Source organism: Streptomyces lunalinharesii (genome assembly GCF_039532155.1).
GTDB classification, from domain to species: domain Bacteria; phylum Actinomycetota; class Actinomycetes; order Streptomycetales; family Streptomycetaceae; genus Streptomyces; species Streptomyces lunalinharesii.
On the sequence record NZ_BAAARK010000036.1, the window covers coordinates 1 to 57,280 of the forward strand.

General features: G+C 72.1%; 51 protein-coding genes, 2 pseudogenes and 1 CRISPR repeat array. Of the genes and pseudogenes, 38 read left to right on the forward strand and 15 right to left on the reverse strand.

The window, feature by feature from the left end:
* The 10 genes from ABD385_RS33680 to ABD385_RS33725 form a co-directional block, all read left to right on the forward strand.
* On the forward strand, nt 1–1,043 hold a 1,043-nt coding region (locus ABD385_RS33680; protein WP_344583118.1), incomplete at its 5' end, for an NAD(P)/FAD-dependent oxidoreductase.
* 180 nt (nt 1,044–1,223) lie between these two features.
* Nucleotides 1,224–2,159 carry a MurR/RpiR family transcriptional regulator gene (locus tag ABD385_RS33685; RefSeq protein WP_344583120.1) on the forward strand — a complete coding sequence of 312 codons (936 nt, stop codon included), beginning with the start codon at nt 1,224–1,226 and terminating at the stop codon, nt 2,157–2,159.
* A gap of 103 nt (nt 2,160–2,262) precedes the next feature.
* A complete protein-coding gene (locus ABD385_RS33690) occupies nt 2,263–3,741 on the forward strand; it encodes an APC family permease (RefSeq protein WP_344583122.1) in 1,479 nt (492 codons plus the stop codon).
* Nucleotides 3,738–5,045: a type I glutamate--ammonia ligase gene (locus ABD385_RS33695; RefSeq protein WP_344583124.1), complete on the forward strand. Its 1,308-nt coding sequence runs from the start codon at nt 3,738–3,740 to the stop codon at nt 5,043–5,045. The genes ABD385_RS33690 and ABD385_RS33695 overlap by 4 nt, the downstream gene beginning before the upstream one ends.
* Nucleotides 5,035–6,183, forward strand: a complete 1,149-nt coding sequence (locus ABD385_RS33700) for an amidohydrolase family protein (RefSeq protein ID WP_344583126.1) — start codon at nt 5,035–5,037, stop codon at nt 6,181–6,183. The genes ABD385_RS33695 and ABD385_RS33700 overlap by 11 nt, the downstream gene beginning before the upstream one ends.
* Nucleotides 6,180–7,340, forward strand: coding sequence for a M20 metallopeptidase family protein (locus ABD385_RS33705; RefSeq protein WP_344583128.1), 1,161 nt, complete (start codon nt 6,180–6,182; stop codon nt 7,338–7,340). The genes ABD385_RS33700 and ABD385_RS33705 overlap by 4 nt, the downstream gene beginning before the upstream one ends.
* 44 nt (nt 7,341–7,384) lie before the next feature.
* Entirely contained in the window at nt 7,385–8,632 is a 1,248-nt protein-coding gene (rocD, locus tag ABD385_RS33710; protein WP_344583130.1) for an ornithine--oxo-acid transaminase, read from the forward strand.
* A 137-nt stretch (nt 8,633–8,769) separates the two neighbouring features.
* The gene (locus ABD385_RS33715) at nt 8,770–9,441 is read left to right on the forward strand and encodes a TetR/AcrR family transcriptional regulator (protein WP_344583132.1); all 672 of its coding nucleotides are present in this window, start codon (nt 8,770–8,772) and stop codon (nt 9,439–9,441) included.
* Between the two features lie 253 nt (nt 9,442–9,694).
* Entirely contained in the window at nt 9,695–10,918 is a 1,224-nt protein-coding gene (locus ABD385_RS33720) for an epoxide hydrolase family protein (protein WP_344583134.1), read from the forward strand.
* On the forward strand, nt 10,915–12,318 hold the full coding sequence (locus tag ABD385_RS33725) for an NAD(P)-binding protein (protein WP_344583136.1): 1,404 nt from the start codon (nt 10,915–10,917) through the stop codon (nt 12,316–12,318). The genes ABD385_RS33720 and ABD385_RS33725 overlap by 4 nt, the downstream gene beginning before the upstream one ends.
* Nucleotides 12,319–12,634: 316 nt before the next feature.
* Here the strand turns inward: ABD385_RS33725 and ABD385_RS33730 are convergent.
* The 3 genes and pseudogenes from ABD385_RS33730 to ABD385_RS33740 all read right to left on the reverse strand — a co-directional run.
* Nucleotides 12,635–13,033, reverse strand: a pseudogene (locus ABD385_RS33730) (IS701 family transposase); the annotation flags it as partial.
* Between the two features lie 38 nt (nt 13,034–13,071).
* Nucleotides 13,072–13,812, reverse strand: a complete 741-nt coding sequence (pepE, locus tag ABD385_RS33735) for a dipeptidase PepE (protein ID WP_344583138.1) — start codon at nt 13,810–13,812, stop codon at nt 13,072–13,074.
* A gap of 49 nt (nt 13,813–13,861) precedes the next feature.
* Nucleotides 13,862–14,695 carry an IclR family transcriptional regulator gene (locus ABD385_RS33740; protein WP_344583140.1) on the reverse strand — a complete coding sequence of 278 codons (834 nt, stop codon included), beginning with the start codon at nt 14,693–14,695 and terminating at the stop codon, nt 13,862–13,864.
* A gap of 125 nt (nt 14,696–14,820) precedes the next feature.
* On the opposite strand from ABD385_RS33740, the gene ABD385_RS33745 reads away from it, so the two are divergent.
* The 3 genes from ABD385_RS33745 (at nt 14,821) to ABD385_RS33755 (ending at nt 18,531) form a co-directional block, all read left to right on the forward strand.
* Nucleotides 14,821–15,825, forward strand: coding sequence for a DUF1177 domain-containing protein (locus ABD385_RS33745; protein WP_344583141.1), 1,005 nt, complete (start codon nt 14,821–14,823; stop codon nt 15,823–15,825).
* A gap of 112 nt (nt 15,826–15,937) precedes the next feature.
* The gene (locus tag ABD385_RS33750; RefSeq protein WP_344583142.1) at nt 15,938–17,653 is read left to right on the forward strand and encodes an OPT/YSL family transporter; all 1,716 of its coding nucleotides are present in this window, start codon (nt 15,938–15,940) and stop codon (nt 17,651–17,653) included.
* A gap of 137 nt (nt 17,654–17,790) precedes the next feature.
* Nucleotides 17,791–18,531: an AroM family protein gene (locus ABD385_RS33755; protein ID WP_344583143.1), complete on the forward strand. Its 741-nt coding sequence runs from the start codon at nt 17,791–17,793 to the stop codon at nt 18,529–18,531.
* A gap of 43 nt (nt 18,532–18,574) precedes the next feature.
* Here the strand turns inward: ABD385_RS33755 and ABD385_RS33760 are convergent, their stop codons facing one another.
* Nucleotides 18,575–19,183 (reverse strand): DUF7691 family protein, encoded by a 609-nt coding sequence (locus ABD385_RS33760; protein ID WP_344583144.1) that lies wholly within the window; start codon nt 19,181–19,183, stop codon nt 18,575–18,577.
* Nucleotides 19,184–19,268: 85 nt separating this feature from the next.
* On the opposite strand from ABD385_RS33760, the gene ABD385_RS33765 reads away from it, so the two are divergent.
* On the forward strand, nt 19,269–19,865 hold the full coding sequence (locus tag ABD385_RS33765; RefSeq protein ID WP_344583145.1) for a hypothetical protein: 597 nt from the start codon (nt 19,269–19,271) through the stop codon (nt 19,863–19,865).
* 17 nt (nt 19,866–19,882) lie between these two features.
* On the opposite strand, the gene ABD385_RS33770 is transcribed toward ABD385_RS33765, so the two are convergent.
* Nucleotides 19,883–21,244, reverse strand: coding sequence for a cytochrome P450 (locus ABD385_RS33770; protein ID WP_344583146.1), 1,362 nt, complete (start codon nt 21,242–21,244; stop codon nt 19,883–19,885).
* A gap of 258 nt (nt 21,245–21,502) precedes the next feature.
* Here ABD385_RS33770 and ABD385_RS33775 point away from each other — a divergent pair, with 258 nt between their 5' ends.
* Complete coding sequence (locus ABD385_RS33775; RefSeq protein WP_344583147.1) at nt 21,503–22,192, forward strand: TetR/AcrR family transcriptional regulator C-terminal domain-containing protein; 690 nt, start codon at nt 21,503–21,505, stop codon at nt 22,190–22,192.
* 19 nt (nt 22,193–22,211) lie between these two features.
* On the opposite strand, the gene ABD385_RS33780 is transcribed toward ABD385_RS33775, so the two are convergent.
* Nucleotides 22,212–22,676, reverse strand: a complete 465-nt coding sequence (locus ABD385_RS33780; RefSeq protein ID WP_344583197.1) for a DUF6194 family protein — start codon at nt 22,674–22,676, stop codon at nt 22,212–22,214.
* A gap of 47 nt (nt 22,677–22,723) precedes the next feature.
* Here ABD385_RS33780 and ABD385_RS33785 point away from each other — a divergent pair, with 47 nt between their 5' ends.
* From ABD385_RS33785 to ABD385_RS33815, 7 genes are all read left to right on the forward strand, one after another.
* Entirely contained in the window at nt 22,724–23,473 is a 750-nt protein-coding gene (locus ABD385_RS33785; RefSeq protein ID WP_344583148.1) for a MerR family transcriptional regulator, read from the forward strand.
* 102 nt (nt 23,474–23,575) lie between these two features.
* Nucleotides 23,576–25,327 (forward strand): sensor histidine kinase, encoded by a 1,752-nt coding sequence (locus ABD385_RS33790; RefSeq protein ID WP_344583150.1) that lies wholly within the window; start codon nt 23,576–23,578, stop codon nt 25,325–25,327.
* Nucleotides 25,324–26,001, forward strand: coding sequence for a response regulator (locus tag ABD385_RS33795; protein ID WP_344583152.1), 678 nt, complete (start codon nt 25,324–25,326; stop codon nt 25,999–26,001). Before ABD385_RS33790 ends, ABD385_RS33795 begins: the two co-directional genes overlap by 4 nt.
* A gap of 287 nt (nt 26,002–26,288) precedes the next feature.
* Nucleotides 26,289–27,071, forward strand: coding sequence for an ABC transporter ATP-binding protein (locus tag ABD385_RS33800; protein ID WP_344583153.1), 783 nt, complete (start codon nt 26,289–26,291; stop codon nt 27,069–27,071).
* A 95-nt stretch (nt 27,072–27,166) separates the two neighbouring features.
* The gene (locus tag ABD385_RS33805; protein WP_344583154.1) at nt 27,167–29,728 is read left to right on the forward strand and encodes an ABC transporter permease; all 2,562 of its coding nucleotides are present in this window, start codon (nt 27,167–27,169) and stop codon (nt 29,726–29,728) included.
* An 80-nt stretch (nt 29,729–29,808) separates the two neighbouring features.
* Complete coding sequence (locus tag ABD385_RS33810) at nt 29,809–30,807, forward strand: TIGR01777 family oxidoreductase (RefSeq protein WP_344583156.1); 999 nt, start codon at nt 29,809–29,811, stop codon at nt 30,805–30,807.
* 119 nt (nt 30,808–30,926) lie between these two features.
* Nucleotides 30,927–31,400, forward strand: coding sequence for a carboxymuconolactone decarboxylase family protein (locus ABD385_RS33815; protein ID WP_344583157.1), 474 nt, complete (start codon nt 30,927–30,929; stop codon nt 31,398–31,400).
* Between the two features lie 82 nt (nt 31,401–31,482).
* Here the strand turns inward: ABD385_RS33815 and xdhC are convergent, their stop codons facing one another.
* From xdhC to ABD385_RS33830, 3 genes are read right to left on the reverse strand one after another with little or no spacing between them, the layout of a single operon-like run.
* Nucleotides 31,483–32,292, reverse strand: a complete 810-nt coding sequence (xdhC, locus tag ABD385_RS33820) for a xanthine dehydrogenase accessory protein XdhC (protein ID WP_344583198.1) — start codon at nt 32,290–32,292, stop codon at nt 31,483–31,485.
* Between the two features lies 1 nt (nt 32,293).
* Nucleotides 32,294–34,726 (reverse strand): xanthine dehydrogenase molybdopterin binding subunit, encoded by a 2,433-nt coding sequence (gene xdhB, locus ABD385_RS33825; RefSeq protein ID WP_344583158.1) that lies wholly within the window; start codon nt 34,724–34,726, stop codon nt 32,294–32,296.
* On the reverse strand, nt 34,723–36,228 hold the full coding sequence (locus tag ABD385_RS33830; protein ID WP_344583160.1) for a xanthine dehydrogenase small subunit: 1,506 nt from the start codon (nt 36,226–36,228) through the stop codon (nt 34,723–34,725). Before ABD385_RS33830 ends, xdhB begins: the two co-directional genes overlap by 4 nt.
* 587 nt (nt 36,229–36,815) lie before the next feature.
* Here ABD385_RS33830 and ABD385_RS33835 point away from each other — a divergent pair.
* Nucleotides 36,816–37,127 (forward strand): DNA glycosylase AlkZ-like family protein, encoded by a 312-nt coding sequence (locus ABD385_RS33835; RefSeq protein ID WP_344583161.1) that lies wholly within the window; start codon nt 36,816–36,818, stop codon nt 37,125–37,127.
* 99 nt (nt 37,128–37,226) lie between these two features.
* Here the strand turns inward: ABD385_RS33835 and ABD385_RS33840 are convergent, their stop codons facing one another.
* Entirely contained in the window at nt 37,227–38,675 is a 1,449-nt protein-coding gene (locus tag ABD385_RS33840) for an MFS transporter (protein ID WP_344583163.1), read from the reverse strand.
* A gap of 177 nt (nt 38,676–38,852) precedes the next feature.
* Between ABD385_RS33840 and ABD385_RS33845 the strand changes: the two genes are divergently transcribed.
* The 7 genes from ABD385_RS33845 (at nt 38,853) to ABD385_RS33875 (ending at nt 46,768) form a co-directional block, all read left to right on the forward strand.
* Nucleotides 38,853–39,704, forward strand: a complete 852-nt coding sequence (locus tag ABD385_RS33845) for a helix-turn-helix transcriptional regulator (protein ID WP_344583165.1) — start codon at nt 38,853–38,855, stop codon at nt 39,702–39,704.
* Between the two features lie 398 nt (nt 39,705–40,102).
* Nucleotides 40,103–40,870, forward strand: a complete 768-nt coding sequence (locus ABD385_RS33850; RefSeq protein WP_344583167.1) for a class I SAM-dependent methyltransferase — start codon at nt 40,103–40,105, stop codon at nt 40,868–40,870.
* 40 nt (nt 40,871–40,910) lie between these two features.
* On the forward strand, nt 40,911–41,855 hold the full coding sequence (locus tag ABD385_RS33855; protein WP_344583168.1) for an NAD(P)-dependent oxidoreductase: 945 nt from the start codon (nt 40,911–40,913) through the stop codon (nt 41,853–41,855).
* A gap of 142 nt (nt 41,856–41,997) precedes the next feature.
* Nucleotides 41,998–43,698: a GH3 auxin-responsive promoter family protein gene (locus ABD385_RS33860; RefSeq protein WP_344583170.1), complete on the forward strand. Its 1,701-nt coding sequence runs from the start codon at nt 41,998–42,000 to the stop codon at nt 43,696–43,698.
* A 62-nt stretch (nt 43,699–43,760) separates the two neighbouring features.
* Nucleotides 43,761–44,699: an alpha/beta hydrolase gene (locus ABD385_RS33865; protein WP_344583172.1), complete on the forward strand. Its 939-nt coding sequence runs from the start codon at nt 43,761–43,763 to the stop codon at nt 44,697–44,699.
* Nucleotides 44,696–45,865 carry an enolase C-terminal domain-like protein gene (locus ABD385_RS33870; protein ID WP_344583174.1) on the forward strand — a complete coding sequence of 390 codons (1,170 nt, stop codon included), beginning with the start codon at nt 44,696–44,698 and terminating at the stop codon, nt 45,863–45,865. The genes ABD385_RS33865 and ABD385_RS33870 overlap by 4 nt, the downstream gene beginning before the upstream one ends.
* A gap of 90 nt (nt 45,866–45,955) precedes the next feature.
* The gene (locus tag ABD385_RS33875; RefSeq protein WP_344583175.1) at nt 45,956–46,768 is read left to right on the forward strand and encodes a fumarylacetoacetate hydrolase family protein; all 813 of its coding nucleotides are present in this window, start codon (nt 45,956–45,958) and stop codon (nt 46,766–46,768) included.
* A 3-nt stretch (nt 46,769–46,771) separates the two neighbouring features.
* On the opposite strand, the gene ABD385_RS33880 is transcribed toward ABD385_RS33875, so the two are convergent.
* Nucleotides 46,772–47,173: an ACT domain-containing protein gene (locus tag ABD385_RS33880; protein ID WP_344583177.1), complete on the reverse strand. Its 402-nt coding sequence runs from the start codon at nt 47,171–47,173 to the stop codon at nt 46,772–46,774.
* 248 nt (nt 47,174–47,421) lie between these two features.
* On the reverse strand, nt 47,422–48,399 hold the full coding sequence (locus ABD385_RS33885; protein WP_344583179.1) for an esterase/lipase family protein: 978 nt from the start codon (nt 48,397–48,399) through the stop codon (nt 47,422–47,424).
* Nucleotides 48,400–49,491: 1,092 nt separating this feature from the next.
* Between ABD385_RS33885 and ABD385_RS33890 the strand changes: the two genes are divergently transcribed.
* Both ABD385_RS33890 and ABD385_RS33895 read left to right on the forward strand, forming a co-directional pair.
* On the forward strand, nt 49,492–49,932 hold the full coding sequence (locus ABD385_RS33890; protein ID WP_344583180.1) for a VOC family protein: 441 nt from the start codon (nt 49,492–49,494) through the stop codon (nt 49,930–49,932).
* A gap of 80 nt (nt 49,933–50,012) precedes the next feature.
* Nucleotides 50,013–50,390 (forward strand): nuclear transport factor 2 family protein, encoded by a 378-nt coding sequence (locus tag ABD385_RS33895; protein ID WP_344583182.1) that lies wholly within the window; start codon nt 50,013–50,015, stop codon nt 50,388–50,390.
* A 139-nt stretch (nt 50,391–50,529) separates the two neighbouring features.
* On the opposite strand, the pseudogene ABD385_RS33900 reads toward ABD385_RS33895, so the two are convergent.
* A pseudogene (locus ABD385_RS33900) lies at nt 50,530–50,679 on the reverse strand (IS630 family transposase); the annotation flags it as partial.
* A gap of 173 nt (nt 50,680–50,852) precedes the next feature.
* Between ABD385_RS33900 and ABD385_RS33905 the strand changes: the two are divergent.
* The 5 genes from ABD385_RS33905 to ABD385_RS33925 all read left to right on the forward strand — a co-directional run bounded on the left by ABD385_RS33905 (nt 50,853) and on the right by ABD385_RS33925 (nt 55,133).
* A complete protein-coding gene (locus ABD385_RS33905) occupies nt 50,853–51,287 on the forward strand; it encodes a VOC family protein (protein WP_344583184.1) in 435 nt (144 codons plus the stop codon).
* A 172-nt stretch (nt 51,288–51,459) separates the two neighbouring features.
* Complete coding sequence (locus ABD385_RS33910; protein WP_344583186.1) at nt 51,460–51,708, forward strand: hypothetical protein; 249 nt, start codon at nt 51,460–51,462, stop codon at nt 51,706–51,708.
* Between the two features lie 115 nt (nt 51,709–51,823).
* Nucleotides 51,824–52,639, forward strand: coding sequence for a PIG-L deacetylase family protein (locus tag ABD385_RS33915; RefSeq protein WP_344583187.1), 816 nt, complete (start codon nt 51,824–51,826; stop codon nt 52,637–52,639).
* A 457-nt stretch (nt 52,640–53,096) separates the two neighbouring features.
* Nucleotides 53,097–53,960, forward strand: a complete 864-nt coding sequence (locus tag ABD385_RS33920) for an isocitrate lyase/PEP mutase family protein (RefSeq protein WP_344583188.1) — start codon at nt 53,097–53,099, stop codon at nt 53,958–53,960.
* 114 nt (nt 53,961–54,074) lie between these two features.
* Nucleotides 54,075–55,133, forward strand: a complete 1,059-nt coding sequence (locus ABD385_RS33925) for a bile acid:sodium symporter family protein (RefSeq protein ID WP_344583189.1) — start codon at nt 54,075–54,077, stop codon at nt 55,131–55,133.
* Here the strand turns inward: ABD385_RS33925 and ABD385_RS33930 are convergent.
* Both ABD385_RS33930 and ABD385_RS41435 read right to left on the reverse strand, forming a co-directional pair.
* Complete coding sequence (locus ABD385_RS33930) at nt 55,119–55,862, reverse strand: SDR family NAD(P)-dependent oxidoreductase (protein ID WP_344583191.1); 744 nt, start codon at nt 55,860–55,862, stop codon at nt 55,119–55,121. The two genes, ABD385_RS33925 and ABD385_RS33930, sit on opposite strands and share 15 nt — an antisense overlap.
* A gap of 138 nt (nt 55,863–56,000) precedes the next feature.
* Nucleotides 56,001–56,192, reverse strand: a complete 192-nt coding sequence (locus tag ABD385_RS41435; protein ID WP_425585538.1) for a hypothetical protein — start codon at nt 56,190–56,192, stop codon at nt 56,001–56,003.
* A gap of 104 nt (nt 56,193–56,296) precedes the next feature.
* On the opposite strand from ABD385_RS41435, the gene ABD385_RS41440 reads away from it, so the two are divergent.
* The gene (locus tag ABD385_RS41440; protein WP_425585539.1) at nt 56,297–56,584 is read left to right on the forward strand and encodes a hypothetical protein; all 288 of its coding nucleotides are present in this window, start codon (nt 56,297–56,299) and stop codon (nt 56,582–56,584) included.
* A 51-nt stretch (nt 56,585–56,635) separates the two neighbouring features.
* A CRISPR array of direct repeats spans nt 56,636–57,276; the repeat unit is 29 nt; unit sequence GGGCTCATCCCCGCGGGCGCGGGGAGCGG.
* The last annotated feature ends 4 nt before the right edge of the window (nt 57,277–57,280 follow it).

Consider the following 57,280-nt stretch of genomic DNA (forward strand, 5'->3'; position numbering starts at 1 on the left):
CGCTGTCGAAGCACCTCCTGACCGGCGAACTGGAACCGCACAAGACCACCCTGCGGCAGGACCCCGACCTCCAACGGCTGCGGATGAACCTGAAACTGGGCTGCCGCGCAACCCACCTGGACCCGGCAGCCCGCACCGTCACACTGGCCGACGGGGACCGGCTGGACTACGACGGCCTGATCATCGCCACCGGACTGCGCCCCCGCCACCTGCCCTTCGGCCACGACCTGGCCGGCGTGCACGTGCTGCGCACCCTCGACGAAGCGCTGTCGCTGCGCGCACAGTTGCCGTCCGGTCCCCGCGTGGTCGTGATCGGCGCCGGATTCCTCGGCACCGAAATCGCCGCCACCACCCGCAGCCTCGGCCTGGACGTCACTCTCGTCGACGTCGAAACCACCCCGCTGGCCAGGCAACTCGGCACCCAAGTGGGCAGCCTGGTCGCCGAGTTGCACCACGAACACGGAGTCCACCTGCGCATGAGCCGCAGCGTCACCGGCCTGCTCGGCACGGCGGGCCGGGTCTGTGCGGTGGAACTCGACGACGGCACCTCGCTCCCCGCCGACCTGGTCGTGGTCGCCATCGGCTCGGTCCCGGCCGTCGACTGGCTGGCCGACTCCGGGCTCCCCCTGGGAGACGGGGTGCTCTGCGACAGCACCTGCCAGGTCGCACCCGGGATCTATGCGGCCGGCGACGTCGCCAACTGGCCACACCCCCTCACCGGCGCGCGGACCCGGCTGGAGCAGCGCCTCAACGCCACCCGACAAGCCATCACCGCCGCCCGAAACCTCCTCGCCGGGCCCACGGGAGCCACGCCGTACGCGCCGGTCCCGTTCGGGTGGACCGACCAGTTCAACACCAAGATCCAGTTCCACGGCTGGTGCCCCCCGGACGCACGCATCGAATACGTCGACGGTGACCCGCAGGCACGCAAGTTCGTCGCGCTCTACCACGCAGGAGGTCGGATCGTAGGCGCTCTCGGCTGGAACAGCCCACGCACCCTGCACACCTACCACGACCACATCACCGCACCCGTCACCGCCTGACCCAGCTCGCAGACCGCGCACCCCACGCACGCATCGGCAGCTCACACTCGCTCACGTATCCGGGCGACGGATCCCCGTCGCCCGGATCGGCGCTCCAGGCCCCCTCTCCCCTTTCGGTGACGGGATTTCCTGGCCGTGTGCAACGATCGTTGCACCACGCAGCGCGGAGAGGGGACGCCCATGGCTGGCCGGGCCGGAGATCACAGCGACCGGGCGAAGAACGACCCGGACCCGGAACAGACAGGTCGGGAGTCCGGGTTGGGAACCACCGTGGCCGAGCGGGTGCGGCGCGTCGAGGGGGGCCTGTCTCCTGCCGAGCGGAAGATCGCTCGGGCGCTGACGGCCAACTACCCCGCGGCCGGGCTGGAGTCCGCGTCCGGGCTCGCCTCCCAGGCCGGGGTCAGCGCGCCCACCGTGGTGCGGTTCGTCGCCCGGCTCGGGTTCGACGGCTACCGGCACTTCCAGCAGTCACTGCGTGAAGAGGTGCAGGCGCGTCATGCCTCGCCCTTGACCTTGGCTCCGGTGATCGGCAGGGATTCGCCCACCGCCGAACTGGTCGAGGCGGCGCAGCACGTGAGCGGTGCGACGCTGGACCAGACGTTCGCCGCGCTCCCGGAGCAGGAGTTCGATCAGGCGGTCGGCCTGATCTGTGACCCGGCCAAACGCATCGCATGCTTCGGTGGCCGGTACTCCCAGCTGCTTGCTGAGTACCTCGACCTGCACCTCCGGCTGCTACGGCCGGGCACCTTCGTGCACACCGCGGCCCCGGGGCGCGATGCGGGATTCCGTCTCGACCTGAGCCGACGGGACGTGTGTGTGGTCTTCGACTTCCGCCGCTATCAGGACGACACCGTGCAGCTCGCCCGGTATGCGCACGAACGCGGGGCCAAGGTCGTGCTGTTCACCGACCCGTGGCTCTCGCCCGTGGCCGAGTTCGCCAACGTGGTGCTCCCCGCGCGGGTGGAGGCGCCCAGCCCGTTCGACAGCATTGTCGCGCCCCTGGCGCTCGTGGAGACCCTGGTCGCCGCCGTGCATGCCCGTCTGGGCCCGGCGGCCGAGGAGCGGATGCGAGCCGCGGAGGAAGCGTGGGGCGGGGAGGCCGGCACACCTTCCTGAAAATTTCATTTCAACGCCGCTATTGACGCACTTCTTGTAACGAAGCTTTCATGAGGGTGTCTCGGGCCACAACCGTGCGGCCCCTTCTGCTCGGGAGTGCGTCGTGCCCGATCATCCTCAAACCTCACGCAAACTGCGGCTGTGGGAAGCGCTGGCCCTCTCCGTCGGCCTCATGGGCCCCACGCTCGCCATGGGTCTCAACGGGGCCGGTGTCGCGGCCACCGTGGGCAAGGCCGTACCGCTGGTCTTCCTGCTCGGCTTGCTCGGCGTCGGCCTCGTGGGCTACGGCTTCTGGCGGCTGACCCAGCACTTCCACCACGCCGGCTCCGTCTACGCCCTGGCCGGCGCAACCATCGGTCCCCGCGCGGGCTTCTTCGGCGGCTTCGCGCTGCTTGGCACCTATCTCGCCTTCCTCATGTGCACCCTGGCCGGGACCGGTGTCTTCGCCCATGCGTTTCTGCACGCCCTGGGCGTGACGTCCACCGGTCCGTGGGTGGCTGTCGCGGTCGTCGCCGCCCTGGGCGTCACCCTGCTCAACTCGCGTGACACCCGGCTCACCGCCCGCACCCTGCTGATCGCCGAAGGCATCGGCATAGGGGCCATGCTGGTCCTTGCCCTCGTCGTCATCGGGCGCACCGGCACCGGAACAGCGCCTCGCCACCAGTCCTTCGACTTGTCGGTCTTCGCCCCCGGCACTGCCAGCTACGGCGCGATCATGACCGCGACCGTCTTCGCCTTCCTGTCCTGGGCCGGCTTCGAGGCGTGCGCATCGCTGGGCGAGGAGACCGACGACCCCAAGCGCAACATCCCGCGAGCCCTGGCCGGCAGCGTGCTGCTCACCGGTGTCCTGTACGTCCTGATGACGTTCGTCCAAACCATCGGGTTCGGTACCGACGACAAGGGTGTGCGTGCGTTCGCCGGGGCGGAATCGGCTTTGGTGACGCTCTCCGGCAGTTACATCGGCACCTGGTTCTCACTTGTCGTCGCCTTCACCGCGGTCGCCTCCGCCTTCGCCGCCGCCCTGTCCTCGTCCGCCGCCGCTGCCCGCATGGTCTCCGCTCTCGCCCGCGACGGCTTCGGCCCGGCCGCGCTCGCCCGCACCGACCCTGCCACCGGCTCCCCCGTCAGGGCCCTGTGGCTGTGCGGGGCCGTGGCCGCCGCGCTCACGGCCGTCATGTACGGCCTGGGCACCACCGCCTTCGACACCTACTACTGGTACGCGACCATCGGTGTGCTGTGCGTCCTGGTGGTCTACGCCGTAGCCGGTGTCGGCGTGATCGTCTTCACCCTCTCCCGCCGTGGCAACATCCCCCGCCACGAACTGGTTATCCCGCTCGCCAGTCTCGGCTACCTCTGCTTCGTCTTCTACCGACAGTCCACCGGCCAGAGCGCGCCCTACAGCTACTTCCCCTGGATCGCCGCCGCCTGGTGCACCACCGGCCTGGCCGTCGTCCTGCTCGCCCCCGCTCTGGCCGCGCGCATCGGTGCCCGTCTCACCAGTGAACTGAACGGGGGGCAGGGCGACCGCCAGCAGCAGAGCCCCGAACCGCCCGCCGTCGACGCCTTGAAGGTGACCCCATGACTCCACGCACCGACGACTATGCCACCGTCTTCGTCGCCACCTGCGACCTGGCCGGCCAGGTACGGGGGCGGTCCGTGCCGCCCTCCGAACACGACTCGGTCCTGCGCAGCGGCACCGGCTGGGTTCCTGTGAACCTCGCGATCTCCTCTTTCGGGCCGATCGCTCCCGACAACGTCTTCGGGTCCCGCGGCGACCTGCGGCTGGTCCCCGACGCCGGCACCGCCATCGGCATCCCGGCCGACGACACCGCTGCGGGGATGCTGCTCTACCTTGCCGACCAGAGGCTGCCGAACGGGCAGCCCTGGGCCTGCTGCCCGCGCACCTTCCTGCGGGACGCCCTCTCCGAGCTGCGCGAACGCACCGGACTGGAGGTCGTCGCCGCCTTCGAACACGAGTTCGTGCTGGGCAACCTCCCCGAGAGCGCTCCGTTCTCCCTGCGGCGCTTCCGGGACGCCGAACCCTTCGGAACCGATCTGGTCAGGCTGCTGGAACACACCGGGCTCGAACCGGAGACATGGATTCCCGAGTACGGCGACGGCCAGTTCGAGGTCACCCTGCGCCCCGCCCCCGCCGCGGTCGCGGCCGACCGGGCCGTCCTCCTCAAGGAACTCGTCCGCGACCTGGCCCGCCGCCGTGGTCTGCCCGTCACCTTCGCCCCGCTTCTGGACACCGGCGGGGTGGGCAACGGCGTCCACCTCCACCTGAGTCTGCGCGACGCCGACGGACGCCCCGCACTCCACGACCCGCAGCGCCCCGGTCAGCTCTCCGCCCTCGGTGCCCGCTTCAGTGCCGGTGTCCTGGCCCATGCCCCGGCCCTCACCGCCCTGACCGCACCGAGCCCGGTGTCCTTCCTGCGCCTGACGCCGAACCGGTGGAGCGCGGGCGGGGCGTTCCTGGCCGAGCGCAACCGCGAGGCGCTGCTGCGCATCTGCCCCATCACCGAGCTCGGTGGCGCGGGCCCCGCCGCCCAGTTCAACCTCGAATACCGCGCCGCCGACGCCACGGCCAACCCTTGGCTCGCCCTGGCCGTCCTGGTCCGCGCCGGGCTGGCCGGCCTCACGGGGGACTACGACGAGCCCACCGTGTGGCCCGAGGACACCGACCAGTCCGTGCTCGCGCTGGCGCCGCCCCTGCCCACCACGCTCGACGAGGCCCTGGAAGCCCTGGAGAAGGACGACATCGTCCGGTCCTGGTTCGATCCACGGCTGCTCGCCACCCAGCTCTCGGTCAAGCGCTCCGAACTCGCTCAGCTCGACGGGCTGGACGACGCCGCACGCATTCGAAAGGTCCGAAGTGTCTACTGAACGACTCCTGGCGGAGATCGACCGGATCCCCCTGGTGGACCACCACGTCCATGGTGCCCTCCGCCACGACGCCGACCGCTCCGCCCTGGAGCAGCTGATCACCGAGTCCGACCGCCCCATCCCACCGTGGATGACCCAGTTCGACTCGCAGCTCGGCTTCGCCGTCCGCCGCTGGTGCGCCCCGGTCCTCGGCCTCGCACCGCACGCCGACCCCGAGACGTACCTGGCCCGGCGCACCGAACTCGGCACCGACGAGGTCAATCGCAGACTGCTCGGCGCCTCCGGCATCGGCCACTACCTGCTGGAGACCGGCTACAAGGGGGAGGACATCCTCGACCCCCAGGGCATGGCGGCCGCCTCCGGACGCCCTGTCGACGAGGTGGTGCGCCTGGAGGCCGTACTGGAGGACGTGGTGCGCGCCGGGGTCACCGCCGCCGAACTCCCCGACCGGTTCAGGGAAACCCTGGCCGCCCGCACGGCCACCGCGGTCGGCCTCAAGAGCATCGTCGCCTACCGCCACGGCTTCGACTTCGAGCCCGGCCGCCCCCGCGACCACGAGGTGACCGCCGCGGCCGGCGCCTGGCTCGCCGAGTGCGCCGCCACCGGCACCGTCCGCGTCAGCCATCCGGTGCTGCTGCGCTTCGCCCTGTGGTGCGGTGTCGACCGGGGTCTGCCGATCCAGCTGCACGCCGGCTACGGCGACCCGGACGTCGAACTCCACCGATGCGACCCGCTGTTGCTCACCCGGTTCATCAAGAACGTGGAAGCGTACGGCACCGACCTGCTGCTGTTGCACTGCTACCCCTTCCAGCGCAACGCGGGCTACCTCGCCCAGGTTTTCCCGCACGTCTACTTCGATGTCGGCCTCGGCATCAACTACACCGGCACGCGCTCCGACGCCGTCATCGCCGAATCACTGGAACTCGCCCCCTTCGCCAAGATCCTCTTCTCCTCCGACGCCTGGGGGCCGCCGGAACTGCACCATCTCGGCGCCCTGTTGTGGCGCCGCGGCATGGCCCGGACCCTCGGGGCATGGACCGACAGCGGCGAGTGGGACGTCGGTGAAGCCCTCAAAGTGGTGAGCATGATCGGCCACGACAACGCCCGCCGCGTCTACCGGCTGGAGGACCGGGCATGACCGTCCGCCACCTGACCGCGCTGGCCGCCGCGCTCGAAGAGGAGCTGCCGGCCGCTACCGCACTACGCCACCGCATCCACGCCCGTCCCTGCCTTTCGGGTGCCGAGTCCCCCACCCGCGATCTCGTGCTCGCCGCACTGCCCGCCGGCTCCACCACCAAGGTCGCCGACACCGGCGCCACCGTCCGGATCGGCGGACCGGGCCCCGCGGTCGCCGTCCGTGCCGAACTCGACGCCCTTGCGGTGGAGGAGAAGACCGGCGCGGCATGGACCTCCGAACACCCCGGCCTCATGCATGCCTGCGGCCACGACGTGCATCTGGCCGCGCTCACCGCCCTTGCCCGGGCCGTCGGCCGGATCGGCGGCCCGGCCCCGCTGCTGGCCGTACTTCAGCCGAGGGAGGAGAACTACCCCTCCGGTGCCCAGGACCTCGTCGAGGACGGCATCCTCGACCGGGAACAGTGCCGGGCGGTGATCGGGGCGCACGTGCAGCCGCTGCTGCCGACCGGCACCGTCGCCTGCACCCCCGGTGGCGTCAACGCCTCGGCCGACGAGTTCACGGTCACGGTGCACGGACGCAGTGGCCACGCCGCCTATCCGCACCTCACCCGCGACCCCGTCGTCGCCCTGGCCCATGTCGTCGTCGCCCTGCAGAGCCTGGTCAGCCGTGGCACTGACCCCATGTCCCATGTCGTACTCAGCGTCAGCACCCTCGCGGCCGGCACCGCCGCCAACGTCATACCCGGTACCGCAGAAGCCGGTGGCACACTGCGCGCGCTGGGCAGCGACGACCGCGAGATCCTGCACGCCCGGCTGGCCGAGGTGGCCGGACTGGTGGCGCAGGCCCACGGCTGCGCCGCGCGGGTGGACATCACCCGCGGCGAGCCCGTGCTCGACAACGACGCGGTGCTGACGGCCGCCACCAGGCCACTGCTCGGCTCGCTCGGCCTGAGCGTCGATGACGACCTGCGGTCCGCCGGCTCGGACGACTTCTCCTTCTTCTGCGCGCAACTGCCGTCGCTGATGCTGTTCGTGGGCACCCACGGCGGCACGGAACAGCTGCACTCACCCACGTTCCTGCCGCCCGACGAGCGGATCCGGGACGTCGCCCACGCCATGCTCGCCGGCTATCTGGCCGCTGCTGAACGGAACACCTGAACCACCCCGGCGCCCCGCGCCCTTCGCTTCCCAAGGACCGCACCATGACCACCACCGACACCCACGGCACGCCCCGCCCCGGCTCGGCGACCCAGCTCCATGTGTCCCTGGCCGAGACGGCCACCGCCCACAACTACCAGCCCTTGCCCGTGGTGCTGGCCTCAGGCCAGGGCTCCTGGGTCACCGACGTCGAGGGGCGTCGCTACCTGGACTGCCTGGCCGGATACTCGGCCCTCAACTTCGGCCACGGCCACCCCCGGCTGATCGCCGCGGCCCAGGCGCAGCTGGCGCGCCTCACCCTGACCAGCCGGGCGTTCCACAACGACCGCCTCGGTCCCTTCTGCCGAGACCTCGCCGAACTCGCCGGCATGGACCTCGTGCTGCCGATGAACACCGGCGCCGAGGCGGTCGAGACCGCGATCAAGGTTGCCCGCAAATGGGGTTGCGAGCGCAAGGGAGTCGCCCCGGACCGCGCCACCGTCATCGTCGCCGACGGCAACTTCCACGGGCGCACCACCACGATCGTCAGCTTCTCCACCGACCCTGTCGCCCGCGAGGGCTTCGGCCCCTTCACCCCCGGCTTCCGCAGCGTCCCCTACGGCGACAGCGCGGCGCTGGCGGCCGCGATCGACGAGAACACCGTGGCCGTGCTCCTCGAACCCATCCAGGGCGAAGCCGGCGTGCTCATCCCCCCGCCGGGCTACCTCCAGGCCGTGCGGGACATGTGCACCCACGAGAACGTGCTGTTCATCGCGGACGAGATCCAGTCCGGACTCGGCCGTACCGGCACCACCTTCGCCTGCGACGCCGAGGAAGTCACCCCCGACGTCTATGTCCTGGGCAAAGCGCTCGGCGGCGGCATCGTGCCGGTCTCCGCCGTGGTCTCCCGCCACGACGTGCTCGATGTCATCCGCCCCGGCAGCCACGGCTCCACCTTCGGCGGCAACCCGCTGGCCGCCGCCGTCGGCCATGCCGTGGTCAAGCTGCTGCGCGGCGGCGAGTACCAGGAACGCGCCGCCGAACTGGGCGAGCAGCTGCGCGGCCGGCTCGAAGAGCTCGTCGGGCGTGGCGCGGTCGCCGTCAGGTCCCGCGGCCTGTGGGCCGGTATCGACCTCGACCCCGCACTGATGACGGGACGCCACGCCTGTATGCGTCTCCTGGACCGCGGCGTGCTCGCCAAGGACACCCACGGCTCCACCATCCGGCTCGCCCCTCCGCTGGTCATCGAGCCCGACGAACTGGACTGGATGTGCGATGAGTTGAGTTCCGTCCTGGCCCGGTCCGGCGGCTGAGATCCGCCGTCACAGGGAGTCGGGGTCCGAGGGGCGTCCTCAAGCCGAGCACGATGAGTGAATCAATCCTGACGCATGACGAGCCCACACTAGCACTATCTGGAGTTGCCAACTCCAGATAGTGCTAGTGTGGGCTCATGGACGGAACGGATTCATCCGCGCCCCGTGGCGCACGGCGCCTGAGACGCGACGCCGAGGCCAACCGGCAGCGCACGCTCCGGGCCGCTCGGGAGGTGTTCGCCGAACGGGGACTGGGGGTGAACCTCGATGACATCGCTCGCCATGCCGGTGTCGGAGTGGCGACTTCCTACCGGCTGTTCGGCAACAAACAAGCCCTGATCAACGAGCTGTTCGAAGAGCGTGTCGATGCCTTGGTGGTGTTCGCCGAACAGGCTCTGACGCACGACGACCCGTGGGAGGGGTTCGTCAGCCTGCTGACCGTGACGTTGGAGCAGATGGCAGCCGATCGTGGGCTGCGGGAAGTGGTGTTCTCCGAGGTCGGGGGCCGCCCCCTGGTGGCGCAGGCGCGCCGCAAGTTCGTGCCCGCAGCCGACGCGGTCATGCGTCGCGCCCAGGACGCCGGCCTGCTGCGTGCGGACTTGGCGACGACCGACCTGCCCCTGATCTTCTACATGGTGAGCTGCGCGATTCAGCACGCCCAACCGGTCTCAAGCGCAGTGTGGAGGCGCTACCTGACGATCGTCCTGGACGGTCTGCGCGTCCGTCCTGGGCTGACGGACATGCCGGTGGGCGCCCTCACGGCCGCCGAGGAAGAGCAGGTTGCCGGCTTGAACCCCTCCCGTTCCTGAGCGTTCTCGTAAACCCCGGGGTGCTCCTCGCGGGTCCCGATGTCCCGCCCTTCGCTGAGGCCGGGATCTGCGCGTGGCCGTGACCGCACCGGTGTGAGCCACCGCGTGTGGTCAAGGCCCTCTGCTGTCATGCCTTCGTACAGCGGGCTGGCGTGCCGCGCCTGACGGCTGGACATCGCACACACGAAAGATCTTCACACGCCGTGGCTGTGCTGCGGCGTTCGATCAGTCGCATTCATCAAAGGAGAGTGTCATGGCTGACGCTGGACCCGATGCCGACACCGACCCCGACGCGGCGGCTGACTCCGCCGCCATCGTGCCCTTCGTGCTCCAGATTCCCGAAGAGCAACTCCAGGACCTGCGTGACAGGTTAAGCCGTGTTCGGCTGCCCGAGGCGGAGACGGTGACGGACTGGGCGCAGGGAATCCCGCGCTCCTATGTGGCGGAGCTGTGCCGGTACTGGAATGAGGACTACGACTGGCGTCGGTTGGAGGCCGAGCTGAACGGCCGTGGCCAGTGGCGTACCACGATCGACGGGCTGGGGATTCACTTCCTGCATGTGCGCTCGGACCGGCCGGACGCCCGCCCGCTGCTGATCACTCACGGTTGGCCGGGTTCGGTGGTGGAGTTCCTCGACATCCTTGACGACCTGGTCGACCCGCCGGCCGGCTCGCCCGCCTTTCACGTCGTCGCGCCCTCGCTGCCGGGCTTCGCCTTCTCCGACAAGCCCGACGGGACGGGCTGGGGCGTGGAACGCATCGCCGACGCATGGGCTGAATTGATGTCCCGGCTCGGGTACGAGCGCTTCCTCGCCCAGGGCGGGGACTGGGGCGCCTTCGTCACCACGACGCTCGCGGTCCGTCATCCCCACCGCGTCGAGGCGATGCACACCACGATGCCGCCCGCCCAACAACCACCCGGCTCCACCATGGACGACCTCAGCGACGCCGAGCGCGCCGTGCTGGGGAAAGCGCGGCAGGTGGCCGAGGGCGAGTCGGGCTACATGAGGCAGCAGTCCACCCGCCCCCAGACACTCGGCTACGGGCTGGTCGACTCACCCGCCGGGCAACTGGCCTGGATCGTGGAGAAGTTCCACGGCTGGACCGACTGCGACGGGCACCCGGAGAACGCCGTGTCCCGGCAGCGGCTGCTCGACAACGTCTCGCTGTACTGGTTCGGCGCCTGCGGCGCATCATCGGCCCGGCTGTACTGGGAGAGCCTGGCGACCATGGATCTCACCGCGCCGGTGACCGTGCCCTCAGCGGTCTCGGTGTTCCCCAAGGAGCCCTTCCGGCGGCCCCGTTCCTGGGTCCAGGCACGCTTCAGGGATCTGCGCTACTGGAACGACCTGAACAAGGGCGGGCACTTCCCCTCCCTGGAGGTGCCCCAGGCATTCGTGGGAGAGCTGCGGGCCGCGCTGGGTGCGGCAGGCTCCCCACCTTCGCAAAGCAACCACGGAAAGGACGAAGTCCGTTGAATCCGACAGCACTTGAGGTCGACTACCTGATCGTCGGGGCCGGGGCCATGGGCATGGCCTTCGCCGACACCCTCGTCGCCGAAACCGACGCGACGGTGGCCATCGTCGACCGCTACGACCAGCCCGGCGGCCACTGGACCGTCGCCTACCCCTTCGTACGCCTGCACCAGCCCTCGGCCTTCTACGGCGTCAACTCCCGCAAGCTGGGCAGCGGCACGATAGACCAGGACGGCTGGAACGCCGGACTGCACGAGCTGGCCTCTGCCAGCGAGATCCTGGCCTACTTCGACCAGGTGATGCGCAAGACCTTCCTGCCGACCGGACGGGTTTCCTACTTCCCCAAGTCGTTCTACGACGGCCCGGACCCGCAGCGGCCCGACGTCCAGCGCTTCCACTCCATCGTCAGCGGGGCCCGCTTCGAGGTCACCGTCAAACGGCGGACCGTGGACGCCACCTACATGAACGTCACCGTGCCTGCCATGGTGCCACCCGCCTACGAGGTCGCTCCCGGCGTCCGGCTGATCACCCCCAACCAACTGCCCGCCCTGCACGACCAGCCGTCCCACTACACCGTCGTCGGGGCGGGAAAGACAGGCATCGACGCCTGCCTGTGGCTGCTCAGCCGCGGCACCGATCCGTCCGACATCACCTGGATCATGCCCCGCGACTCCTGGCTGCTCGACCGCGCCCACTGGCAGCCCGGGAATCTCGGCGGCGAAGCGGACGGGGCCCGCCTCAAGGCCGTGGCCGACGCGCACACCGTCCAAGACCTGTTCACACGGCTGGAGGACGGCGGCGTGCTGCTGCGGCTGTCGTCCGGCGTCGAGCCGACTGCCTTCCGCTGCGCGACCGTCGCCCGCGCCGAACTCGACCAGCTACGCCGCATCGACGACATCGTCCGCCACGGCAGGATCAAGCGCATCAGCGAGAACGCAATCGAACTCGACCAGGCCACCCTTCCCGCGCAGGCGGGAACCCTCTACATCGACTGCACCGCCGACGGCCTGGAGCGGCGGCCGACGGTGCCGGTGTTCGACCAAACGCGCATCACCTTGCAGGCGGTCGTTCCCTGCCAGCAGGTCTTCAGCGCCGCACTCACCGCCCACGTCGAGGCGGCCTACGCCGACGACGACACCAAGAACGCACTGTGCGCACCCGCGCAGCACCCCAACTCCGCCGTGGACTGGCTCCAGTTCTTCAGCGATGTCCAAGGGCGGCTCGGGCAATGGACCGCCGACCCCGCACTCGCCGAATGGCTCAGTACCTGCCGTCTCATGGGCCGGCGGATCCCCGAGCTCTCACCCGAGCAGCGCACCGAACTCCTGCCCATGTTCCAGGCGCAGAAGCTGAAGCTGGAGGAGCTCCGCCAGCAAGCAGACGCAGTCGCGGCGGTCAACTGACCGTCCCTGCGACCCACGCGCCGACCACGCTGACGACTCCAAGCACGGCAGGTGTGAGGCACGAGCGGACCGGCCGAATGCCTTGAGCGTGAATCACCAACTGAGCGTCAAGTGACGTGCGGTCGCGTGAAGTCCGCCAACCGCAGCTGCCGGACCGGCACTTCACGTACCGACGCGTTCTCGTACCGGGTCGACGCCCTAGGTATCTTGCCTGTGCGTCGAGCGCTGCCCGCCTTCCGTACCACCATGTCCGGAAGGGCACGAAGGGCGGGCAGCACAGACTGCTCGAAGATCGAAAGAATCCCGAAGAGGATCACTACTGAGCGTAGCCATCGCTTAAGGTGGATGAGTTGGGAGGATCCGTTTCTGCTTTCCCGGTATCAAGCTCCCGGGCTCGCAGGACGGTGAGGCAGGCGTGGGCGGCCAGGACCAGGGTCATGTGGCGGTGCCAGCCGGGGTAGCGGCGGACCGGGTAGTCGTCCAGGCCGCATTCCTGTTTCGCGCTCTGGAAGCATTCCTCGATCGCCCACCGGCTGCCCGCGACGCGGATCAGGTCGTCAAGCGTGGTCTCGGCGGGGCAGTAGGCGATGTAGTAGGATAGCTCATCCGGCCGGCTGACGCTGCGGCGGGCGATCACCCAGTGGCGGCGGTCGGGACGGTGCCAGGGCCGCACCTCGACCCGAGCCCAGTCGAAAGCGCGCTGACCATGAGCCCCTGAACTGGCCATCAGTCATGGCAAGCACCGTTGCAGTACTAGCCCGCGTGATCGTCGAACGACGGCCGTGCGGTGAGGAGTTCGCTGAGGTCGGCGCCCGGTGCGTACTCGACCGGTGCGGTGCCGCGGCGGAACAGTCGGGCGCCGGTGGCCAGTCCGTGCAGCGTCAGGCGGTCGTCGGTGCGCTGGAGCCAGGTGCCCTCGCGCAGGCCGAGGACGGGGACGTCGTTCTCCTCCAGGAACTGGGTGAGCCGTTCCTCGCGGGTCTCGCCCATGTGGGCGCTGGCCGGGTCCGGGTCCAGGTAGTGCGGGTTGATCTGGAAGGGGACGAGATCGAGCGCGGCGAACGAGGGGGGCTGGACGATCGGCATGTCGTTGGTGGTGCGCAGCGTCGGGCAGGCCATGTTGGTGCCGGCGCTGGAACCCATGTAGGGCATGCCGGCGCGCACCCGCCCGGCGAGGGCGTCCACCAGGCCGCGCTCGTGCAGCGTCTTGAGCAGGCGGAAGCTGTTGCCGCCGCCGGTGAACACCGCCTGCGCGGCGGCGACGAGGTCGCGCGGGTCGGCCGCGGTGTGCGCACCGCGGACCCGGATGCCCAGCTCAGCGAAGAAGTCCGCGGCCTTGGCGGTGTAGCCGTCGTGGTCGGCCAGCGCGTAGGGGACGAAGAGGAGTTCCGACACGCCGGCGAGGTGCGCGGCGACGGCCTCGCGGGCGTGTTCGAGGTAACCGCGGCCGGGCGCCGAGGAGTTGGAGAGCAGCAGCAGTCGCGTGGTGGGCATGGGCGGTGCCTTTCGCAGGGGGTGGGGCGGTTCGCGGGTGAGTGGTGGGTCAGTCGGTGCCGGGGGTCGGCTTGCCGGCCGCGGGCGTGCGGCGGCCGGTTGCCGCGCGCGGCGGCCGGCGCGGGGTGAGGAGTTCGGCGAGCTGTCCGGCGGCCTCGCGCAGCGGGGCGAGCAGTTCCTCGCGCGGGCCGTCGAGCCGGTCGTGCGGGCCGACCAGGCTGAGCGAGCCGACCGGCTGGCCCCGCACGACGACCGGGACGGCCAGTCCGGCGGTCGCCGGGTCGTACTCGCCCTGGGAGTAGGCGTGGCCGTCCTGCGGCACCCGGGACATCCGCTGTTCCAGTTCGACCTCGTCGGTGACGGTCAGGGTGCTGAACCTGGCCATCGGGCGGCCGTAGAGCAGCGCGGCCCGGGCGCCCGGGGTGAGCATGCCGAAGTAGGCGCGGGAGGTGGCGCCGGCGTGCGCCGGATACAGCTCGTCGGCCAGGCGGTAGGCGCGCAGTGGACCGGCCGCGCCGTCGGCGGACTCCACGCAGCGCATGTGGACGCCGTCCGGCACGGCGAACAGGGCGGTGACGCCGGCCGCGGCGGCGAGTTCGCGCAACGCGGGGCGCACCAGCCCGGCCATGCCGCTGTGCCGTTCCCAGGCGGTGGCCATGTGCCAGACCGCGGGGCCCAGGCGGTAGCGGCGGGTGACCGGGTCGGACACCAGGAAGCCGCGGTGGGCGAGCGACGCCAGCAGCCGCTGCGACACCGACTTGTCCCAGCCGAATTCGGCGGCGAGGTCGGTCACCCCCCATTCCTCCCGGTCGTGGGAGAAGGCGAGCAGGACCTGGAGCACGCGGTCGGCGGTCTGGAGCGGAGCGCCTCGTTCGGTAGTCACGTCGGCAGCCTATACCGTCATCTGATACTTCTTCCCGTATATAGAGAAAGGGTTGCTGACTTGGATATGGCCGGCGCAACCTGAGCGAAATCGCGCACCGCACCACCTCGCACCAGGGAGCCACCGTGCTCAAGCACGTACTCGACGTCCTCGAACTCCTCGACCGCCCGCAGACCGACGGGCAGCTCCTCGCCGCGCACCTGCGCGGCGTGCTCGACGGCGCCGTCCGGGAGGCCGCCGGCACCCCGGCCGCGACCGCCGTCCGGTCGGACGCGGTGGAGATCACCGTCACCCGGGTCGAAGGGGCCAAGGGCGGGACCGACTTCGTCAAGGTCGTCGTGCCGGGCGCCGACGGGGCCCGGGCCGGCGGCAGCGCCCCGACGCTGGGCGTGCTCGGCCGGCTCGGCGGCGTCGGGGCCCGGCCCGAACGCACCGGTCTGGTCTCCGACGCGGACGGCGCCGTCGCCGCGCTCGCCACCGCTGCCAAGCTGCTCGACATGTACGGGCGCGGCGACGTGCTGCGCGGCGACGTCATCGTCAGCACCCACGTCTGCCCGGACGCGCCGACCCGGCCGCACGACCCGGTGCCCTTCATGGACTCCCCCGTGTCGATCCTTGATTGCAACCGCGCCGAGATCGACCCGGCCATGGACGCGGTCGTCTCGATCGACACCACGAAGGGCAACCGGCTCCTCAACCACCGCGGCATCGCCCTGTCCCCGACGGTCAAGGAGGGGTGGATCCTGCGGGTCAGCGACGATCTGCTGGGCATCTTGGAGACCGTCACCGGCGAGGCCGCGCACGTCCTGCCGATCACCACGCAGGACATCACGCCCTACGGGAACGGCGTGCACCACATCAACTCGATCATGCAGCCCTGCGTGGCCACCGACGCCCCGGTCGTGGGCCTCGCCGTGACCGCACAGAGCGCGGTGGCCGGCTGCGCCACCGGCGCCAGCCACGAGACCGACATCGCCGCGGCCGGCCGCTTCGCGCTGGAGGCGGCCAAGGAGTTCGGCCGCGGCGCCGCGCGGTTCCACGACGCCGGGGAGTTCGCCCGGCTCGTTGAGCTCTACGGGCCCATGAACCGCCTCCAGGCGGGCGCGCCCGACGAGGACGCCGCCGCCTGACCTCCCGGGCGCGCCGCACCGGACCCGCCACGGCGTCCGGGACGGCGCGCCACACCCGCCCCCGCGGGGCCCGCCCCGCCCCACCACCCGGACGAACCGCACCGGAGCACCCATGAGCCAGACACCGCCGGCCCCGCCGGCCGACGCCCCGGAGACCCGGGCGGCCCACCCCAGAGCGTTCGAACCCGTCACGCTGATCGTGACGATCGTGCTCTCCGTCCTCGGCGCGGTCATCGGACTCGTCCTGATCACGACCCTCGGGATCGCGCCCAACACCTCCGTCATCGGCGCGCTGCTCGCCATGCTCATCGGGCGGATCTCCTTCGCCGCGCTGCGCCGGATGCGCGATCCGCACCGGCAGAACCTGGTGCAGTCCGCCGTCTCCGGCTCCACCTTCGCCGCCGCCAACTCGCTGATCACCCCGATCGCGGTGCCCTATCTGCTGGGCCGCCCCGACCTGGTGTGGCCGATGCTGGGCGGCGCGGTGATCGGCCTCGCCGTGGACAGCTGGGTGCTCTACCGGGTCTTCGACTCACGGCTGTTGCCCGCCTCGGCCGCGTGGCCGGCCGGCGTGGCGGCCGCCGAGACGATCAAGGCCGGGGACGAGGGCGGCCGCAAGGCCGGGCTGCTCGGCATCAGCGCCGTCGTCGGTTTCCTCGGCGCCCTGGTCAAGTTGCCGACCAGTGCGGCCGGCGTGGCCTTCCTCGGCAACGTCTGGGCGCTGCTGATGTTCGGGGTCGGCCTGTTGGTCGCCCAGTACGCGCCGGAGGTGCTGCACACCGACCTCGCCGCCCACTACGTGCCGCACGGCGTGATGATCGGTGCCGGGCTGGTCGCGCTGGTGCAGGCGGTCCTGTTGATGCGCGAGCGGCGCGCCGCGCGGTCCGCCCGTGAGGCGGACGAGCGGGCGGCGGCCCGTGCCGCGTCCGAGGCGGCCTACGAGGACCGCTTCGACGCCGAGACCCGGACGGTCGACGCGCGCCGGTTGCGGCGGGGCCTGCTGGAGGGGTTCGTGCTGTTCCTCGTCGGCGCCGTGGTCATCGCCCTGTTCGGTGGGGTGACCTCCGGCATGAGCGGGGCGGGCCTGGTCGGCTGGGTGTTGCTGGCCGGCGTCGCGGCCCTCGTCCACCAGCTGATCGTCGGTCTGGCCGCGATGCACTCGGGCTGGTTCCCGGCGTTCGCGGTGACCCTCATCTTCCTGATCCTCGGGCTGGTGCTGGGCATCCCGATGGTGCCGCTGGCCCTGCTCGTCGGCTACGCCGCCTCCACCGGACCGGCCTTCGCCGACGTCGGGTTCGACTTCAAGGCCGGCTGGATCCTGCGCAAGGACGCCGTGCCGTGGCGACCGTACGAGCGTGCCGGCCGCCGCCAGCAGTACCTCGCGCAGCTGGTCGGCTTCGCCGTCGCCGTGCTCGTCGTCGTGATCGCCTGGCAGCCGTTCTTCTCGGAAGGCCGGGTGCCGCCGGTCGCCAAGGTCTACGTCGGCACCATCAAGGCCGGCCTCACCGACCCGCACGCGCTGCTGATGATGGGGCTGTGGGCGATCCCGGGGGCGCTGATCCAGTTCCTCGGCGGCACGTCGCGGCAGATGGGCGTCCTGCTGGCCACCGGTCTGCTCGTCGCCACCCCGCAGGCTGGTTGGCTCGTGCTGGCCGCGCTCGCCGTGCGCTTCGGCTACACCCGCTACCGCGACCGTCGCGCCGGTCGGGACGACCTGGCCCGGGCCGACGCGCGGGCCGCCGCCGACGCCGACCTCGCGCTGGTGGGAGCCGGGTTGGTCGCCGGGAGTTCCCTGCACGACGTCAGTCAGATCTACAAGGCCCTGTGACCCGCGCCCCGCTCGGCGCCCCGGGCCCCGCGCGCCGAGCCGCGGGCCCGGGACACGGGCGGGCGCACGGGCCCGTCCGCCGACGGACCGCGGACCGGCGGAGTCCGAAGCCGACACGTGAGAGGAACGCACCAGTCATGAACGCAGCATCCGGCCCCGGCCCCGCGCCGCACGGCCCCGGCCTGGGCCTGGTCACCATCGGGCAGTCCCCGCGCACCGACCTGACCGCCGACGTCGCCCCGCTGCTGCGCGGGCTGCGGGCGATCGAGCACGGCGCCCTGGACCTCGACGAGTTCACCGGGCCGGCCGGCCCGCGGACCCGCGCCGACCTCGCGCCCGCGGCCGGCGAGGCCCCGCTCGTCACCAGGCTGCGCGACGGCGGCTCCGTCGTCCTCGGGCACGCGGCGCTGGCCCCGCGGATGCGCGACGCGGTGGCCCGCTGCGAACGGGACGGTGCCGCCGCGACGCTGCTGCTGTGCACCGGCAACTTCCCGCCGGTGCCGGCCCGGCGGCCGCTGCTGTACGCGGAGCCGCTCGTCCAACAGGCGGTCCGCGGCATCGTCGGCAGCGATCCGGTCGGGCTCGTGTGCCCGCTGTCCGACCAGCGCTCCGACGTCGAACGCCGCTGGTCGCCACTGCTGGCCGGAGCGGTCGGGGCCGCCCCCGGCAATCCCTATGCGGACGACGCCCTGCCGCAGGTCGCCGCGGCCGCACGGGAGTTGGCGCGCGGGGGAAGTCGCTGGCTGGTGCTGGACTGCATCGGCTACACCGAGGCGATGCGGCGGGCCGCGGCCGCCGCGAGCGGCCTGCCCGTGCTGTTGTCCCGCACCCTCGCGGTGCGACTGGCCACCGAAGTGGCCTGCGCCGTCCCCGGCTGACCCGGACCCGTCGCCCGGCCCGGGCCGGGCGCGGCGGCGCGGGTCAGGAGCGGAAGCCGATGAGGCCGTGGCCCGGCCGTGCCTCCGCGTGGCGCATCCATTCCAGGCACTGCATGACGGCCTCCACGACCTCGGGCTCCAGCGGCGGTGCGTGCTCCGCCCGCTTGGTGGCTTCGAACTCCTCCAGCGCCCGCGCGATCTGCTCGGGCGTCCAGACTCCGCACCCCGGCGTGTCGGCGGGCGGAAGGGGAGCGGGCGGCACGCCGTAGCTGAAGTCGCTGACGGAGACGGCCGTGATGCGCAGGTCCTTCAGTCCTCGGTCGACGGTCTCCAGCCAGTCGCCGCGGTGCGGCGTGAAGCAGTCGTTGGGCAGGAACGAGCCGGTCAACGCGCACAACCTCTTGTAGGCGTAGCCGTATTGGAACGCGTGGTGGGCGTGGTCGCTGAAGGGGCCGCCGTGGAGGACCGCGCGGAGCGCGTCGTACGCGGTGGGGGCACCCTGCGCGATCTCGTGGCTGAAGTAGTCGTCGTCGCCGGCCAGGTCGTCCTGGAAACGGGTGCGTATCACCTCCAGCAGTGCGTCGTCGCCGGATCCGACCAGGGCGCGGGTCGCGGCCACGTCGAGCACGTACACGCTCAGGGAAGAACTCATGCCGCGACCTTAGGCGTTGCCACTGACAACGCCTCTTCCTGCGCGGGCCGCGGCGTCCGGGGCGGTCGACCCTATGCTGGCGGTCATGCAGGTACGCGGTATGAGCAGTGCGGACGAGATGGTCGCCTGCTTCTTGCGTGGCGAGCTGTCCAGCCGCAGGTTCGGGCGGAACCTCCGGTCCCACCTGGCGGCGGCCGGGCAGGCCGAGCGGTTGTTGACGGATCCGGACCTGTCCGACGTCGGAGCGAACCGCACACGTCGCGCGCTGCTCGCCGCGACGCGCGGGTACGGCGAGAACCGCGACCTGTTCGAGAACTTCCCCCCGCACGTCACCTGGACCTGGGCCCGCCTCTCCGCCCACGAGGCGGCCGGCGTGCGCTACCTCGACTATTCCTACTGGGTCGAACTGTCGGGTGGCAGCCGCCGGCCGCACGATGCGGCCGTACGTATCACCGCAGGTCTGCGGGCGTGCGACGTGCCCAACGACCCGTTCGTCGACGCAGCCCACGCGTTCCTCGGAGGCGAACGGTTCCCGCCGCTCATCCACGTCGGCGAGAGCCGGGACGACCTGGTCTGCCTGGAGGGCCACCTGCGGCTGACCGCCTACGCCCTCGCCGGCTTCCCGACCGGCATCGAGTGCCTGATCGGCACCGCGCCGGCCATGGGCCGCTGGGCGCGGTAGTCCAGGCACGCCATGCTCTAGACCGGTACGGGCGTGCCGAGTCGGGCGGGGAGGTGGACGTAGCCGCGCAGGATCCGGGTGGTGCGGCGGCGGGCGCCGGGGTGCAGGGTGAGGTGGGGGAAACGGCGGTGGAGGGCCTGGAGGCCGACTTCCGCCTCCATGCGGGCGAGCGCGGCGCCCAGGCAGTAGTGGCGTCCGCCGGAGAAGGACAGGTGCTCCTTGGCGTTGGGCCGGGTGACGTCGAAGCGGTGCGGGTCGGCGAAGAGCGACGCGTCACGGTTGGCGCCGGCGAGCAGCAGGGTCACGAGCGCGCCCCGCGGTACCGGGCGCCCGCCGATGCTGGTGTCACGGGTCGCCGCGCGCCCGGTGAGGAACACCGGTGGGTCGAAGCGGAGCATCTCGTCGACGGCGTTCGGCCACAGGGCCGGGTCGTCGTGGAGGGCGGCGCGCTGGTCGGGGTGGCGGTCGAGGAGGGCGATGCCGTTGCCGAGCAGGTTCACGGTGGTCTCGAACCCGGCGGCGAGCACCAGGCCGGCCGTGGCGCGCAGTTCGGTGTCGGTCAGGCCCCGGCCGTCGTCGTCGCGGGCGGTGACCAGTTGGCTGAGCAGGTTGGCGCCGGGCTGCCGGCGGATCCGTTCGATGTGCTGCGCCAACCAGGCGTCGAAGTCGCGCAGGGAGCGTTCGACGGTCAGGAACCGGCGCCGGGGCAGCCCGAAGTCGAGGCTGGGTGCCGCGCCGGTGCCGAAGCGCAGCACGCGGTGCCGCTCGGCGTGGGGGACGCCGAGGATCTCGGCGATCACGGTGACGGGCAGCAGGCCGCAGTAGGCGGAGACGAGGTCCACGTCGTCGGTGCCCGGTGGGCGGCGCTGGAGGTCGTCGAGGAGTTCCTCGGCGATCTCCTCGGCCCGGGTGCGGAGTTGTTCCACGGCCCGGACGGAGAAGACCCGGGTGACGAGCTTGCGGTACCGGGTGTGGTCGGGCGGCTCGGTCACCAGCAGGGACGGGGGTTTCAGCGGCCCGACGGGCGCGTCGGCGCCGGCCCAGGCGGCGAGCCGCCCCAAGGGGCCGGTGATGACGGGGAGCACGCCGGTGCGGAAGTCGTTGCTGCTGAGGACCTCGCGGACGGCGGGGTGGGAGGCGGTGACGAAGCCGAACCGGCCGCGGTGCACGGGCCCTTCGGCGCGGATGCGGTCCATCAGGCGCCGTTCGACGTCGGCGGTGTCGCCGTGCGGACGGGGGCTCCGGGAGAGGGCCACCAGCTGCCCGTGCAGGTCGCCCTGGCGCGCCGCGCGGTCCGTGGCGAGCCGGGGCAGGGCGTGCCCGAGGGCCCATCGGACGTCGCGGGCGAACAACCGTTGCGCGAAGGGGAGGTCACTCATGGCGGGTCGCTTCCTTCCGTGGTGCGCCGGCCGGGCGCGCCGGTGGGGCGGCTCGGCCGGTGGCGTGCGGCCGGGCATGGAGAGGCGGGCGGTCGGGCTCCTCGTGCGGGCCGGCTCGGCGGGGCCGGCGGGGCGTCCCGGGCAAAGACTTGCACTGCAAGTCAGTGGTGCCTTCGGACGCTAGACTTGCAGTGCAAGTGATGTCAAGGATCGAGTGATCGCCGCGGCCGTGCTGCGGGCCGCGGTCGGGAGGGTAACGTGACGGTTCGAGGCACCGGCCGCGGCAGAAGGCTCGGCCTGACCCGGCAGAAGGTGATCGCCGCGGCCGTCACGTTGATCGACCGCGACGGCGCCGACGCCTTCTCCCTGCGGAAACTGGCCGTCGAGCTGGACGTGGAGAACATGTCCCTCTACAACCACGTGCCCAACAAGGACGCCCTCCTCGACGGCGTGGCGGAGACGCTCCTCGCCGAGGTGGAGTTCCCGCAGAACGACACCGACGGCTGGCAGGACCGCATCCGCGCGCACGCCGCGGCCTTCCGGACCCAGGCCAAGCGCCATCCGAAGGCGTTCCCCCTGGTGCTCACCCGCCCCACGTGCTCCCCCGCGGCGCTGCGGGCCCTCCGCTCCACCCTGGCCACCCTCACCGACCTCCGGCTGACGCCGGAGGAGGGCGTCCACGTCCTGCGCAGCTACACCGCCTTCATGATCGGCTCGATCATGCGGGAGCTGGGCCACGCCATCTACCTGGGCTCCCTGGACGACCAGCAGCTCCGGCAGCAGGGCCGCGACATCGCCGCCACCGGCGACCCGGTCCTGATCGCCGCCGCACCCCATCTGGCCGCCGGCGACCACGACACCGAATTCCACTACGGGCTGGAACTGCTGATCGCCGGGCTGGCGGCCAGGGCCGGCGTCCCGTACGACGGCGGCCCCGCGCGGCCCTGACCCCGGCCGGCGACCACCGTCAGTCGTCCGACCCGCGCCGTCGCAGGTGGCGGGCCCGGGCGGCGTCATGGGCACCGCTCAGCAGCCGCTCGACCAGTTCCGTGGTCCGCGCGCCGGGATTGACGACGGAGATCCAGCCGAGGGCCCCGTACACCGGGTGCGGCAGCACGGTGTCGACGGCCGTGTGGTCGCGCGCCCGGGTGAGGTCGCGCGGTTCTTCGTCGATCAGCTCCTGAAACGTCGCACGGTCCACATTCACGTTCACCCGCCACCGCCCCGGGCCGTCGAGGTCGGAGGCGGTGTCGTCGGGATAGTTCTTGGTGACGATGGTCCCGTAGGGCTGGGTGGTCTGCGGCATCCGGCCGTCCGGGGCGTAGTAGAAGAAGGAGTCCCCCACCACGAGCTCCGGGAAGTCGCCGCCGGGCTCCGGGCGGACCACGAGCGCCCCGTCGAGTCCCTGCACCGACGCGATGATCTGTTCCATACTCATGGTTCAAGCATCTCCTTCAAGTGCTTCTGTGGGGTTGGTCGATGGACGGGACGACGGGCAGTGCGCGACGGGGGCCGCTCCGCACGGTCGACGTCGCCAGGGAGTCGGGGTATTCGGTGCAGCAGGTGCGCGACCTGGAACGGCTGGGGGTCATTCCGCCGGCCGACCGTGCCGACAACGGGTACCGCGGCTACGCGGACGTCCACGTCCATGCGCTGCGCGCCTATCGCGGGCTCGCCGGCGCCGTGGGCCCGGTCGCGGCCCGGCAGCTCCTCGCGGAGCTGCGCGCCGGCACCCTCACCGAGGCGGCCGCGGCCGTCAACGAGCTGCACGTCCGACTCGCCCGGGAGCGGGACGAGGCGCTGCGCGCCCAACGGGCCCTGCGCGCCATCCAGGACGAGGCCCAGACCGCCGGGGCGCCACAGGACGACGACGCCATGACGATCACGGAGCTCGCCGAGGCGCTCCGCGTCCGCACCTCGACCCTGCGGTTCTGGGAGCAGGAGGGACTCGTCACGCCCGAGCGCGTGACCTCACTGCGCGCACGGCGCTACGACGTGCCCGCCATCAGGGCGGCCCGCATCGTCGCCGCCCTGCGCAGTTCCGGTCACGGCATTCCGGCCGTGCGGGAGGTCATCGGTTCCCTGGAGCGGCTCGACGGCCCGGGTGAGACCGAGCGCGTCCTGCAACGCCACCTCGACCGGATCGCGGCCCGGACCGTGGCGCTCCTCCGGGCGGGGGCGGACCTGGCGACCGTCGTCTCCTCGCTCGCGGAGCCGGCGGCGCCTTAGGCGACGCCGCGCGCCCTCGCCCAGGTCTCTGCCTTTCGGTAGAGCAACACCTCGCCCGCAGGGTCCATGCCGACGCGTGCCGGGGCGTCGATACTGGTCAGCGTGGTGCGCACCTACCCGTTTCGTCGGTTCCCCCGCTGTCGCCCGCCCGCCGGATCGACCGCGGGCGGATCCGCGCGCGCGGTCGCGAAATCGGCCGGGGTGGTCCTCGCGGGCCTGGGCTCCTATCTGGCGGTCGGACGCCTGGGGTTCCTGCCGTACCCGGGGCTCCAGTTGCTGGCGCTGGCGGTCGGTGCGGGGCTGTTGCCGGTACGGCGCCGGTTCCCCGGGACCGTGCTGCTGGCGCTCGCCGCGCTGACGGGCCTGTCGGTCGGCGTCGGGCCGATCACGGCGGCGGCCGCCTACACGGTGGCCCGCCGGGCCGTGCGGGCGCGTCGGCGCGCCCGGCTGCTCGCAGCGGCAGGGGCCCTCGTCCTGGTGTCCGCGGTGGCGGTCGCGCCGTGGTTCGGCCCCGAACCGGTGCCGTACGCGGTGGCGCTCGGCCTGGTCCTGGCCTCGACCGCGGTGGTCGTCCCCGGTCTGGTCGGCACGGCGCACGGTCAGCAGCGGCGCCTGCTGCGGGCGTTGCGCGAGCGCGGTGACGCGGCGGAGCGGGCCCGTCGACTCGCCGACAGCGAGGCCCGCATCCACGAGCGGTCCCGCATCGCCGCCGAGATGCACGACCTGGTGGGACACCGCCTGAGCCTGATCTCCCTGCACGCCGGCGGGCTGGAACTGGCCCTGGACCGGGCCGCGCCGGAGCTGCGCGAGGAGGCCGTCCTGGTGCGCCGGACCACCCGGGACGCGCTGCGCGAACTGCGGCAGGCGCTCGGCGTGCTCGGGCCGCTCGGCCGGGACACCGGGCCGGACGCGCTCACCGACGCGACCGGCACCCGCGCCGACGTCGAGGCGCTGGTGGCGGGGTCCCGCGACGGCGGGATCGCCGTGCGGCTGGAGTGGACCGGGCCGGACCTCGACGCCCGCCCGGCGCGGGTCCGGCGGGCGGTGCACCGCCTGGTGCGGGAAGCCCTGACCAACGTGCACCGGTACGCGACCGCGGCGCACGTCACCGTCGCGGTCGTGCACGACGACGCGGAGGTGCGGGTCACCGTGCGCAACGGTGCCCCGCCGCATCCGCCGGCCGCCGGCGAGGCGGGCACCGGTCGCGGGCTCACCGGCCTGCGGGAGCGGGTGGAACTGCTCGGCGGCAGCTTCGACGCCGCGGCGCTGCCGTCCGGCGGGTTCCGGGTGGCCGCCACCGTGCCGACCGAACCCGCCGAACCCACCGAACGCGACCGACCCGGTGCCGCCGGAGCCACGGAGGGGCTGCTGGGCGACGACGGCGCGGCCCCCCTCGGCCCGGCGGGGGTGCACGGCCCGCCCGACACTGACGAACCGTCAGACAAGGACGTGCGGCCCGACGTCCGGGAGCGCCGGACGGCCGACGCGCTGACGCTGGCCTTCGGGCTGGTGGGCCTGTGCGTCCTCATGGTGCTCGGGGTCGCCTTCGTGTACGCGGCCCGCCCCCACCAGTCCGGGCCGCCGCCGCTGCCCCGCGTCGGCATGACGTACGAGCAGGTGGCCGGGCTGGGCGTCCTGGACAACGCGGCGGTCCGGGCCGCGGCCACCGGGCACGAGCCGCCGCGCCCCGCCGGCACGGCCGGCTGCATCTACCCGTTCAACGGCGCCACCGAGAGCCACCCCGGCGGCCTGACCGTGGCCCGCTACTGCTTCGACGGCGCGCACCGCCTGATCTCCATCGACCGTTTCACCGTCCCGTCGGTCCGGGACGCCACGCCCTGGGAGTCCCCGTGAGCGAACCCGCCCGTCCCCTCCGCGTCCTGCTCGCCGACGACGAGACGATGATCCGGCACGGTGTCCGCCTGATCCTCCGGCACGCCGACGGCATCGACGTCGTCGCCGAGGCCGCGGACGGGCGGCAGGCCGTCGAACTGGCCGCCGCGCACCGCCCGGACGTGGTGTTGCTGGACATCCGGATGCCGGTCTGCGACGGCCTGGCCGCGATCGCACCGCTGCTCGCCCTCGATCCCGCGCCGCGGGTCGTGATGCTGACGACCTTCGGCGACGAGGCCAACGTCGTCCGGGCGCTGCGGGAAGGCGCCGCGGGCTTCCTCCTCAAGGACGAGGGGCCACAGGAGTTGATCAGTGCGGTGCGGTCGGCCGCCGCCGGCGATGCCGTACTGTCCCCGGGCGTCACCGGGGCGGTGATCTCCCGGATGCTGCACGGCGGCGAGCCCGCGGTGGCCGACCGCGCGCTCGCGGACGAGCGCGTCGGCCGCCTCACCGTCCGGGAGCGGGAGGTCCTGGCGATGCTCGGCGAGGGCCTGTCCAACCAGGACATCGCCGGCCGGCTGGGCATCGGGATCGGCACGGTGAAGACGCACGTCGGCGCCATCTTGGACAAGACCGGTTCGGCGAGCCGGGTGCAGGCCGCCCTGCTGGCCCACCGCACCGGCCTGGCTTCCTGACGGCACCACCGGGGAGGCGCGGCGCGGGCCCTCCGGGTGCCGCTGGCGGGCGCTGCGTGCCGGCCTGCTGCCGGTGGCGGGCCGGTGCCTCCTCGCCTCTGTCCAAAGGAAGAGCGCGGCCGTCCGGACTGTGCCGAAGAGCGGAGTACGGCCCGCCCGAACCTTGCTTCGGACAGAGTGCCACTCAGCCGTAGAGGATGACGTTTGTGCAGGTGGGGGCGGTGAGGATGGGTGAGTCCCCGGTTCGCGGCGCTCGCCGCGGGCCCACGCCTCCAGCCGGAGTACTCATGTCGCAGCGTTCTTCTTCGCCCCGCTCCCCCGTCACGGAACCGGCCGCCCGCGCCACCAACCTGACCAAGGTCTACGGGACGGGCCAGACCCGGGTGACCGCCTTGGACGAGGTGTCCGTCGAGTTCGCCCGGAGCCGGTTCACCGCCGTCATGGGCCCCTCCGGGTCCGGCAAGTCCACGCTGATGCACTGCTTGGCCGGACTGGACGGCGTGACCTCCGGTTCGGCGCGCATCGGCGACACCGAGCTCGCACAGCTGACGGACCGTCAACTCACCGCGCTGCGCCGGGAGAAGGTCGGCTTCGTCTTCCAGGGCTTCAACCTGCTGCCGACCCTCACCGCGCTGGAGAACATCACGCTGCCCCTGCGGATCGGCGGCCGACGGCCGGACGCCGGGTGGCTGGACACCGTCGTCGGCACCGTCGGTCTGGCCGACCGACTGGACCACCGGCCCGCCGAACTCTCCGGCGGCCAGCAGCAGCGGGTCGCGGTGGCCCGTGCCCTGGCCTCCCGGCCCGACATCGTCTTCGCCGACGAGCCGACCGGCAACCTCGACTCCCGGTCCGGCGCGGAAGTCCTCGGCTTCCTGCGGGACTCGGTACGGGAGTTGGGCCAGACGGTGGTGATGGTCACCCACGACCCGGTGGCCGCCGCGCACGCGGACCGGGTGGTGTTCCTCGCCGACGGCCGGGTCGTCGACGAACTGCACGAGCCGACCTCCGGTGCCGTACTCGACCGGATGCTCCAGTTCGAGGCCCAGGCGCCGGCCCGCCGGCACTGACACCGTCCCCGCGGCGCCCCGGCGCACCCGTCCGGCGCCGCCCGGCCGCGCCTCCTGCGGCCGTTTCCGCACCTCCCTGCTCCCGAAAGCTCCCCATGCTGCGAACAACCCTGCGCAACCTCCTCGCGCACCAGGCACGTCTGGTCATGACCGCCCTGGCGATCTGCCTGGGCGTCGCGTTCGTCTCCGGCACGCTGGTCTTCGCGGACTCCTCCGCCGCCGCCTACCGCGCCGCCGCGTCGAAGGACTTCGCGGACGTCGCGGTCACCGTGACCCCCAAGGACCCGCCGTCCGGCCCCGCCAACCGGCCGGGCACGGTCCTGGACGACGCGCTCGCGCGGAAACTGGCCGACGTGCCCGGTGTCGCCGCCGTGCGGCCGTCGGTCGACGGCTCGGCGGTGCTCGCCGGCGCGGACGGCGCGCCGCTGCGGGCCGACTCGTCGTGGGCGAACCTGGCCGCCGGCTACCTGCCCGGCAAGGACGGCGAGGACCCTCGCTATCCGCTGGTCAAGGGGCACGCGCCCCGCAACTCCGACGAGTTGGCCGTGGACGCCGGCACCGCCGCCGCAGGCCACTTCGCCCTCGGCGACACGGTCACGTTGGCCACCGACGGTCCGGTCATGACGAAGCGGCTGGTGGGCATCGTGTCCACCCAGGACAGTCGGGTGACCGCCGGCGGCACCCTCGCCCTGTTCGACGCGGCCACCGCCCAGCGGCTGTTCGCGACCCCGGGCCACTACACCGGGATCGACCTGTCCGCCACGCCCGGCACCGATCAGGCCGCGCTCTCCGACCGGGTCGGCGCGGTGCTGCCGGCCGACCGGGCCGAGGCCGTCAGCGGCGCCGCCCAGGCCACCCAACAGGCCGGCTACCTCGACACGTTGACCCGCGGCTACACCAAGGTGCCGCTGGTCTTCGCCGGGGTCTCGCTGTTCATCGGCTCGTTCCTCATCGTCAACACCTTCACCATGCTCATCACCCGACGGACCCGTGAGATCGCGTTGCTGCGGGCGATCGGCGCCACGCGCCGCCAGGTGGTCCGTTCCGTCCTCGTCGAGGCGGCCCTGGTGGGATGCGCCGCCTCGGTAGTCGGCTTCCTGCTCGGCGTCGGCATCGCCGCCGTGCTGCCCGACCTGCTGAGCACCGGTGCGGACGCGTTGCCCGACGGGCCCCTCGTGATCGGTGCGCGGCCCGTCGCCGCCGCCCTCGGCGTCGGGGTGGGCGTCACCGTGCTCGCCGCCTGGCTGCCCTCCCGGCGGGCGGCGCGCATCGCGCCCCTGGAGGCGATGCGCGCGACGACGCAGCTGCCGTCCCGCACGCGGTCCCGGGTGCGCGGCGCGGTGGGGCTGGTCCTCCTCGCCCTGGGCGGCGGGCTGTTGGTGTCGCTCACCGGGGCGAAGGACGCCTCCGTCGAGAACCTGCAGAGCGCGCTGCTGGGCTGCGGCCTCCTCGCCGTCTCCATGATCGTGCTGGCGCCGCTGCTCGCCGCCCCGGTGATCCGGCTCACCGGCCGGCTGACCGCCCGCTTCGGCGTCATCGGCCGGTTGGCGCGGGAGAACGCGCTGCGCGACCCGCGGCGCACCGCGGCGACCGCCTCCGCCCTGATGATCAGCACCGCCCTGGTCTCCGGACTCGCCGTCATCGGGAACTCCACGGGGCAGGCGCTCGACCGGCAGGCCGCCGCGGGACTCGGTGCCGACTACGTGATCAGCACCCGCACGCCGACGACCGGCATCGCCCCGGCGGCCGTGGACCGGGTGCGGGGTACCTCCGGCGTGCGGACCGCGGCCGCCCTCGCGGACTCCACGCTGTTCACCGGCGGCCAGGTCCGGCAGGTCTCCGGCATCGACCCGGACGCCGTGGACGCGGTCCTCAGGCTCCGCTTCCTCAGCGGCTCCGCGCGGGACCTCGGGCCGGGCCGGATCGCCCTCTCCGCATCCCTCGCCCGGGAACACGGGCTGCACGCCGGCGATCGACTGACCGCGCGCATGGGACTCGGCCAGGGATTCCAGCAGTACGCCGTCGTCGGCGTCTACCAGGACAACCCCGTCGCCCGCGACGCCCTGGGGGCCCGCGCGGAAGTGCAGAAGACCGGCTTCCGGCCCGGCTCGGCACAGCGGATCCTCGTCCGTACCGACGACGGCTCGACGTCGGCGAGCCTGGCGGGCCGGCTGCGCACCGCGGTGGGCAACAACCCGCTGTTGAAGGTCCAGGACCGGGCCGCGCTGGTGCGGGAAGCCGCCGGCACCATGGGCGACCTGCTGACCGTGATGTACGGGATGCTGGTCATCGGCCTCCTGATCACCGCCCTCGGGATCGTGAACACCCTGGCCATGTCGGTGTCGGAGCGGACCCGGGAGATCGGCGTCCTGCGCGCCCTCGGCATGGACCGCGCCGGCGTCCGGCGCATGATCCGGCTAGAGTCGCTGACCGTCGCCGCGTTCGGCACGCTGTTGGGCCTGGCGGGCGGGGTGTTCGGCGCATGGGCAGTGGGCGCACTGGCCAACGGTGCGCTGGCGGAGTACTCGCTCGCGCTCCCCTGGGGGACGCTGCTGCTGGTGGTCCTGCTGTCCCTCGTGGTCGGCGCGGCGGCGGCGGTCGTCCCGGCCCGGCGGGCGGCTTCGCTGAGTCCCCTCCAGGCCGTGGCGGACGCGTAGCCGTACTCACCCACCCGCCCCGTTTTGAACGCGTTCAACTCCACGGTTACCCTGGTGTCCACCGAATCCGAGGGGGCTCGATGAAGGTAGTGCTGCCCGGGGGCACCGGACAGGTGGGCGCGCTCCTCGACCGCGCCCTGACGGCGGCGGGCCACGAGGTCACGGTGTTGACCAGGCGCCCGCGCCGCCCGCGCGAGATCGGCTGGGACGGGGCGACGCCGGGTGCCTGGGCCGCAGCCGTCGACGGCAGTGACGTCGTGATCAACCTGGCCGGCCGCAGCGTCTCCTGCCGCTACACGGCGGAGAACCTGCGGGCCATGCGGGACTCCCGGCTCGACTCGACGCGGGTGGTCGGCGCGGCGATCGCCGCCGCCGCGCGGCCGCCCCGGGTCTGGTTGCAGATGAGCACCGCCACGATCTACGCCCACCGCTTCGACGCGGCGCACGACGAGGCGACGGGGGTGCTCGGCGGTGCGGAGGCCGGGGTGCCCGACTACTGGGCGTACAGCGTCGACATCGCCAAGGACTGGGAACGGGCACAGGCCGCGGCCGACACCCCGGCGACGCGGAAGGTGGCTTTGCGCTCGGCGATGGTCATGAGCCCGGACCGGGGCGGGGTCTTCGACGTCCTGCTGCGGCTGGCCCGGCTGGGGTTGGGCGGCCCGGTGGCCGGTGGCGCGCAGTTCGTGTCGTGGATCCACGACGGGGACTTCGTCCGCGCGGTGGAGTTCCTGATCGCCCGGGACGACGTCGAGGGGCCGGTGAACCTCGCGTCGCCCGGCCCGCTCCCGCACCGGGACTTCATGCGGGCGCTGCGCGCGGCCCGCGGCGTCCCGGTGGGGCTGCCGGCGACGCGGTGGATGGCGGAGCTGGGCGCGTTCGCGCTGCGGACGGACACGGAGCTGCTGCTCAAGAGCCGCCGGGTGGTACCGGGTCGACTGCGTGCGGCCGGGTTCGACTTCGCGCATCCTGAGTGGGAGGGGGCCGCCGTGGACCTCGTCCGGCGGGCCGCGGCGCGGCGCACGGAGCGTCGGGCGGGGCCCAGGGGTGCGCAAGCGGCGGCGCGGCCGCGGCGCTGAGTCCGGCGTCGGCCCGCGCCGGCCCGGAGCGACGCGGCGCACACCTCCCCCGTGTCACATCCCACCGGGCCGCATCCGTCAGAGGTGTGAAACCACCGACAACGGCAGAGGAGCCCATGATGGACGCCCGCTTGAACGTCTTCGACAGCCCGACCGCAGGCAAGTTCCTCAAGCACGTCGTCTCGGCGAGCAAGGTGATCGCGGACTCGCCGCTGCCGCTCGCGACGCAGCAACTGGTCGCGCTCCGCGCCAGTCAGATCAACGGCTGCGGCTTCTGCGTCGACATGCACACCAAGGACGCCACGGCCGCCGGTGAGACCGCGGTGCGCCTCCACCTGGTCGCGGCCTGGCGGGAGGCGACGGTCTTCACCGAGGCCGAACGCGCCGCGCTGGAACTGGCGGAGGAGGGCACCCGCATCGCGGACGGTGCCGGCGGCGTCCCGGACGAGGTCTGGGCGCGCGCCGCCGCGCACCACGACGAGGAGCAGCTCGCCGCGTTGGTGTCCCTGATCGCCCTCATGGGCACCTTCAACCGGCTGAACGTCATCACCCAGCAGCCCGCCGGCGATTACCAGCCGGGGCAGTTCGGCTGACCGACGGGGCCGGGGCATGCCGCTCCGCACCGATCCCGACGGGGACCGGTGCGGAGCGGCCGGCGACCGCGTCCGGCGTCCCTCAGGGGACGTCCCGTTCGAAGGTCCGGAGCAGGTCCGCCGCGACGCTCACCGCGATCGTGGCGGGTTCCTTGCCGGTGATCTCGGTCATGCCGATCGGGGTCCTGATCCGATCGACGGCGGCCTCGTGGTGACCGCCCTCGGTGAGCAGGCGCTTGCGGAACCGCACCCACTTGGCCGCCGACCCGATCAGCCCGATGGAACCGAGGTGCGGTGTGCGCAGGGCCGCGTCGCAGAGCGCCGCGTCCTCGGCGTGGTCATGGGTCATGACCAGGACGTGGGTGCCGGGCGGCAACTCCGTCAGCACCTCCTCGGGCAGCAGCGGCGTGTGGTGCACGTGCACCTGCGCCACCGCGTCCGCCAGCACGCCGAGCCGGTCCTCGGTGAGGAGGTCGGAGCGGCTGTCGACCAGATGCAGGTCGAGGTCCTGCCGGGCCAGGATGCGGGCCAGTTCCAGGCCGACGTGCCCGACGCCGAAGATCGCCACCGCCCGCACCACCGGCAGCGGTTCGAGCAGCACCGACACCGTGCCACCGCAGCACTGCACGCCGTGCCGGTTGGTCACCTTGTCGTTCAGGGCGAAGTCGAGGAGTTCCGGCTCCTTCTTGGACACGGCGCTCATCTCCCGGGCCCGGTCGATGGCGACGGCCTCCACGTTGCCGCCACCGATCGAGCCCCACGTCTCGGTCTGCCCCACGACGAGCTTCGCACCGGCGTCGCGCGGGGCATGACCGCGCACGGTCGTGACGGTCACCAGCACGCCGGACTCCCGGCGGGCCCGCAACCGTGCGACCGCGGCGACCCACGTCATGTCAGGCACCGCTCAACACTTCTGCGTCGGCGCGCACCTGGCCGCCCGCGGCGTGGCCGTTGACGGCGATGCCGTTGCGGGCCCGGCCGTTGCGGGAGGCTTCGCCGCGGCGCACCGCCTGGATCGCCCAGTACACCGCTTCCGGCGTCGCGGGCGAGGCCAACTCGACGCTGGCTCCGCCCGGACCGAACGCGGCGGCGGCCTGCCGCAGCGCCTCGCGGACCGAGAACGCCAGCATCAGCGGAGGTTCACCGACGGCCTTGGAGCCGTAGACCGCGCCCTCCTCCGTCGCGTTCTCCAGCAGCGTCACGTTGAACTCCTCGGGCATCTCCGAGAAGCTCGGCAGCTTGTAGGTGCTCGCCGCCTGCGTCTGGAGACGGCCGCGGTGCGGGCCCTCGCTGGTGTCCCAGCGCAGGTCCTCCAGGGTCAGCCAGCCCGCGCCCTGCACGAAGCCGCCCTCGACCTGACCGATGTCGATCATCGGGGAGAGGCTGTCGCCGACGTCGTGCACGATGTCCACGCGCCGGATGCGGTACGCACCGGTGAAGCCGTCGACCTCGACCTCGGTCGCCGCGGCGCCGTTGGCGAAGTACTTGAACGGCGAGCCGCGGAACGTCTTGGCGTCCCAGTGCAGCCCCTCGGTCCGGTAGTAGCCGGCCGCCGACAGCTGCACCCGCTGGAAGTACGCGGTGCGGACCAGGTCGTCCCAGGCCAGCTCGGCGTCACTGCCCAGGGCGCGTGCGACGCCCTCGACGATGCGCACGTCCGACGCGTTCGCGCCGAGCTTGGTGGCGGCCACCTGCAACAGGCGCTCGCGCAGCTGCTCACAGGCGTTCTTGATGGCACCACCGTTCAGGTCCGCACCCGAACTGGCCGCGGTGGCCGAGGTGTTGGGCACCTTGTCGGTACGCGTCGGGGCGAGCCGCACCTTGTGCAGCGGGATGCCGAGCGTGGTCGCGGCGACCTGCATCATCTTGGTGTGCAGGCCCTGGCCCATCTCGGTGCCGCCGTGGTTGATCAGGACGGAGCCGTCCTTGTAGATCAGCACCAGTGCGCCGCCCTGGTTGAAGGCGGTGAGGTTGAACGAGATGCCGAACTTGAGGCCGGTCAGCGCCAGTGCCCGCTTGGTGTTCGGGTGCGCGGCGTTGAAGGCCGCGATCTCGCGCTTGCGGTCGGCGATGTGGGCGTCGTCCTGGACCTGCCGCCAGACCGCCAAGATCCGGTCGGCTTGCGTGACGGGCTGCCCGTACGGCGTGGTCTGGCCCTGACCCGGCTGGTAGAAGTTGCGCTCGCGCAGCTCCATGGGGTCCAGGCCCAGCTTCGGGGCGACGCGGCCGAGGATGTCCTCGATCACGATCATGCCCTGCGGTCCGCCGAAGCCGCGGAACGCCGTGTTGGAGACCGTGTTGGTCTTGGCGATGCGACCGGCGACCCGTGCGTTGGGGATCCAGTACGTGTTGTCGATGTGGCACAGCGCCCGGGCGAGCACCGGCTCCGACAGGTCGAGGCTCCAGCCGCCGTCGGCGGTCAGCGTGGCGTCGAGGGCCTGGATGCGCCCCTCGGCGTCGAAGCCGATCTTCCACGTGGCGTTGAAGCCGTGGCGCTTGCCGGACATGGTCAGGTCCTGGGTCCGGTTGAGCCGGAACCGGACCGGGCGGCCGGTGAGCTTGGCACCGAGCGCGGCGATGGCCGCGAACCCGTGCGGCTGCATCTCCTTGCCCCCGAAGCCGCCGCCCATCCGCAGGCACTGCACCGTGATCTCGTGGCTCGGCACACCGAGCACGTGGGAGACGATCTCCTGGGTCTCCGAGGGGTGCTGGGTGCTGCTCTGGATGAACATCTGGCCGTTCTCGTCGACCTGCGCGAGGGCCGCGTGCGTCTCCAGGTAGAAGTGCTCCTGGCCGGCGAACGTGAACTCGCCGGTGAAGACGTGCGCGGACTCGGCGAAGCCGGCCTCGACGTCACCGGTCTCCATCAGCGGCCGGGCGCCGTGGAAGCTGCCTGCGGCGATGGCGTCCTGCACCGTGACGAGGGAGGGCTGCTCGTCGAGCTCGACCTCGACGGCCGCGGCGCCGAGCCGGGCCGCCTCCAGGGTCTCGCCGAGCACCCAGGCCACCGCGTGGCCGTGGAACATGACCTCGTCGGGGAAGAGCGGCTCGTCGTGCTTCATCCCGGCGTCGTTGACCCCGGGCACGTCGGCGCCGGTCAGGACGCGGACCACGCCGGGCACGTCGAGCGCGGGCCCGGTGTTCAGCCGGGTGATGCGACCGTGGGCCTTCATGACCTGGACCGGGTAGGCGTGCAGCACGTCCTTGGTCCGGTGGATCAGGTCGTCGGTGTAGAGCGCGGTGCCGGTGACGTGCAGGGTGGCGCTCTCGTGCGGCATGGAGACGCCGACGACGGGCTTTTCGGGAAGCTCGGACAACTGGCTCATGACGACACCGCCTCGGTGGTCTGCGCGGACAGCTTCAACAGGCTCTGGCCGAGCATCGCGGAACGGTACGCGGCGCTGGCGCGGTGATCGTCCATCGGCGTTCCCTCCGCCTGGAGCACCCGGGCCGCGGCCTCGACGGTCTCCGCGGTCCACGGCTGGCCCTCCAGGGCCGCCTCGGTGGCGAGCGCGCGGATCGGGGTGGCGGCGACGCCGCCCAGGCCGATCCGTGCCTTGCGGACGATGCCGTCCTCGATGTCGAGGGCGAAGGCGACGGCGACGCTGGAGATGTCGTCGAACCGCCGCTTGGCGATCTTGTGGAACGCCGTGGTCCTCGACAGCGGCCGCGGGATGCGCACCGCGCGGATCAGCTCGTCGGGGCGGCGCACGCTCTGCCGGTAACCGGTGAAGTACTCGGCCAGCGGCACGACGCGCTCCCCGTCGGCGTCGGCGAGGACCACCGACGCCTCCAGCGCGAGCAGCACCGGCGGGCTGTCACCGATCGGCGAGCCGGTACCGAGGTTGCCGCCGAAGGTCGCGCTGTTGCGGATGAGCCGGGACGCGAACTGCGGGAACAGCTCGGCGAGCAGCGGCACGTCGCCGTCCAGGCGCCGCTCGATCTCGGTGAGCGTCAGGGCCGCACCGATCTCGACGTAGTCGTCCTCGACGCGCAGCTCGCGCATCTCGGCCAGGCGGTCGAGGGCGACCACGAGGTCCGCACGGCGGGAGCGGATGTTGACCTCGACGCCGAAGTCGGTGGACCCGGCGACGACCACCGCCTCGGGCCGCTCGCGCAGCAGCTCCAACGTCTCGGCCAGCGTGTTCTTCCGGACGAACGTCTTGTCGTCCTGGGCGTACTCGGTGGCGACCGGCGCCGGCGGAGCCTGTTCGCGGCGCTGCGCCAGCGGGTCGTCGCCCTCGGGCTCACCGACGGCGAAGGCGGCGTCGCGGATCGGGCGGTAGCCGGTGCAGCGGCAGAGGTTTCCGCTCAGCGCGTGCAGGTCGAAGCCGTTCGGCCCGTGCTCGGCGTCGGCGTGGGCACCCTCGCCGCCCTCGCCGCCCTCGCCGCCCTCGCCGCCCTCGCCGCCCTCGCCGTGCGCGCAGCGGCCGGGCCGGTAGTACTCGGCGGCCATGCTGCAGATGAAGCCCGGCGTGCAGTAGCCGCATTGCGAGCCGCCGCGGAGCGCCATCTCCTCCTGCACCGGGTGCAGGGTCGGCGACGTGCCGGGGTCTCCCGGGGTGGCGAGACCTTCGGAGGTGACGATCTCCTGGCCGTCGAGCGCCGCGACCGGGAACAGGCAGGCGTTGACCGCCACCCAGTCGGTGGGCTTGTGCACCCCGGGGCGGGCCACGAGGACCGAACAGGCGCCGCACTCCCCCTCGGCGCAACCCTCCTTGGTGCCGGTGAGACCACGCTCGCGCAGGAAATCCAGAACCGTGGTGTGGGGTACGGCCGGGGAAATAGACGTCTCTTTCCCATTGACCGTGATCCGCGCCGCTACCATGACACATCCTCATTTCGGAGCGCGGGCGTACTGACTATATGAGTCGCCATTTCAGGGGACTTTCTCTTTCGGTGGCGCGGCTTAAGAACCCGCAGCACGAATCAGCACGCAACAACGTGCCGGGCGGGTGACAAATACCGGAAGACGCCGGGGCCACGAGTGGGCACGCCGGGATGGGGCTGCTCAGCAGCCGTGGGCTACGCGACCCGGCACCCAGGCGGCCTGCCGGGCGAGGCGATGCAGGTCAGAGATGGTGGACATCCGACTTCGCCTCCTTCCGGCAGTTCACGAGTCGATGCGATAGAAGCTAAGTTGCCGCCGACGCAGCGTCAAGCCGACCTGCGAAGATGAATCGTTCCCTGTAGGAACCTCCAGGGAAACGGCAGAGAAATCCCCGAAGTATTGGATGTTCCTACAAATGAGGCCGCCGGTAATCCTTCTCGACGGTAATTGCGTCGTCGCGCGGCAACCCCATTCCGACGGGGCCCTTTTCTTCCCGTTCCCCGAAATCCGCGGTCCAGCGGAGTTTTCGCCGCCGTCGTTGACGAGGGTGAAGGAGTTCCCGTCCCACGGCAAGGGCCGCGGCCTTGGAGCGGCACGTTCGACGCCCCGAGAGAAGGCGACCTGCCGGCCCGACAAAGGCCGCGGTTCCCGCACACACCGAAGCCCTCTTCGACCGCAACGGCAACATCGGCCCCACCCTCTGGTGGCGCGGCCGGATCATCGGTGCCTGGGCCCAACATCCGAAGGGACACCTCGACCACCGCCTCCTCACCGACCCCGGCGCGCCGGCCCGCGCGGCGGTCCGCGCGGAGATCGTCCGCCTGGACGCCTTCCTCGACGGCACCCGCGTCACCCCCTGCTACCGCACCCCGCTCGAACTCCGCCTCGCGGCCTGACGCCTGCCCGGGGCCCGGGGGTTGCCTCCGCGGCGCCGGGTGCGGCGCCCCTCACGGCAGCGGACCGGGAGCATGCGCTCCCGGTCCACCGAACCCTCCTCACACACGCGGTTCCGGTACCCCGGGTGCCTGCGGCTGTTGCCGCGCGGGCACGGCGGTTTCCACGGGACGTGCGGGACGGCGCGTGGTGGCCACGGTGAGGAGGATGATGGCCGCGCCGCAGGCGGTCACGATCCAGTAGGCCGGACGCACCGCTCGGGCGAAGCCCGTACCGGAGTGCAGGCCGGTGGTGAGCACCGCGCCGAGCACGGCGACGCCCAGTGCCTGGCCGAACTGGCGGCTGGTGGAGACGATGGCCGCGGCCACGCCGGCCTGTTCCTGGGGCATGCCGGCCATGGCAGCGTTGGTGACGGGCGTGTTGGCCAGTCCCACGCCGATGCCGATCAGCACGTACGCGGTGAAGAGCCAGACATCGGACGTGAGGGCGTCCCCAGTGGCGAGCAGGGCGCCGCCCGCGGTGGTGGCCACGCCGGCCAGCAGCAGCGGGAGCCGGGGGCCGCGGTTGGCGGTCAGGCGCCCCGAGAGCGGCGACGTGAGGATGTTCATGACCGCCATGGGCAGCAGGAAGAGGCCGGCGGCCAGGGCCGACAGGTTGCGCACGTTCTGGAGGTAGAGCGTGTTGAGGAAGAGGAAGCCGCCCAGCACGAAGAACGAGCAGACCGCCATGGCGCTGGCCCCACTGAACCCGGCGCTGCGGAAGACCCGCAGCTCGACGAGGGGTTCGTGGCGCCGGCTCTCGTAGCGGAGCAGGGCCAGGAGCGCGACGAGGGCGGCCAGCGCGCAGCCCAGGGTGCGCGGGGCGGTCCAGCCGGTGTTGGGGCCCTCGATGATGGCGTAGGTCAGGCACACCATCAGCACGATGACCAGGAGTTGCCCGACGGGGTCCAGCCGGCGGGGCCGGGGCGCGCGGGATTCGGGGACGAAGCGCGCGGCGCAGACCAGGGCGGCCAGTCCGATCGGCAGGTTGAGCCAGAAGATCGACCGCCAGCCGATGCCTTGGACGAGCGCCCCGCCCACCATCGGGCCGACCGCCATCGCCACGCCCATGACCGCTCCCCAGACACCGATCGCCCGGGCCCGTTCGCGGGGTGCCGAGAAGGTGTTGGTGATGATCGACATGGCCACCGGGTTCAGCATCGAGGCGCCGACCGCCTGGACGATGCGGAAGACGATGAGCCAGCCCAGGTCGGGCGCCAGGCCGCAGAGCAGCGAGCCGAGGGTGAACAGGGCCAGTCCGGCCTGGAAGACGCGGCGGCGCCCGAGTCGGTCCCCGGCGGAGCCGGCGAGCATCAACAGCGCCGCCAGCACGATCAGGTAGGCGTCGGTGGTCCACTGCAACCCGGACAGCGGGCTGTGCAGATCGCGCTGCATGGCGGGCAGTGCCACGTTGAGCACCGTGTTGTTGAGGTTGCCGAGGAACACGCTCGTGCAACAGACCGCCAGGATGAGATGGCGTTGCGGGCGGGTGAGTTCAACCTGAGTGGACACCGGAGGGCCCACCGTCCTCTCGTCGTGGGCCTTGGTGCCCCGTCACGTTCCGAGACCGCGGCGGCGGACCGGCGCGGTGCGTTCAGCCTGCCTGGCGAAGCCCGCGGCGGCCAGGCCCCGGTAAAGGGGCCCTGCCAGGGCCCCCCTTACCCGACCCGTTCGATGCATACTGCATGGGTGGGAGACGTACTAACGGGGAATCGCACGGAATTAGGGGAGTTCCTGCGGAGTCGGCGCAGTCGCGTCGCACCGCACGAGGCCGGCCTCCCCCCATCGGCGGGCCGTCGCCGCACCGCCGGGCTGCGGCGGGAGGAAGTCGCGATCCTGGCCGGCGTCAGCATCGAGTACTACCGGCGCCTGGAGCAGGGCAAACAGCAACGGCCGAGCCCCGCGGTCCTGGAGGCGATCGCCCGGGTGCTGAAGCTGACCGACGACGAGCACCGCTATCTGGCGGAGTTGGGGCGCGGTCGGACGCTGGTGCCGGGCGACGGCGGGCGGCGCGGCCGGGCCGTGCGCACCGTGCGGGACGAGGTCCGGCGCATGCTCGACATCGCGCACCCCTACCCGGCGTGCGTGCTCAGCCGGTCCAGTGACCTGCTGGCCGCCAACCAGGCCGCGCTGCGGCTCTTCCCCGGCATCGAGGACTGGCCCGAGCAGGAGCGCAACACCGCGCGCTACGCCTTCGTGCACCCCGGCGCCCGGGAGCTGTACGCCAACTGGGACGACGTGGCGCACGGCGTGGTGGCCCATCTGCGCGCCGCGGTGGTGGTGCACCCGGGCGCGCCGGACCTCTGGGAGGTCGTCGGCGAACTCGCCGAGCAGAGCACCGAGTTCGCCACCCTCTGGCGGCGCTACGACGTCCGGGCGCGCACCAACGGCCGCAAGGTGTACCGGCACCCGACGGCGGGGCGGATGACGCTGACCTACGAGGCCTTCGACGTGGCGCGCAGCGACGGCCAGCGGCTGGTCGTCTACCAGGCCCCGCCGGACACCCCGGACCACGCGGCGCTGCTGAGCCTGTCGGACTAGGGCGCTTGTGATCGATCTCCGTGGCCGCCGCGGAGATCGGTCGGAAGTGCCCTGGCCCTCGTCCGGAATGCCGTATCCCTTCAATTATCCGTCCGGGAGATTTTCCCCGACAATTCACTTAACTGGATTGGGGTGTTACAGCACGCCCGACGCTGGAATTTTTCAAGGTTATTAAAAGATACCCGAGGGGAGGTTTCTGCGACCTCCCCGACCCTCGCCTTCCCTTCCAAAAACGGCTCTGAGCAGCAAGGACGCCGATCCGGAGGGAAGGTTGATTTTTATCCCAACCGCGCTTCACCTTTTCGGATCACCGAAGATCAGCCTCCGATTTGACAAGTTTTTAACTATGCCGTTCATCACTCCAACACACGTCCGAGACCTGTGTTACCTTCATCGCCATGGCGAATGTAATTCCTGACTCTGCGGAACGCTTCAGTAAGTTTGCGGAATTCTATGATCGCGTCCGCCCCCATCCGCCCGAGGAACTCGCGAGCCTGCTGCGCCAGTGGTCCGGGACCACCGACCCGGACGTGGTCGACATCGGCTGCGGCACCGGCCTCTCCTCCACCATCTGGCCCGAGGTGACCGGGGTGGAGCCCTCCGCCGAGATGCGGGCCATCGCAGCCCAGCGCGGCATCCGCGTCGTCGACGGCACGGGCGAGGAGACCGGACTGCCGGACGGCTGCGCGGACATCGTGACCGTGAGCCACGCCCTGCACTGGTTCGACGCCGCCCGCGCCTTCCCGGAGATCGCCCGCATCATGCGGCCGGGCGCCGTGCTGGCCGCCTTCGACTTCGACTGGCCGCCGGCCGTGGACCCCGAAGTGGACGCCGCCTACCGCGACTTCGAGACCGTGCACCACGCCCTGGAGGCCGAACGCGGACTGCGCCCCAGCTTCGCGCCGAAGAGCGAGCACCTGCAACGACTGCGGGAGAGCGGGCTCTTCCGGCACGTCAACGAGGTGTGCCTGCACATGAAGGAGACCGGCGACGCCGCCCGCTTCGTCGACTTCGCAGCCAGCCAGGGCGGGGTGATCGCCCTGCTGGAGGAGGGCGTCAGCGAGGACGCGCTCGGCCTGACCCGGCTGCGCGAGGTCGCCGCACGCCGGATGGCCGACCGGACGACGTGGTGGTGGACCTGCCGGGTCCGCCTGGCCACGCGCTGACCGGTCGAACCGCACCAGTCAACGGGGGAGGAACAACAACGTGGGACGCCTCGTCATGCCCGAGTGCGACGGGTATCCGCACCTGGCCGAGCTCGTCCGTCGCTGCCCGGGCGGCGACGCGGTCGAGGTCTACGACGGCCCGTGCACCACTCCGTCCCAGCTCGCCGAGCGCATCCGTGGCGCTCGTACCGTGCTGCACTTCTTCAACGGCCGGCCGCTGGACGCCGGCGTGCTGCGCGACGAACGGCCGCAGCAGGTCGTCGTGGCCGGCCCGGCCGCCCGGGTGGTCGACCTCGACGCCGCCCGGTCCGCCGGCATCGCCGTCCACGACGTCCCCGGCCTGGCCGCCGATTCGGTGGCCGAGTTCACCCTGACGCTGCTGCTGATGCTGGCCCACCGGGTGCCCACGGCCGTCGGCGGCGCGTCCGGCTGGCAGCCGTCCGCCGGGCGTGAACTCGCCGGACGACTGCTGGGGATCGTCGGCTGGGGGCAGATCGGCTCCCAGGTGGCGCGACTGGCACAGGGCATCGGCATGCGGGTCGCGGCCTGGTCGCCGTCCTTGGACGAGGACACCGCCCGCGCCGCCGGAGTCGCCCTGCTGCCGCTGGACACCCTGCTCGGCAGCGCGGACGCGGTGAGCCTGCACCTGCGGGCCACCCCGCAGACCCAGGAGATCATCGACGCCCGCCGGCTCGCCCTGCTCAACCCCCGGGCCCTGCTGGTCAACACCGCCCGCGCCGCGCTGCTCGACATGGCCGAGCTGCGCCGACGCCTGACCGCCGGCCTGCTGGGCGGTGTGGCGCTCGATGTCTTCGACGTCGAACCGCTGCCTCCCGGGGACCCGCTGCGCAGCCACCCGAACGCCCTGGTCACGCCGCATATGGCGTGGATGACCGACGACGCGGTGGGGCGCTTTTTGACCGCCGCCCTCGCCTTCGCCACTTCGGGCGACGCCGGCACCGGCCCGGTCCGGCGTCTCGTCTGACGTCCCGGCACCGCGCGGGTCCCTCGTAGCCGTCGGGACCCGCGCCGCAGCCCACCGCACGACACCTCAACCGCACGCCCGTCACTGTGCTGCGGCCGGCGGCCGACCGGCCCGCCGCACCGGACGAACAGGGGGTAACCGGATGATCCAGCCCATCGCTGCGGCCACGTCTCCGCAGCACGCCCAGAGAGAGACCTTCGCCGAGCGCACCCTGAAGGCCCTGGCCCGGCAGCGGGAACTCTGCCGCGACCCCGGCCCGACGAGCGCCCTGGTGCTCCAGGACCTCCTCGACCAGGCCCGCAGCACCGCCTTCGGGCGCGCCCACGGCCTGGGCTCCGTCGCCACGCTCGCCCAGTGGAAGCGCGCCGTCCCGATCCGCGCCTACGAGGAGTTACGCCCTTACGTGGAACGGCAGTTGGCGGGCGAGGCCCAGGTCCTCACCCGCAGCGCGCCGTACGCGTTCCTCAAGACCTCGGGCTCCAGCGGACTGCCCAAGTACATACCCACCACCCGGCACTGGCGGGAGCGGTACCGGGGCCGGGGCCTGTACGCCCAATGGGGCCTGTACTGCGAGCAGATCGGCGCCGACTACCTCACCGCCGAACACATCCTCGACCTGTCCTGGGAGCGCACGCCCGCCTCCCGCAGCCTGCACGGCTTCCCTGTCTACAGCATCTCCCGTCGGCCCGCCGCGGTCGGCCCCGAGGACTGGGTCCCGCCGTGGTACGACGCGCCCTGGCTGCGCGGCGACGACGAGGAGGAGTACGCGGACAGCCTCTACCGGAAGCTGCGCCTGCTCGCCGGTGCCGACGTCCGACTGGTCGTCACCCTCAACCCCTCGAAGATCGTCGGCCTCGCCGAACAACTCGCCCTGCGGGGAGCGGAGTTGGTGGACGAGGTGGGCCGTGGAACGGTCTCCGGGCGCCCGGCCGGCGGCGCCGTCGCCGATCCCGACCTCGCCCGGCGACTGGCGCGCACGCTCGCTCACCGCCCCGCCGGTCTGCGACTGACCGACCTGTGGCCCCGACTGTCCGTCATCGTCTGCTGGAACTCCGCCTCCGCCGGCCTCTACCGCGACTGGCTGGACGACGTCACGCCCGGCATCCGCAAGCTGCCGTTCAGCACCACCGGCACCGAGGGCATCGTCACCATCCCCGTCGACGACCACCCCTCGGCCGGGCCGCTCGCCGCCGACCAGGGCGTCTTCGAGTTCGTCCCGTGCCGGGAGGACGACGACGGCGGGCCGCTCGATCCGGCCGCCGCGACCCTGGACCCGCAGGAGGTGGAGACCGGCCGCTCCTACCGGCTCGTCATGAGCCAGGCCAACGGCCTCTACCGCTACGACGTGGGGGACGTCTACACCGTACTGGGCCGGGTCGGCGCCCTGCCGCGCCTGGAGTTCGCGGGACGGGCCGGCTTCGGCAGCTCCTTCACCGGCGAGAAGCTCACCGAGGCCCACGTCTACGAGGCGGTGCGCACCGCCCACCGCGGCCCCCGGGGCACCCTGCCGATGTTCACCTGCGTCCCGTCCTGGGGCACCCCGCCCGGCTACGTCCTGGCCGTGGAGTGGGACCCGCAGTCGGACCCGGCCGAACGCGCGGGCTTCACCGCCGCCGTCGAGGCCGCGCTCCAGGACTGCAACCCGGAGTACGCCGAGAAGCGCCGCAGCGACCGACTGCGCCCGCTGCGACTGCTCCCGCTGGCCCCGAAGAGCTTCCTCGCCATCGCCGAGGCCCAACGCCGCAAGGGCGCGGCCGCGATGCAGATCAAGCACCACTGGATCCAGAACGACGACACCCTGCTGACCGTGATCGACGATCTCGGCCTGCCGCTGTACGGCTGACGCCCCGCCACGTCGCGGACCAGCCCCCACCGCCCCTCCCCCGGAAAGATGACTGCCACGTGATGACCGAAGAACGCCCGGCAGGGGTGCACCGCGTCGAGACGGTCACCGCTGCCGACGGCATCCCCCTCGCCCTGCACCAGTGGGTCCCCGAGAACCCCGAGGCCGCCGTGTTCTACGTGCACGGCTTGCAGAGCCACGCCGGCTGGCTCTTCGAGACCGGTCCGGAACTGGCCCGCCGCCGGATCGCCGTGTACGCACCGGACCGCCGCGGCTCCGGAGCCAGCGGCGGACCGCGCGGTCACCTGGACCGCGCCGCCACCGCACTGGACGACTACGCGGCGGCCTTCGCGGCCGTCCGGGCCGCCCACCCCGGCGGGCCGCCGATCACCGCGGTCGGCCAGAGCTTCGGCGGCAGCCTGCTGGCCGCCCTGCTCACCACCGGCCGCATCGCCCCCGACGGCGTGGTCCTGTGCGCCCCGGCGCTCGGCCAGCAGCAGGCCAGGCACGGCCGCGACGGGGTGCACCGGATGCGCACCCTCCACGGCCACCACACCTCCCCCGTGACCCTCAAGGACGAGGACTACACCGGCGAGCAGCGCTACCTCAGCTTCATGGCGAACGACCACGCGATGCTCCGCCAAGTCACGGACGGCTTCCGTGCCGTGATGGCGGAACTGGAACTCCTCTACACCGAAGGCGCCCCGTGGCACACCGGCCGTCCGGCGGTCCCGGTGCACTTCGCGCGGCCCGAACGGGACGCCGTCATCGACCTGGACGCCGCGCGCGCGACGCTCGCCCGGATGTGCCCGCACGCCGTCGACGCCCACTTCGACGCCGACCGGCACTACCTGGAGTTCTCCCCCGTACGGGACCAGTTCTGGGACTGGCTCGCCGACGTCGCGGCGGGGGCGGGAGGCGCCTCGGGGGCGACCCCGTTGCCCCCGCGGCCCGTCCGGCACGCCGCACCCGGCGCCGTCGGCCCGGGAGGCCGGCGGTGAAGCCCACCCTCGACGTCCTCGACGTGCGGACCGCGCAGGTCCCCCTGCACCGCCCCTTCGCGCACGCCAGACACGCCCACGCCCGTTCCGGCTCCGTCCTGCTCACCCTGCGGTGGGACGGCGTCACGGGCTGGGGCGAGGGCGCACCCCGCCCGTACGTGACCGGCGAGACGGTGGCCGGCACCGTGCAGGCCCTGCGCGCCCTCGACCCGTCCGCGCTCGTCGCACTGCTCGACGGGGCGGCGGACTTCCCCGGCGCGGTGGCGGCCCTCGCCGCGGTCGACCTGCCCCGCCTGTTGGGTGGACTGCGACCGCTGCCGGCCGCCGCGGCCGCGTTGGAGACCGCACTCCTCGACGCCCTGTGCCGACGCCACGGCCTGCCGGTGGCCGCGGTCCTGGACGCCTGCCCGTGGGCGGCGGACGTGCTGACCACCGAGAACGTCCCCCGGGCGGTGAGCGAGGTGGTGGACCTCAGCCGCACGCCCACCGAACAGCTGTCGGCCCTGTCGTCCGCCGCCCGGGCCCGCCTCACCCACGTGAAGCTCAAGGCACTGCCCGACCCGGAGGAGACCGCCGCACGCGCGCTCCAGGTGCGCGGTCTGTTGGGCCCCTCGGTGCGGCTGTCCGTGGACGCCAACGGCGGGTGGCCGCCGGACGTCGCCGAGCGGGGCGCCCGGCTGCTGCGCGAACGCGCCGCCCTCGACTGGCTGGAGGAACCCACCGCGCCACGGGACTGGGCCACCCTGCGCCGCATCCAACAGGGCGGCACGCCGGTCATGCTCGACGAATCGGCGATGGACCCCACGGACGTGGCGTGGGCGGCCGCCACCGGCGCCGCCTCCCTCGTCAACCTCCGGATCTCGAAGTGCGGGGGCCTGTTGCCCACGTTGCGGACGGCCGTGCGCGCCCGCGAACTCGGCCTGCGCGTCCAACTCGGCGTCCAGGTAGGCGAGATCGGCCCGCTGTGGTCGATCGGCCGCACCCTGGCGGCACGCCTCGGCGACGTCGTGGCGGTCGAAGCCGGCCGCCAGGACGCATGGTTCCCCACCCCGCTCACCGACCCGCCCTACGCCGTCGACCGGCAACACCACACCGCCCCGCCCCCCGCCGGCCCCGGCCACGGCCTGCGCCCGACCACCGCCCTGACCACCCAGCTCACCGACTGACCGCCCCACCAACCACCAGCGCCAACCACCGCCCCCCGCACCGGCCCGCACGGAACCGCAGAGAACCCCACACTCAAAAGGAGCCCCGCCATGGACCTCGCACGCCTCATGACGCCCGACGGTCCCCGGTACGGACTGGTGGACCGGGACCGGGAGACCATCCGACTCCTGACGCTCCCGGCGGGCCCGGACGGCATCGCGGCCCTCGCCGACACGACGGACCGGACCGCCCCGGCCCCCACGGGCGACACCGTCCCCCTGGCGACCGCCCGGCTGCTGGCGCCGGTCGTCCCAGGCAAGGTCGTGGTCATCGGCCGCAACTACGGCGGTCGGCCGGACGCCGCCGACAACCTGGTGATCCACCTCAAGCCACCGACGTCCGTCGTCGGCCCGAACGACCCGATCGTGCTCACCGAACTCTCCCAGGACGTCCGGTACGAGGGGGAACTCGCGGTCGTCATCGGCCGGACCTGCCGCTCGGTCCCGCCCGAGCGCGCCGCGCACCACGTCCTCGGCTACACCTGCGCCAACGACGTCACCGCCTGGGACATCGGGACCGACGGGGGCCAGTGGACGAAGGCCAAGGGCATGGACACGTTCTGCCCCCTCGGCCCGTGGATCAGTACCGACCTCGACCCCGCCGCGGCCCTCATCACCACCCGCGTCAACGGCGCGGTGCGCCAGAAGGGAAGCACCGCCCACCTCACCCGCAGCACCGCCGTGTTGGTCTCCGAGGTGAGCCGTCTGATGACGTTGCTCCCCGGCGACGTCCTGCTGACCGGCACCCCCGAGGGCAGCGCCGCCCTGGCCCCCGGAGACACCGTCACCATCGACGTCGACGGCCTCGGCACCCTCCGCAACCCCGTCGCCGCCCCCACCGACTCCCGGACCACCGCAGCCTGACGGCTACCCCGTCGCACGTCCCGCCAGGTCTTCCAACACCGCGACCGCCCGGCCGGCGCTCTCGTAGGGCACGAAGAGGTGGTCGTGGTGGAAGCCCGCGACGACGTTGCAGCTCAGGCTGGCGTCGGCGAGTTCCGTGGCCACCGCGGCGGTCAGGCCGACCGCCTCCAGGGCCGAGTGGACGCGCAAGGTGATCCAACCCGCCACGTACGTGTACGCCAACCCTGCCGCATCGGCGTCCTCCTGCCGCAGGACCAGGGTCAGGCCCTCCGGTTCGGCGACCGCGACGACCGGGGCGAGGCCCGGCGGCACTCCGCCCTCGACCGTCGCGAACACGTACCGCCCGGGGTTCACCTGCGGACGCATCCCGCCCAACAACTTCTGCAGATCAGTCTCACCAGCCACGCCCCACACGCTATCCGGCCGGCGCACCCTGTTGGCGCCGGCGCAGAGCCGGCCACGTCGGACGCCTTGCCCCGCCAGTCGGCGTACAGGTTGCGGACACCCTCGTCGAGGAAGACCAGGCGGGCCTGGTTCCCTCGGCGTCCGTGCTCTCCGCCGCCGGCCAGGGGCGCGCCAGGCGGTAGAGGTGCGCCCGCCCTCTCCAGCCTGGTCGCGCCGCGCCCAGGCACGGTGCCGGGCCGGAACCTCCGTCAGCTCAGCACGGAGGCGCAGGTGGTGGGGGTGGCGTGGGCCGGGTCGAGCGCGTTGGCCGTGGCGTGGAAGGCGATCCGGTCGAGGAGTCCGAGGCTGGCGTGCATGGAGAGGTCGACCGGGCACAGCTCCTGGATCAGGAGGTTGTGGACGTGCGGTCCGTGCAGGAACTCCGAGCCGAGCGGCGTGACGACCTCGTCGTACTTGGTGGCGATCACGGTGTAGTGGATGCCCCGCAGGGTGTCGCCGCCGGCGTTGAGACGGCGCAGCAGGGCGGAACCGGTCTTCTGCTCGATCAGTCCGGGGGTGAGCGCGTGCAGGGTCTGCTTGACGGGAGCGATGTCCACCAGATGGGCCAGGCCGTGCAGGTCGGTGCCGTGGTTGTCGGGCGCCAACCCCACCAGGGTGTGCACCTTGTGGCGGCCTCCATAGAACTTCAGGTACACCCGCGGCATCATGCCGCCTTGCGAGTGTCCGACCAGGTCGACCTTGCCCGCGCCCGTCGCGTCGAGCACGCGGTCGACGAAATGGGCGAGTTGCCTGGCCGAGTGGTCGATCGGACCGAGCCCGCCGACGAGCGGGAGGCCCAGCAGTTCGCCGTAGGTCAGGGAGAAGACGCAGTAGCCGCGGGCCACCAAGTAGGGTGCCAGGCCAAGCCAGTTGTCGATGGCGTTCCCGAAGGTGCCGTGCACGAGGACGACCGGGCGCGGGTGGCGGGCGGACGGCTTGCAGGCGAAGTTGTTCCATCCCCTGCTGGCCGGGAACGCCCACGGGGCGTGGTGCGGAACGTGCACGGCGGACGGCTTGAGGAGGGGCTGCCCCAAGGGTCCCCGGGGCAGCGCGGCGGCAGGCAGGCGGGCGGGCGAGCCGACGGGTGCGGTGGCCGCCGGGTGGGCGGCGACGGGCGAGACGGTGAGGCCCACGGCCAGGGTGACCGCCGGGAGGGCGGTGAGCAGTCTCGGCCAAGACAGCTTCATACGGTGCTCCTTGCGGGGGAAGGCGACTCCGAACTGATCCGTGAGCCGCGCGCCGGGGCCCGGGATCGCAAGGGCCAACGTGGTGACCGACCGGTAAGTTACGGCTGGTAATCATTCTGTACCAGCGAAGTGAAGGCGAAAGGACCCAAGCCGGCACGGGCCGCGCGCCCCGCCAGTCGATCGGGACCGCCCTCACCCATCCCACGTCCCCGCCCCACAGAACAGGCGCAGGACCCGCCAGCCGAGACCGGACCCGATGCCGGTGCCCGGATGGGCGACGTCGCGGACGAACCGAGCCGCGAGTCCGACACTCGCCCGGTCGGCGACAGGCGACCCGACGATCAGTGGTCGCCGTCCCGGTCTGCGCCCTGGTCAGCGAACCACCGGCGTGCGGCTTCCAGCCCCGCCTCGTTCACCTGCGGGCCATCGATACCCGTCTGGTCCGCACGCGCGATCCGACCGGCGAAGGAGGCGGCTTGCCCGGCACACCGGCCCCGCTCCAGTCGATCGTCCCGCACACACGCTGACCGGGTCGAGGCGGAAGACGTCGGGAGCCGGGTCTCCGTGCACCGGCCCCCAGGTCAACGACCGCAGGTCGAGGTGGTCCAGCCGGGCCATGACGCCGGCAATCACGGGCCTGAGCCAGGGGCGTACGTCCAGGTGCTCCGACGGGAGATGCAGGTGGGCCGGAGCGCCACCCTGGCCGCCTTGCGTGCCGCAGTGATCCGCAAGGAGCTGTCCGACCGCCTGCGGATCGTGGGCCATCGACTCTGCTGGGGTGGGGCGATCGGGCGAGGCACAGCTGTCAGTCATCGTGGCAATCCTCTGTACGCAACTCGGAACGCCGACGCCCCAAACCAGGTCAGCAAGATCGCCAACTCACCTGATTTGTCGGGCTGTTGTCCTCCAGGAGCCGGCAGCCAGCCACCGGGCCCAGCGAGGAGGCACCGCGGCCAACGCGCCTCGGCGCCCCTCTTCCTCATTCTCAGGAACGTCCTCCCGGACACTTCCGGGTGTCGAGAATGCGGCACCGGCTCCGTCCCAGGGGTACCAGTAGCCAGAACGGACTGCACGACAGAGAAGGAGCACCCCGTGACGATTCAGCGGATGGACAACGTAGGCATCGTCGTCGACGACCTTGAGGCTGCCGTCGCCTTCTTCACCGAGCTCGGCATGGAGCTGGAAGGCGAAGCCCAGATCGAGGGACGCTACGCAGACCAGACGGTGGGCCTCGACGGGGTCCGCAGCGCCATCGCGATGATGCGCACCCCGGACGGCCACGACAAGCTGGAGCTGACGAAGTTCCACAACCCCGCGGCGATCACTGCCGGACCGCCCAACCCGCCGCCCAACACTCTGGGCCTGCACCGTGTCATGTTCGCCGTCGACGACATCGACGACACGATCACCCGCCTGCGCCGCCACGGCGCCGAACTCCTCGGCGAGGTGGCGCAGTACGAGAACGTCTACCGACTCTGCAACCTCCGCGGCCCCTCGGGAATCATCGTCGCCCTGGCCGAACGGATCGGCTAGTGCTGTGACCGGGAAGGTTCACCGTGATCGGAAGGCGGCTCGTTGGACGAGCGCACGCGAAAGGCTGGTATTACTGGGACATGCAGGAAGAGACCGCACGCTCCGCGATCGACACGTTCATCTCCGCGTTCAACGCCTCGGACGACAGCTCTGTGACTGCCCTGCTCTGCCAGGCCCTGACCTCAGACGTGGTCTTCTGGGGGCCGTTGGGTCGCAGCGAAGGAATCGGGGCGGTCGAGCGGTTCGTGCTGGACATCCGACGCCACCCGGCGGGGACCGGCACGATGGTGCGCTGCTCAGCGGTGGACATGCCTGACGAATGGGCCCGGTACCAGTGGGTCTTCACCACACCTGGTGGAGGCCCCCGCCTGGCGGGAACGGATGTCGTCCATCTGCGACGGAGCCTCATCGACCAGGTCATCGTCTTCGCGGGGGAGATCGAGCCGTTCGCCTCCTGAGTCATCCTTCTGTCGCCGTCCCTCTCCCGAACTTGGCCCGTCGGCGTTCAAGGGCTGCTGTTCGCGGTTGGTCAGGCCGCGGTGTTGAGGGGGCGTCCGCCCCAGCGAATGCCCTTTTCGCTGCGGGTGCGGGCGTGTGGGCGATCACAGGCACCCGGTTCCCGCCGGCCGTGGCCAGCATCATCGCGCGCCGGTAGCGCACCGAGTTGGTGCTGCCCCGGCGCACGGTCTGCTGCAGCTTCTGCCCCTCCTGGTCGGTCAGCCTGCGTACACGGACAGGCTCAGCCACCGCGCCGCCAGCGCTCGGATCGGACGTCACCGCACATCCAACCGTCACGACCACCAACCCGGTGAACCTTCCCGGTCAGAGCACTGGGTTCTGCCCAACAGGGGCCGCCCCCCGGCAACATGCGGTTCCACGCCGGGAGATGAGCGACAGAGCCCACCTGCTATGTTGCGCCGATGTCATCGATCAAGCAGTTCCAAGTCACCTTCGACTGCGCAGAGCCTGCGCGCCTCGCCGGTTTCTGGTGCGAGGTGCTGGGGTACGTCGTACCGCCGATCCCGAAGGGGTTTGCCACTTGGGAGGACTACCATCGCTCGCTGCCGCCTGAAGACCAGGTCATCTACTTCGCCTGCAGCGATCCATCGGGGGTGGGCCCGCGCCTGCTCTTCCAGCGCGTTCCCGAAGGGAAGGTCGTCAAGAACCGGGTCCATCTCGACGTGCGGGTCGGCACCGGACTCGTGGCGGACGAGCGCCTCGCCACACTGGAAGCGGAATGCGCACGACTGGTCGCGCTCGGTGCGACACACCTGCGCACGCTGCTGGCCGATGACGACAACGAGTCGTGCATCCTGATGCAGGACATCGAGGGCAACGAGTTCTGCCTCGACTGAGCGTCCTCGGCGACGGCGAGGGAGACCTCCCGCCGATGGGTTCGACTGAGAAGGGGGCCACGGGCCGGCCACGCCACGCCACGCCCTGGGTGCTCGCCGCTCAGCGAGCGAATCTCCCTCGGCTGGGGCGTGTCCAGGCCCGCGGCTCCTTCCCGCACGGCAAGATCCACCCATGTCGTACTCCTACGACCCACCTGAACCCACCCTCGACCAGCTCATGGCCGACGCCCTCGACGAACTCGAAGAACACGTCGGCGGCAACCCCACCCTGAGCGCCGCCGAACTCCTCCACCGAGCACTGGTCCTGCACGGCCAACGGCACCAGGTCGGCGCGGACGGCCAGGACGTGGTGCTGAGGATGCCGACCCAGACCGCGCTGGCACTGGCGCTGCTGCTGAAGGAGGCCGGGCCGGAGGGGTAGGAGAGCCCTGAGCGAGCCGCGCCAGTTCGCACAGATCCCGCAGACCCCGCAGACCCCGCAGACCCCGCAGACCCCGCAGACCCCGCAGACCCCGCAGCGGAAGGGTGATCCGACGATGTCCCTGCCCAGCCTCCTGGCGGTGTTCGCGCACCCGGATGACGAGTCGTTGTCGGCGGGCGGAGTGCTGGCCCGGCATGCTGCCGCGGGCGCGCGGACCGCCGTCGTCACGGCGACCTGGGCTCGACGGACGCATCGCGGCGCGGAGTTGGCGGCGGCCCTGCGGATCCTGGGCGCCGGCGCGCCGCGGATGCTCGGTTACGCCGACGCGCGGGTGCCGGAGTCGGCCCCCGGCGGCGTCCGGCTCTGTGACGCGCCGCTCGACGAGGCGGTGGGGCGGCTGGTCGGGCACCTGCGGGAGGTGCGTCCGCACGTCGTCGTCACGCATGACGCCTACGGTGGGCTGACCGGCCATCCGGACCACCGCCAGACCCACCGGCTGACCGTGCTCGCGGTCCAGGCATCCGGATGGGCCGGCCTCTATCCGGAGGCGGGTGCCCCCTGGCGGCCGTGCGCCCTGTACCTGGCCACGCATCCCGACTCCGCAGCACGGGAGTTGGGCGGGTCGTTGATGAGGGAGGGCCGCGCCATGTACAGCGTGCCGGACGACCGGATCGGCGCGGCCGTCGACGTCCGCCCGTGGTTGGGGCAGAAGATCGGTGCCGTGTTGGCGCACCGCAGCGAAGTGGAACGGGGCGCCCTGCCGGGCCGGCTCGCCCGCATGGCGCCGGCCGAGCGGGAACGGCTGTTGGCGACGGAGTGGTACGTCCGCCACGACCTCGGGTCCGGGTCGGCCGGCGGGCAAACGGAATTGACCTGCCGAGGGGTGGAGCCGGGTGTGGCGGGTGGCGGCGGCCAGGGTCCGCGTCGGTAGTGAGGGCCGCGGGACCGGCGGTGTCCCCCGGTGGCGCCGTCCGGTCCGCTGCATCCATCCCATCAAGCCAGTTCACCGGTGGTGGCTGCACCGCATCGCCTGCCGGCGTTGTCTGGACCAAGCGGCCGTACCCGGTGTTCGGAGCGGCTTTGCCCCCGTCGCCGCACCCGCCGCAACCACCCCGCCCATCGCGGTGGTGCGGCTCAAAAACGACGCCCACCAGGTGTCATTGCCAATTCGTGGTTGTCACATGACCATTCCTTTTCCTAACCTGCTGTCACGGAGGGCGACCACCGCACCCCGCACGAGCCAGCACACGCAGGCAAAAACCGGGGGCACGCCACTCAGCGTGCCCCCGGTTTGTTCGGCCCGTGAAGCGTCGTACCGACCACCAGCTCTGGCAGGCAACGGGTCGACCACGACGCGCAGTCCACGCGACCACGCATCGGAGGGTACCGTGAACCACCCCGATCGATTAAGAGCCGCGATAGAAGCGGCCGGCACCACCCCGCTGATCGGCGTCTTCGACATGTTCTCCGCGTCCCTGGCGGCGCGTCACTACGACGGGATGTTCGTCTCCGGCTTCGGCTTCGCGGCGTCCCACTACGGCCTGCCGGACATCGGGTTCATCGCCTGGCCCGACATCGTCGGCTTCGTGCAGCGGCTCCGCCTGGCCTTCCCCCAACAGCACCTGCTCGTCGACATCGACGACGGCTACGTCGACCCCGAGACCGCGTGCCACGTCGTCCAGCAGTTGGAGGCCGTCGGCGCCTCGGGCGTCATCCTGGAGGACCAACAACGGCCCCGGCGCTGCGGCCACGTCGACGGCAAGCAGGTCCTGCCGTTGGAGGAGTACCTCGCCAAACTCGACCTGGTCCTCCAGGCACGCCGGGACCTCGTCGTCGTCGCCCGCACCGACGCCACCGAGGAGGAGGAGATCCTGCGCCGCGCCAAGGCGCTCGCCGCGACCGACGCCGACGTGATCCTGGTGGACGGCGTGCGCAGCGTCGACTGGATCCACAAGGTGCGCCGCGTCATCGACGACAAGCCGCTGCTCTTCAACCAGATCGCCGGCGGCAAGTCACCCCGGCTGTCGCTGGGCGAACTGCACCAACTCGGCGTGGACGTCGCCATCTACAGCACGCCCTGCCTGTTCGCCGCCCAGACGGCCATCGACCGGGCGCTGGACGACCTGAAGCGGGCCGACGGTCGGTTGCCGGAGCACACCCCGGACGCCGTGGGCGTCACCGAGTGCCTGGCGCTGCTGGAGCAGAACATCAGCCGCCACCACGACCCCCTCCCGGCCGACGCCGTGCGCTGACGCCTGACCTGAGCAGCTGCAATGGGGCCGCGCCGTCGTCCTGGTCGTCAGTCGGCCGCGCGGCGCGGCCCCGACCGTCCACCCACCGTTTCCCACCTCCCGACGGAGGAATCCGTGCCGCACCACTCCCCCGGCGGCGCCCGCCGGGTGCTGCGCCGCGTCGACTGGTACGTCGTCGCGCTGTTCTGCGTCATCGGCCTGGCGGCCCTCGCCCCGGCCGACGGGGCGGCGGCCGACGGCGTCTCCTTCACCGCCCGCCTGGCGGTCGGCCTGCTCTTCTTCCTGTACGGCGCCCGGCTCTCGCCACAGGCCGCCCTCGACGGCGTCCGGCACTGGCGCCTGCACCTGCCCGTCCTCGGCCTCACGTTCCTGGTGTTCCCGGCCGCGGGCCTGGTGATCGGACTGTTGCCGCCGAGCGTGCTCAGTCCCGAACTGGCCGCCGGCGTCCTGTTCCTGACCGTGCTGCCGTCCACCGTCCAGTCGGCCATCGCCTTCACCTCGATGGCGCGCGGCAACGTGGCCGCCGCCATCTGCTCGGCGTCGTTCTCCACGGTGCTCGGCGTGCTGCTCACCCCGCTGCTGGCGGTCGCCCTGTTGCGGCAGACCGGAGCCGGGGTCGGTGACGTACCGCTCACCCCGTCGAGCCTCCTCGACATCGCGGTCCAGCTGCTGTTGCCGTTCCTCGCCGGCCAGGCACTGCGGCGGTGGATCGCCGACTGGCTGGGCCGGCACCGGATCCTCACCACGGTGTGCGACCGCGGCTCCATCCTGCTGGTGGTCTACTCGGCGTTCAGCCACGGCATGACCGCCGGCATCTGGCACCGCATCCCGCCCGCGCGGTTGCTGCTGCTGGCCGGGGTCTGCGCACTGCTGTTGGCCCTCGCACTGTCCGCCGCCCACGGCACCGCCCGCTTGGTGGGACTGTCCCGCGCCGACCGGGTCACGGCCGTCTTCTGCGGCTCCAACAAGAGCCTGGCCAGTGGGTTGCCGATGGCCACCGTGCTGTTCCCACCGGACCGGATCGGGGTCGTGGTGCTGCCCCTGATGCTGTACCACACGCTCCAACTCGTGCTCTGCGCCTACCTCGCACGCCGCTGGCCCGCGCCGGCATCCCCGCCCCCGGAGCCGGCGCCCCAGGCACCCGCCCGCACCACGGAGTCACCTCAGGTATGACGCCCCGTTGACGTCTAGCACGGCGCCCGAGGACCAAACCGCCTCCGGTGAGGCGAGGTACTTCACCGCGGCGGCGATCTCCTCGGGCGCGGCCACCCGGCCGAACGGGCTCTGCTCCTCGATGGTCGCGCTGATCCGGTCGGCGACCCGTTCGGTGGCGACGAAACCGGGGGCGACGGAGGCGACCGTGATGCCGTGCAGGGCGAGGGAGACCGCAAGCGACTGGCCCAGTGCGTGCACCGCGGCCTTCGTCGCCCCGTAGGCGGGATGGTCGGGCTCGCCCTTGAAGGCGCCGCGGGAACCGACGTTGACGATCCGGCCCCGGATCTCGTGCTCGATCATGTTCCGGGCCGCGCAGTAGGTGACGTGGGCGGTGCCCAGCAGGTTCACGTCGACGGTGCGCCGCCAGGCGTCCTGCCAGTCCTCGAAGGTGGTGCGGTCCAGCGGGTGCTCGACGTTGAGCGCCGCGTTGTTGACCAGCACGTCCAGTGGGCCGAGCGCTTCGACGGCCGCGGCGACCACCGCGGCGGCGCCGTCCGGGGTGCTGATGTCCCCCTGTACCAGGACGTGCCCGCTGCCCGCCAGCGCACCCAGCGCCTCTTCGGCCTCCTCCCGGCGGGAGGCGTAGTGCAACGCGACCCGGTCGCCGTCGGCGGCAAAGGCGGTCGCGATCGCGCGACCGATGCCGCGCGCGGCCCCCGTGACCAGCACGGTGCGGTTCCGATCCATCGGGCGTCCTCCAGCGGTCGAGCGGCCCGGCGGCCGCGACGATCTTGCTCAACACCCTCGCACGGCACGGTGGGAGAGGGAAGACCGGCCGCGGCCCCGTCCACGAATCGAGCACTGTTGGTTGATCCGACTTCTTGATCACTCCGCCTCGCCGGCCGAGTCGCCGGGGCGAAGTGCTGCGAAGTTACTGGTGCGGGTGCGGGTGCGGGGTGTGCCGGAGGTGTGGGCGTCGATGCGGACGAGGTTGATGGCGGCGCCGGTGAGCTGACGTTGGAGGCTGGCCTTCGCAAGGCCCTGGTAGCGGGGTCTGCGCAGGCCACCCACCCACAACGCTGGACGCCTTGCGAGATCGTTCCTTCGACTCTGGCGCGGGTCTTTTAGCGCGCTTTCCAGGTGTCTGTTTTCTGCTCCGCGCGGGCCTGACAGAGTGCCGCGTGTTCGTCGCGGAGTTGCGGGGTGAGGCGCCGGCCGATGCTGGAGGTCCTGCACTGCTCACGGAGCGGGCAGGGCTGGCAGTCGCTCTTGAGGACGCCGACGAGGACCAGGAGCTGGCCCTCGAGGACCGGACCACCAAGCAGGTCCTGGACTGGCACAACCACGCCGACACCGACCACCAGATCGTCCACGACCACACCACCCGGTACGGCGAACACTCCACGCAGCGCCTGTTCACCCGCCCATTCGTCGCAACCGTGCAACGCCTCACGGGCCCCGCCCGGTAGCACCCCTGCGGGCGCGGGGAACAGTGGGCGGCGTGGTGGGCTCGGTGTCCGGGGCTCATCCCCGCGGGCGCGGGGAGCGGCGCCGCCAGCCGCTGCTCCTCACCGGCGGCCCGGGCTCATCCCCGCGGGCGCGGGGAGCGGTGAAGCCTGGGCAGCAGACGGTTGTCGATGTCGGGCTCATCCCCGCGGGCGCGGGGAGCGGGGATTTCCCGAAATGGGCAGGATAATCCGCTTGGGCTCATCCCCGCGGGCGCGGGGAGCGGAACGGCTGGCACTGCCACTACCACGTGCTGCTGGGCTCATCCCCGCGGGCGCGGGGAGCGGGACGCGTTGTAGGCGATCTTGCGGGCGCGGGCGGGCTCATCCCCGCGGGCGCGGGGAGCGGCTCCATCTGCTTCCGGGCGCATCCAGTCGGGGGGGGGCTCATCCCCGCGGGCGCGGGGAGCGGTTCACCAAGGCGCCGGCCGGTGGGTACTGGCTGGGCTCATCCCCGCGGGCGCGGGGAGCGGCGGGCCTTTCGGTGACGTGGTCAGCCGTGGATGGGCTCATCCCCGCGGGCGCGGGGAGCGGGCACCCTAGCCGTCACTGTGACGGCATCACCCGGGCTCATCCCCGCGGGCGCGGGGAGCGGCCGACCCCGATCCGATGCGGCTGGAAGCTGGAGGGCTCATCCCCGCGGGCGCGGGGAGCGGTCTT

Bases quoted from the DNA above. Each gene is read 5' to 3' on its own strand.
- pepE (WP_344583138.1), bottom strand. From the start codon at position 13,812: ATGCCCACCACGCGACTGCTGCTGCTCTCCAACTCCTCGGCGCCCGGC.
- ABD385_RS33910 (WP_344583186.1), top strand. From the start codon at position 51,460: ATGTCGTACTCCTACGACCCACCTGAACCCACCCTCGACCAGCTCATG.
- ABD385_RS33720 (WP_344583134.1), top strand. From the start codon at position 9,695: ATGGCTGACGCTGGACCCGATGCCGACACCGACCCCGACGCGGCGGCT.
- ABD385_RS33865 (WP_344583172.1), top strand. From the start codon at position 43,761: ATGACCGAAGAACGCCCGGCAGGGGTGCACCGCGTCGAGACGGTCACC.
- ABD385_RS33780 (WP_344583197.1), bottom strand. From the start codon at position 22,676: ATGGAACAGATCATCGCGTCGGTGCAGGGACTCGACGGGGCGCTCGTG.
- ABD385_RS33830 (WP_344583160.1), bottom strand. From the start codon at position 36,228: ATGGTAGCGGCGCGGATCACGGTCAATGGGAAAGAGACGTCTATTTCC.
- ABD385_RS33800 (WP_344583153.1), top strand. From the start codon at position 26,289: ATGTCGCAGCGTTCTTCTTCGCCCCGCTCCCCCGTCACGGAACCGGCC.
- ABD385_RS33915 (WP_344583187.1), top strand. From the start codon at position 51,824: ATGTCCCTGCCCAGCCTCCTGGCGGTGTTCGCGCACCCGGATGACGAG.
- xdhB (WP_344583158.1), bottom strand. From the start codon at position 34,726: ATGAGCCAGTTGTCCGAGCTTCCCGAAAAGCCCGTCGTCGGCGTCTCC.
- ABD385_RS33760 (WP_344583144.1), bottom strand. From the start codon at position 19,183: ATGAGTTCTTCCCTGAGCGTGTACGTGCTCGACGTGGCCGCGACCCGC.
- ABD385_RS33805 (WP_344583154.1), top strand. From the start codon at position 27,167: ATGCTGCGAACAACCCTGCGCAACCTCCTCGCGCACCAGGCACGTCTG.
- ABD385_RS33905 (WP_344583184.1), top strand. From the start codon at position 50,853: ATGTCATCGATCAAGCAGTTCCAAGTCACCTTCGACTGCGCAGAGCCT.
- ABD385_RS33875 (WP_344583175.1), top strand. From the start codon at position 45,956: ATGGACCTCGCACGCCTCATGACGCCCGACGGTCCCCGGTACGGACTG.
- ABD385_RS33930 (WP_344583191.1), bottom strand. From the start codon at position 55,862: ATGGATCGGAACCGCACCGTGCTGGTCACGGGGGCCGCGCGCGGCATC.
- ABD385_RS33815 (WP_344583157.1), top strand. From the start codon at position 30,927: ATGGACGCCCGCTTGAACGTCTTCGACAGCCCGACCGCAGGCAAGTTC.
- ABD385_RS33860 (WP_344583170.1), top strand. From the start codon at position 41,998: ATGATCCAGCCCATCGCTGCGGCCACGTCTCCGCAGCACGCCCAGAGA.
- ABD385_RS33715 (WP_344583132.1), top strand. From the start codon at position 8,770: ATGGACGGAACGGATTCATCCGCGCCCCGTGGCGCACGGCGCCTGAGA.
- ABD385_RS33895 (WP_344583182.1), top strand. From the start codon at position 50,013: ATGCAGGAAGAGACCGCACGCTCCGCGATCGACACGTTCATCTCCGCG.
- ABD385_RS33810 (WP_344583156.1), top strand. From the start codon at position 29,809: ATGAAGGTAGTGCTGCCCGGGGGCACCGGACAGGTGGGCGCGCTCCTC.
- ABD385_RS33770 (WP_344583146.1), bottom strand. From the start codon at position 21,244: ATGAGTGACCTCCCCTTCGCGCAACGGTTGTTCGCCCGCGACGTCCGA.
- ABD385_RS33705 (WP_344583128.1), top strand. From the start codon at position 6,180: ATGACCGTCCGCCACCTGACCGCGCTGGCCGCCGCGCTCGAAGAGGAG.
- ABD385_RS33885 (WP_344583179.1), bottom strand. From the start codon at position 48,399: ATGAAGCTGTCTTGGCCGAGACTGCTCACCGCCCTCCCGGCGGTCACC.
- xdhC (WP_344583198.1), bottom strand. From the start codon at position 32,292: ATGACGTGGGTCGCCGCGGTCGCACGGTTGCGGGCCCGCCGGGAGTCC.
- ABD385_RS33750 (WP_344583142.1), top strand. From the start codon at position 15,938: ATGAGCCAGACACCGCCGGCCCCGCCGGCCGACGCCCCGGAGACCCGG.
- ABD385_RS33685 (WP_344583120.1), top strand. From the start codon at position 1,224: ATGGCTGGCCGGGCCGGAGATCACAGCGACCGGGCGAAGAACGACCCG.
- ABD385_RS33755 (WP_344583143.1), top strand. From the start codon at position 17,791: ATGAACGCAGCATCCGGCCCCGGCCCCGCGCCGCACGGCCCCGGCCTG.
- ABD385_RS33850 (WP_344583167.1), top strand. From the start codon at position 40,103: ATGGCGAATGTAATTCCTGACTCTGCGGAACGCTTCAGTAAGTTTGCG.
- ABD385_RS33765 (WP_344583145.1), top strand. From the start codon at position 19,269: ATGCAGGTACGCGGTATGAGCAGTGCGGACGAGATGGTCGCCTGCTTC.
- ABD385_RS33785 (WP_344583148.1), top strand. From the start codon at position 22,724: ATGGACGGGACGACGGGCAGTGCGCGACGGGGGCCGCTCCGCACGGTC.
- ABD385_RS33695 (WP_344583124.1), top strand. From the start codon at position 3,738: ATGACTCCACGCACCGACGACTATGCCACCGTCTTCGTCGCCACCTGC.
- rocD (WP_344583130.1), top strand. From the start codon at position 7,385: ATGACCACCACCGACACCCACGGCACGCCCCGCCCCGGCTCGGCGACC.